The organism is Shinella sp. M27, assembly GCF_049199905.1.
Lineage (GTDB): Bacteria > Pseudomonadota > Alphaproteobacteria > Rhizobiales > Rhizobiaceae > Shinella.
The window spans coordinates 83,680-129,981 of record NZ_JBLZPK010000028.1 but is presented as its reverse complement, the minus strand read 5'-3'; the positions used below and the strand labels follow the sequence as shown (position 1 = coordinate 129,981).

General features: G+C 64.4%; 42 protein-coding genes. 21 read left to right on the top strand and 21 right to left on the bottom strand.

Going from position 1 to position 46,302, the window contains the following annotated elements; genetic code table 11:
• From ACOZK4_RS11485 to ACOZK4_RS11465, 5 genes are all read right to left on the bottom strand, one after another.
• Window positions 1-530: adenine phosphoribosyltransferase (locus ACOZK4_RS11485; protein ID WP_421592001.1), on the bottom strand; the 530-nt coding region annotated here is incomplete at its 3' end.
• A gap of 108 nt (window positions 531-638) precedes the next feature.
• A complete protein-coding gene (locus tag ACOZK4_RS11480; RefSeq protein ID WP_313530502.1) occupies window positions 639-1,517 on the bottom strand; it encodes a cytochrome c1 in 879 nt (292 codons plus the stop codon).
• A gap of 24 nt (window positions 1,518-1,541) precedes the next feature.
• Window positions 1,542-2,810, bottom strand: coding sequence for a cytochrome b (locus ACOZK4_RS11475; protein WP_313530505.1), 1,269 nt, complete (start codon window positions 2,808-2,810; stop codon window positions 1,542-1,544).
• A gap of 14 nt (window positions 2,811-2,824) precedes the next feature.
• Window positions 2,825-3,403 (bottom strand): ubiquinol-cytochrome c reductase iron-sulfur subunit, encoded by a 579-nt coding sequence (gene petA, locus ACOZK4_RS11470; RefSeq protein WP_313530507.1) that lies wholly within the window; start codon window positions 3,401-3,403, stop codon window positions 2,825-2,827.
• A 263-nt stretch (window positions 3,404-3,666) separates the two neighbouring features.
• Complete coding sequence (locus ACOZK4_RS11465; RefSeq protein WP_421592000.1) at window positions 3,667-5,535, bottom strand: ABC transporter ATP-binding protein; 1,869 nt, start codon at window positions 5,533-5,535, stop codon at window positions 3,667-3,669.
• Between the two features lie 119 nt (window positions 5,536-5,654).
• On the opposite strand from ACOZK4_RS11465, the gene ACOZK4_RS11460 reads away from it, so the two are divergent.
• Together ACOZK4_RS11460 and ACOZK4_RS11455 are read left to right on the top strand one after the other, a co-directional pair.
• Window positions 5,655-5,954 carry a type II toxin-antitoxin system RelE/ParE family toxin gene (locus tag ACOZK4_RS11460; RefSeq protein WP_421591999.1) on the top strand — a complete coding sequence of 100 codons (300 nt, stop codon included), beginning with the start codon at window positions 5,655-5,657 and terminating at the stop codon, window positions 5,952-5,954.
• 1 nt (window position 5,955) lies between these two features.
• Window positions 5,956-6,246, top strand: a complete 291-nt coding sequence (locus ACOZK4_RS11455; RefSeq protein ID WP_421591998.1) for an addiction module antidote protein — start codon at window positions 5,956-5,958, stop codon at window positions 6,244-6,246.
• 34 nt (window positions 6,247-6,280) lie between these two features.
• Here the strand turns inward: ACOZK4_RS11455 and ACOZK4_RS11450 are convergent, their stop codons facing one another.
• Window positions 6,281-8,137, bottom strand: coding sequence for an ABC transporter ATP-binding protein (locus ACOZK4_RS11450; protein ID WP_421591997.1), 1,857 nt, complete (start codon window positions 8,135-8,137; stop codon window positions 6,281-6,283).
• A 350-nt stretch (window positions 8,138-8,487) separates the two neighbouring features.
• On the opposite strand from ACOZK4_RS11450, the gene ACOZK4_RS11445 reads away from it, so the two are divergent.
• Entirely contained in the window at window positions 8,488-8,949 is a 462-nt protein-coding gene (locus tag ACOZK4_RS11445; protein ID WP_421591996.1) for a tRNA (cytidine(34)-2'-O)-methyltransferase, read from the top strand.
• Window position 8,950: 1 nt separating this feature from the next.
• Here the strand turns inward: ACOZK4_RS11445 and ACOZK4_RS11440 are convergent, their stop codons facing one another.
• Window positions 8,951-10,159, bottom strand: a complete 1,209-nt coding sequence (locus ACOZK4_RS11440) for an MFS transporter (RefSeq protein WP_421591995.1) — start codon at window positions 10,157-10,159, stop codon at window positions 8,951-8,953.
• Window positions 10,156-10,728 (bottom strand): NAD(P)H-dependent oxidoreductase, encoded by a 573-nt coding sequence (locus ACOZK4_RS11435; RefSeq protein WP_313530517.1) that lies wholly within the window; start codon window positions 10,726-10,728, stop codon window positions 10,156-10,158. Before ACOZK4_RS11435 ends, ACOZK4_RS11440 begins: the two co-directional genes overlap by 4 nt.
• Window positions 10,729-10,825: 97 nt before the next feature.
• Here ACOZK4_RS11435 and soxR point away from each other — a divergent pair, with 97 nt between their 5' ends.
• The gene (gene soxR, locus ACOZK4_RS11430; protein WP_421591994.1) at window positions 10,826-11,278 is read left to right on the top strand and encodes a redox-sensitive transcriptional activator SoxR; all 453 of its coding nucleotides are present in this window, start codon (window positions 10,826-10,828) and stop codon (window positions 11,276-11,278) included.
• Here soxR and ACOZK4_RS11425 read toward each other — a convergent pair.
• Together ACOZK4_RS11425 and ACOZK4_RS11420 are read right to left on the bottom strand one after the other, a co-directional pair.
• On the bottom strand, window positions 11,275-12,558 hold the full coding sequence (locus ACOZK4_RS11425; RefSeq protein WP_313530523.1) for a hemolysin family protein: 1,284 nt from the start codon (window positions 12,556-12,558) through the stop codon (window positions 11,275-11,277). The genes soxR and ACOZK4_RS11425 overlap by 4 nt on opposite strands.
• Window positions 12,559-12,711: 153 nt before the next feature.
• Window positions 12,712-12,969 carry a hypothetical protein gene (locus tag ACOZK4_RS11420; protein WP_421591993.1) on the bottom strand — a complete coding sequence of 86 codons (258 nt, stop codon included), beginning with the start codon at window positions 12,967-12,969 and terminating at the stop codon, window positions 12,712-12,714.
• 184 nt (window positions 12,970-13,153) lie between these two features.
• Here ACOZK4_RS11420 and hemF point away from each other — a divergent pair, with 184 nt between their 5' ends.
• The 3 genes from hemF (at window position 13,154) to ACOZK4_RS11405 (ending at window position 14,759) form a co-directional block, all read left to right on the top strand.
• Window positions 13,154-14,065 carry an oxygen-dependent coproporphyrinogen oxidase gene (gene hemF, locus ACOZK4_RS11415; RefSeq protein WP_421591992.1) on the top strand — a complete coding sequence of 304 codons (912 nt, stop codon included), beginning with the start codon at window positions 13,154-13,156 and terminating at the stop codon, window positions 14,063-14,065.
• A 92-nt stretch (window positions 14,066-14,157) separates the two neighbouring features.
• Window positions 14,158-14,409 (top strand): hypothetical protein, encoded by a 252-nt coding sequence (locus ACOZK4_RS11410; protein WP_421591991.1) that lies wholly within the window; start codon window positions 14,158-14,160, stop codon window positions 14,407-14,409.
• A gap of 158 nt (window positions 14,410-14,567) precedes the next feature.
• Window positions 14,568-14,759: a DUF1059 domain-containing protein gene (locus ACOZK4_RS11405; protein ID WP_313530535.1), complete on the top strand. Its 192-nt coding sequence runs from the start codon at window positions 14,568-14,570 to the stop codon at window positions 14,757-14,759.
• A 6-nt stretch (window positions 14,760-14,765) separates the two neighbouring features.
• Here the strand turns inward: ACOZK4_RS11405 and ACOZK4_RS11400 are convergent, their stop codons facing one another.
• The 3 genes from ACOZK4_RS11400 to ACOZK4_RS11390 are packed head-to-tail and all read right to left on the bottom strand — an operon-like array spanning window position 14,766 to window position 17,268.
• Window positions 14,766-16,025, bottom strand: coding sequence for a CCA tRNA nucleotidyltransferase (locus tag ACOZK4_RS11400; RefSeq protein ID WP_421591990.1), 1,260 nt, complete (start codon window positions 16,023-16,025; stop codon window positions 14,766-14,768).
• Window positions 16,022-16,654, bottom strand: a complete 633-nt coding sequence (locus ACOZK4_RS11395) for a CoA pyrophosphatase (RefSeq protein WP_421591989.1) — start codon at window positions 16,652-16,654, stop codon at window positions 16,022-16,024. Before ACOZK4_RS11395 ends, ACOZK4_RS11400 begins: the two co-directional genes overlap by 4 nt.
• Entirely contained in the window at window positions 16,651-17,268 is a 618-nt protein-coding gene (locus ACOZK4_RS11390) for a DUF1285 domain-containing protein (RefSeq protein ID WP_421591988.1), read from the bottom strand. The genes ACOZK4_RS11395 and ACOZK4_RS11390 overlap by 4 nt, the downstream gene beginning before the upstream one ends.
• 181 nt (window positions 17,269-17,449) lie before the next feature.
• Here ACOZK4_RS11390 and ACOZK4_RS11385 point away from each other — a divergent pair, with 181 nt between their 5' ends.
• From ACOZK4_RS11385 to ACOZK4_RS11365, 5 genes are all read left to right on the top strand, one after another.
• Window positions 17,450-18,463 carry an AAA family ATPase gene (locus ACOZK4_RS11385; protein WP_244759662.1) on the top strand — a complete coding sequence of 338 codons (1,014 nt, stop codon included), beginning with the start codon at window positions 17,450-17,452 and terminating at the stop codon, window positions 18,461-18,463.
• A gap of 13 nt (window positions 18,464-18,476) precedes the next feature.
• Window positions 18,477-19,397, top strand: coding sequence for a DUF58 domain-containing protein (locus ACOZK4_RS11380; RefSeq protein ID WP_421591987.1), 921 nt, complete (start codon window positions 18,477-18,479; stop codon window positions 19,395-19,397).
• Window positions 19,394-22,201 carry a DUF4159 domain-containing protein gene (locus ACOZK4_RS11375; RefSeq protein WP_421591986.1) on the top strand — a complete coding sequence of 936 codons (2,808 nt, stop codon included), beginning with the start codon at window positions 19,394-19,396 and terminating at the stop codon, window positions 22,199-22,201. The genes ACOZK4_RS11380 and ACOZK4_RS11375 overlap by 4 nt, the downstream gene beginning before the upstream one ends.
• 1 nt (window position 22,202) lies before the next feature.
• Window positions 22,203-24,275: a hypothetical protein gene (locus tag ACOZK4_RS11370; RefSeq protein WP_421591985.1), complete on the top strand. Its 2,073-nt coding sequence runs from the start codon at window positions 22,203-22,205 to the stop codon at window positions 24,273-24,275.
• A gap of 198 nt (window positions 24,276-24,473) precedes the next feature.
• Window positions 24,474-31,127 carry a hypothetical protein gene (locus tag ACOZK4_RS11365; RefSeq protein WP_421591984.1) on the top strand — a complete coding sequence of 2,218 codons (6,654 nt, stop codon included), beginning with the start codon at window positions 24,474-24,476 and terminating at the stop codon, window positions 31,125-31,127.
• Window positions 31,128-31,221: 94 nt separating this feature from the next.
• Here the strand turns inward: ACOZK4_RS11365 and ACOZK4_RS11360 are convergent, their stop codons facing one another.
• Window positions 31,222-31,512, bottom strand: coding sequence for a hypothetical protein (locus tag ACOZK4_RS11360; protein WP_313529220.1), 291 nt, complete (start codon window positions 31,510-31,512; stop codon window positions 31,222-31,224).
• A 212-nt stretch (window positions 31,513-31,724) separates the two neighbouring features.
• On the opposite strand from ACOZK4_RS11360, the gene ACOZK4_RS11355 reads away from it, so the two are divergent.
• Window positions 31,725-32,261 carry a glyoxalase superfamily protein gene (locus ACOZK4_RS11355; protein ID WP_421591983.1) on the top strand — a complete coding sequence of 179 codons (537 nt, stop codon included), beginning with the start codon at window positions 31,725-31,727 and terminating at the stop codon, window positions 32,259-32,261.
• 29 nt (window positions 32,262-32,290) lie between these two features.
• Here ACOZK4_RS11355 and ACOZK4_RS11350 read toward each other — a convergent pair whose 3' ends face one another.
• Window positions 32,291-32,800: a GNAT family N-acetyltransferase gene (locus tag ACOZK4_RS11350; RefSeq protein ID WP_421591982.1), complete on the bottom strand. Its 510-nt coding sequence runs from the start codon at window positions 32,798-32,800 to the stop codon at window positions 32,291-32,293.
• Between the two features lie 287 nt (window positions 32,801-33,087).
• Between ACOZK4_RS11350 and ACOZK4_RS11345 the strand changes: the two genes are divergently transcribed.
• Window positions 33,088-34,074 carry a glutathione S-transferase family protein gene (locus ACOZK4_RS11345; protein WP_421591981.1) on the top strand — a complete coding sequence of 329 codons (987 nt, stop codon included), beginning with the start codon at window positions 33,088-33,090 and terminating at the stop codon, window positions 34,072-34,074.
• Window positions 34,075-34,076: 2 nt separating this feature from the next.
• On the opposite strand, the gene ACOZK4_RS11340 is transcribed toward ACOZK4_RS11345, so the two are convergent.
• Window positions 34,077-34,580 (bottom strand): NUDIX domain-containing protein, encoded by a 504-nt coding sequence (locus tag ACOZK4_RS11340; RefSeq protein WP_421591980.1) that lies wholly within the window; start codon window positions 34,578-34,580, stop codon window positions 34,077-34,079.
• A gap of 113 nt (window positions 34,581-34,693) precedes the next feature.
• On the opposite strand from ACOZK4_RS11340, the gene ACOZK4_RS11335 reads away from it, so the two are divergent.
• The 5 genes from ACOZK4_RS11335 (at window position 34,694) to ACOZK4_RS11315 (ending at window position 38,675) form a co-directional block, all read left to right on the top strand.
• A complete protein-coding gene (locus ACOZK4_RS11335) occupies window positions 34,694-35,596 on the top strand; it encodes a metallophosphoesterase family protein (protein WP_421591979.1) in 903 nt (300 codons plus the stop codon).
• Window positions 35,597-35,712: 116 nt separating this feature from the next.
• Entirely contained in the window at window positions 35,713-36,348 is a 636-nt protein-coding gene (locus ACOZK4_RS11330; RefSeq protein WP_421591978.1) for a tetratricopeptide repeat protein, read from the top strand.
• A gap of 193 nt (window positions 36,349-36,541) precedes the next feature.
• Entirely contained in the window at window positions 36,542-37,060 is a 519-nt protein-coding gene (locus tag ACOZK4_RS11325) for an RNA polymerase sigma factor (RefSeq protein ID WP_313529193.1), read from the top strand.
• 2 nt (window positions 37,061-37,062) lie between these two features.
• Entirely contained in the window at window positions 37,063-37,911 is an 849-nt protein-coding gene (locus tag ACOZK4_RS11320; protein WP_421591977.1) for an anti-sigma factor family protein, read from the top strand.
• A 197-nt stretch (window positions 37,912-38,108) separates the two neighbouring features.
• Window positions 38,109-38,675 (top strand): hypothetical protein, encoded by a 567-nt coding sequence (locus tag ACOZK4_RS11315; RefSeq protein WP_313529184.1) that lies wholly within the window; start codon window positions 38,109-38,111, stop codon window positions 38,673-38,675.
• Between the two features lie 73 nt (window positions 38,676-38,748).
• Here the strand turns inward: ACOZK4_RS11315 and leuA are convergent, their stop codons facing one another.
• On the bottom strand, window positions 38,749-40,458 hold the full coding sequence (leuA, locus tag ACOZK4_RS11310) for a 2-isopropylmalate synthase (protein ID WP_421591976.1): 1,710 nt from the start codon (window positions 40,456-40,458) through the stop codon (window positions 38,749-38,751).
• A 391-nt stretch (window positions 40,459-40,849) separates the two neighbouring features.
• Between leuA and ACOZK4_RS11305 the strand changes: the two genes are divergently transcribed.
• Window positions 40,850-41,044, top strand: a complete 195-nt coding sequence (locus tag ACOZK4_RS11305) for a hypothetical protein (RefSeq protein WP_421591975.1) — start codon at window positions 40,850-40,852, stop codon at window positions 41,042-41,044.
• A gap of 52 nt (window positions 41,045-41,096) precedes the next feature.
• Here ACOZK4_RS11305 and ACOZK4_RS11300 read toward each other — a convergent pair whose 3' ends face one another.
• From ACOZK4_RS11300 to ACOZK4_RS11285, 4 genes are all read right to left on the bottom strand, one after another.
• Complete coding sequence (locus ACOZK4_RS11300; protein WP_117366840.1) at window positions 41,097-41,675, bottom strand: ATP-dependent Clp protease proteolytic subunit; 579 nt, start codon at window positions 41,673-41,675, stop codon at window positions 41,097-41,099.
• A gap of 142 nt (window positions 41,676-41,817) precedes the next feature.
• Complete coding sequence (queF, locus tag ACOZK4_RS11295; RefSeq protein ID WP_421591974.1) at window positions 41,818-42,282, bottom strand: preQ(1) synthase; 465 nt, start codon at window positions 42,280-42,282, stop codon at window positions 41,818-41,820.
• Window positions 42,279-43,196, bottom strand: a complete 918-nt coding sequence (locus tag ACOZK4_RS11290; RefSeq protein ID WP_421591973.1) for a cation diffusion facilitator family transporter — start codon at window positions 43,194-43,196, stop codon at window positions 42,279-42,281. The genes queF and ACOZK4_RS11290 overlap by 4 nt, the downstream gene beginning before the upstream one ends.
• A gap of 131 nt (window positions 43,197-43,327) precedes the next feature.
• Window positions 43,328-45,517: an anthranilate synthase gene (locus tag ACOZK4_RS11285; protein ID WP_421591972.1), complete on the bottom strand. Its 2,190-nt coding sequence runs from the start codon at window positions 45,515-45,517 to the stop codon at window positions 43,328-43,330.
• Window positions 45,518-45,905: 388 nt separating this feature from the next.
• Here ACOZK4_RS11285 and ACOZK4_RS11280 point away from each other — a divergent pair, with 388 nt between their 5' ends.
• On the top strand, window positions 45,906-46,214 hold the full coding sequence (locus tag ACOZK4_RS11280) for a hypothetical protein (RefSeq protein WP_421591971.1): 309 nt from the start codon (window positions 45,906-45,908) through the stop codon (window positions 46,212-46,214).
• Window positions 46,215-46,302: the final 88 nt, after the last annotated feature.

Genomic DNA, 46,302 nt, shown 5'->3' with positions numbered 1-46,302 from the left:
AAGGCCACCAGCGTGCGCACTTCCACGCCGAGCGCTTCCAGCTTCTTGCGGCCGCCGATTTCCGGCAGGTCGATGACGAAGCAGGCGGCGACGATGTCGGCGCCGATCTGGCGCAGCAGCTTGACGGCCGCTTCCGCCGTACCGCCGGTGGCGATCAGGTCGTCGACGAGGATCACCTTCTCGCCCGGCTTGATGGCGTCCTTGTGCATCTCCATCTCGTCCACGCCGTATTCCAGGCTATAGGCGATGCTGACGGTCTCGTGCGGCAGCTTGCCCTTCTTGCGGATCGGCACGAAGCCGGTCGACAGCTGATGCGCCATGGCGCCGCCGAGAATGAAGCCGCGCGCCTCGATGCCGGCGACCTTGGCGATGCCGATGCCCGCATAGGGATGCACCAGCTCGTCCACCGCGCGGCGGAAGGCGCGCGGATTGCCGAGCAGGGTGGTGATGTCGCGGAAGATGATGCCGGGCTTGGGATAGTCCGGGATGCTGCGGATCGCGGCGACGAGTTCTTGTTCAACGGTAGGCATGGGATTTCCCGACTGCGGAAGGATTTTTCGGTTATCGCAGGTGCATCACCGCCCCACAACAAAAAAGGCGGCCCGAAGGCCGCCTTTTGAACCAAGCGATCGGATCGCTCAGTGTTCCTTGTTCGCGTAAACCGACTTCTTCGTCAGGTAGATCAGGCCGGTGAAGATCACCAGGAAGATCATGACCATGAAGCCGGTGCGCTTGCGCTCTTCGAGATGCGGCTCGGCGGCCCACATCAGGAAGGACGCGACGTCACGGGCGTACTGGTCGACCGTCTGCGGCGCGCCGTCGTCATAGGTGACCTGGCCGTCGGAGATCGGCTTGGCCATGGCGAGTGCCGCAGCGTTTGCGAAATACGGGTTGAAGTGCGTGCCTTCGGCGACTTCGAGATGCGCCGGCTTCTCTTCATCGTAACCGGTCAGCAGCGAGTAGATATAGTCCGGGCCACCTTCCTGGTACTGCGTGAAGATGTCGAAGACGAACTGCGGGAAGCCGCGCGTGATGCCGCGTGCCTTGGCGATCAGCGAGAAGTCCGGCGGTGCTGCACCATTGTTAGCGGCAGCTGCCGCCTCATGGTTGGCGAAGGGCGACGGGAAGTGGTCCGACGGAACGGCCTTGCGGGTGAACATCTCACCGTCGCTGTTCGGGCCGTCCTGCACTTCGTAGTTCGCCGCGAAAGCCTTCACCTGGCCTTCCGAATAACCAAGACCTTCCAGCGTGCGGAAGGAGACGAGGTTCATCGAATGGCAGGCAGAACAGACTTCGGTGTAGACCTTCAGGCCGCGCTGCAGCTGACCCTTGTCATACTTGCCGAAGGGACCGGCGAAGGTCCACTTCTCCTGCTTCGGGTGGTGCATCGGGTAGTGTGGGGTGGCGTGTTCCGCCTCTGCACCGGCAGCCGGGGCTGCCTCTTCCGCCGTAGCGAAGGAGACGCCGAGACCGGCGACGAGTGCGAGTGACAGAATGCCTGCAACAAGCTTTTTCATTGTCATGGTTCCTTTCGCTCGCTCTCAGGCCTTGGCCAGCTTGGCGTTCTTCTTTTCCAGAACCGCTTCCGTAATCGAATTCGGAATGCGCTTCGGGGTCTCGATCAGGCCGAGGACCGGCATGATGACGAGGAAGAAGCCGAAGTAGTAGAGCGTGCCGAGCTGCGAGAGGACGACGTAGATGCCTTCGGCAGGCATGGCGCCGAGCCAGCCGAGCATGATGGCATTGACCACGAACAGCCAGAAGAACAGCTTGTACCACGGGCGATAGACGGCCGAACGGACCTTCGACGTGTCGAGCCAGGGCAGGAAGAACAGCACGATGATCGCGCCGAACATCACGAGGACGCCGCCAAGCTTGGAGTCGATCGGGCCGATGCTGAAGGTGATGGCGCGCAGCATCGCGTAGAACGGCAGGTAGTACCATTCCGGAACGATATGGGCCGGGGTCTTCAGCGGATCGGCCGGGATGTAGTTGTCCGGATGACCGAGATAGTTCGGCATGTAGAAGACGAACCAGGCGAAGACGATCAGGAAGACCGAGACGCCGAGCGCATCCTTCAGCGTCGCATAGGGGGTGAAGGGGACCGTGTCGGTCTTGGACTTCACTTCGACGCCGGTCGGGTTGGTCTGGCCGGTGACGTGCAGCGCCCAGATGTGCAGGACGACGACGCCGGCGATCATGAAGGGCAGCAGGTAGTGCAGCGAGAAGAAGCGGTTCAGCGTCGGATTGTCGACCGCAAAGCCGCCAAGCAGGAACTGCTGGATCCACTCGCCGACCCACGGGAAGGCCGAGAAGAAACCGGTGATAACGGTCGCGCCCCAGAAGGACATCTGACCCCAGGGCAGAACGTAGCCCATGAAGCCGGTCGCCATCATCAGAAGGAAGATGACCACGCCGAGGATCCAGAGGATTTCGCGCGGTGCCTTGTAGGAGCCGTAGTAGAGGCCGCGGGCGATGTGCAGATAGACCGCGATGAAGAAGAAGGACGCACCGTTGGCATGCATGTAGCGCAGGAGCCAGCCGTGGTTCACGTCGCGCATGATCTTTTCGACCGAGTTGAACGCGACGGTGGTTTCGGCCGCATAGTGCATGGCCAGAACGACACCGGTCAGGATCTGCACGATCAGCATCACCGACAGCATGGCGCCGAAGGTGTAGGCGTAGTTCAGGTTGCGCGGGACCGGGTAGGAGACGAAGCTGTCATGGATCATGCGCGGCAGAGGCAGGCGCGAATCGACCCACTTCTCGATGCCAGTCGTCGGCTGGTAGGTGGAATGTTCAGCACTCATTATCAGGTGTCCCCTCAACCGATCTTGATGACTGTGTCGGATACGAACGAGAAGGTCGGCACAGCGAGGTTCTGCGGGGCCGGACCCTTACGGATACGTCCAGCAGTGTCGTAGTGCGAACCGTGGCAGGGACAGAACCATCCGCCGAAATCGCCAGCCTGGCCGAGCGGAACGCAGCCCAGATGGGTACAGGAGCCGATCATGATGATCCAGTTTTCCTTGCCCTCGCCGGCGGAACGGTCGAGGTCAGTCGCTTCGGCGTCGGCAGCGATGTTGGCATTGCGCGCGACCGGGTCCTTGAGATCCGCAAGGGCGACAGCCTTGGCTTCTTCCACTTCCTTATCGGTGCGGTTGCGGATGAAGACCGGCTTGCCGCGCCACTTGGCCGTCAGCGACATGCCGGGCGTCAGGCTGGAGACGTCGACCTCGATGGAGGCGAGCGCCAGCGTGGATGCATCCGGACGCATCTGGTCGATGAACGGCCAGGCAACCGCAACGCCGCCCACGACGCCCGCCATACCCGTGGTCAGGTAAAGAAAATCACGGCGAGTGGGCTCGCCCAGGGATTCGCTTGTTGTCTCGTGTTCGCTCACGGCTAAACCATCCTCTCACGCAAAGTCTGCGGAAAACCGCAACGCCCCTTTGGAAACCGGCAATTCCGGACACAATACGGCCATAGATTCCCCGTCAATCCGGCGCGTTCTATGCTTGATCGCAAATTATGTCCAGCCTTGGCAAGGGGTGGTGGGCACATTGTCGCGGGAAAAACGGAGCATCTTGACAAGGCACAGCCATCGCCTTGAACATCAAGTGCTTGCCGGGAGAAAAGACAGTCGCGAAACGACGCTTTGCGGCCCTATTGCGCCGCTTCCTCATGGCCGAGGAACCCGCCCGACTGACGCGACCAGAGATCCGCGTAAAGCCCGCCTTTGGCGACCAGTTCCGCGTGGCTCCCCTCCTCCACGATATGGCCGCGGTCCATGACGATCAGCCGGTCGAGGGCTGCGATGGTGGAGAGGCGGTGGGCGATGGCAAGCACGGTCTTGCCGCGCATGAGACGGTCAAGGTTCGACTGGATCGCCGCCTCGACTTCGCTGTCGAGCGCCGAGGTCGCCTCGTCAAGCACGAGGATCGGCGCATCCTTCAGCATGACGCGGGCGATGGCGATGCGCTGGCGCTGGCCGCCCGACAGTTTCACCCCGCGCTCGCCGACATGGGCATCGTAGCCCGTCCGGCCGCGCTGGTCCTCGAGCGAGAGGATAAAGTCGTGCGCCTCGGCCTTCCTCGCCGCCTCGATCATCTGCGCTTCGCTGGCATCGGGATTGCCGAAGAGGATGTTGTCGCGGATCGAGCGGTGCAAGAGCGCCGTATCCTGGCTGACCATGCCGATATTGGCGCGCAGGCTCTCCTGTGTAACCGCGGCGATATCCTCGCCACCAATAAGGATGCGTCCGCCTTCCAGATCGTAGAAACGCAGCAGCAGATTGACTAGGGTCGACTTGCCGGCGCCCGAGCGCCCGACGATGCCGACCTTTTCGCCGGGGCGAACGAAGAGCGTCAGGTCGTCGATGACGCCGGAGGCACGGCCATAGTGGAAGCGCACATGGTCGAACCGGATTTCAGGATGCACCACCGTCATGACCGTGGCATCCGGCCTGTCGACGAGGCCGATCGGCTGGGAGATCAGGTCGGCGGAATTCTGGATCGTGCCGATATTGCGCATGATGCCGTTGAGCTGCGTCATCAGCCGGTTCAGCAGGAAGTTCAACCGGAGCACCAGCGCCATGGTGAAGGCGACGGCGCCCGAGCTGATGATGCCCGTCAGCCAGAGATGGATGCACAGCACCGCCATGCCCGCGATCATCAGACCCGACAGGAACGCGAGCGAGGCGCGCAGCGACGTCAGGAGGCGCGTGAAGTTGAGGATCGTGTTCTGGAACGTATCGAAACCGTCGCGCATGTAGCGATCGTTCGCATCGTCCCGGCCGAACAGCTTCAGCGTCTGGATATTCGAATAGGCATCGACCATGCGGCCGCTGATCATCGATCCGGCTTCGGCGGACTGGCGCGCATGCTCGCGGATGCGCGGCACGAAATAGCGGGCGAGCACCGCGAAGATCGACAGCCAGACAAGCAGCACCGCCGCCAGCCGCCAGTCGAGCTGGCCGAGCAGCACCAGCGTCGAGACCGTGTAGATCGTCACAAACCAGATGCTCTCCATGAAGGAGGTGATGACGTCACCCGTCGCCTGCCCCGCCGACCAGACCTTGGTGACGATTCGCCCGGAAAAATCGTTCTGGAAGAAGGCGAGCGACTGGCGCGCGACATGCACATAGGACTGCCAGCGCACCAGATTGTAGAAGCCCGGCGTGATGACCTGCTGATCGATGAGCGCCGTCAGGAAGGCCACGACGAAGCGCACGACGCCGATCAGTCCGAGCATGACAAGCAGTTCCGGCCCATGCGCCGAAAGCAGCCCGCTCCACCCCTCGCCCGGCTTGACCGTCGCCAGCATATCGACCAGCCGCCCGACAAACCAGAACGTCGCCGCCTCGATGCCCGCCGTGATCCCGCCAAGCACCAGCAAAGCCGCAAACGGCGCCTTGGCCTGCCCGACATAGAACCAGACGAACGCCATCAACCCCTGCGGCGGCCGCAGATCGTCACGCCGCGCAAAGGGCTGGATCCAGTTTTCGAAGAAGGAGAAAAGCGGGCGGAAGATCATGCCACCGATATAGGCCGTTTTGGGCGGGGGGCAAATTAAAGATCGGAAAGATGGGAGGCTCCGCCCCACCCTTCAAATGGGTTGATATTCCGCGGTCGTAATATTAAAGTTACATCTCGATGACACTCCTGATCAAGCAGACGGACACATTTCGCAAATGGGAGAGCGCCCTTGCCGATCAAAAGACGCGCGCGCTCATCGCCGCCCGATTGAACCGCATCGCCTATGGACTTCTCGGTGACGTTAAGTCCGTGGGCAACGGCATCAGCGAAGTCCGCATTCATCATGGTCCCGGATACCGGATTTATTTTACGCGCCGGGGCAAGGAAATCATTGTGCTCCTCTGCGGCGGCGATAAAGGCACGCAGAAGCGGGACATCGCCACGGCCAAGGCGCTGGCAACCGAATTGGACGACTGACATGAGCGAAACACTGTACATTTATGACCCTGCGGAGGCCCTGACCTCCGACGACGCCATCGACGTCTTCATGAAGGACGCTTTCGAAAGCGGCGATGCAGGCTACATCGCCCACGCCCTTGGCGTCGTCGCCCGTGCAAAGGGCATGAGCAAGGTGGCGGAGGAGACCGGCCTCGCGCGCGAAGCGCTCTACCGCTCGCTTGCCAGCGACGGCAACCCCACTCTCAAATCCATGCTGACCGTCATGCGCGCACTGGGGCTGGAGCTGACGTCGAAACGAACTGGCACATAAGAACACCCCGGCCCTGGACCGGGGTGTTCTGCTTTTACTCCGCCGCCGCTTCCGCTTCAGCTGCGTCATCCGCGATGAACCCGCCCGACTGGCGGGTCCAGAGGTCGGCGTAGATGCCGCCTTTGGCAACGAGTTCGGCATGGGTGCCGGTCTCGGAAAGGCGGCCCTTGTCGAGCACAACGATGCGGTCCATCTCCGTCAGCGTCGACAGGCGGTGGGCGATGGCGATCACCGTCTTGCCCTGCATGAGAGCGAAGAGGTTGTCCTGGATCGCCGCCTCGACTTCGGAGTCGAGCGCCGAGGTCGCTTCGTCCAGCACCAGGATCGGCGCGTCCTTCAGGAAGACGCGGGCGATCGCGATGCGCTGGCGCTGGCCGCCCGAAAGCTTCACGCCGCGCTCACCGACTTGGGCATCGAGGCCGGTGCGGCCCTGCTGGTCGGTGAGGCTTTCGATGAAGTCCCAGGCATTCGCGCGCTTGGCCGCCTCGATGATCTCAGCATCATCAGCCTCCGGCTTGCCATAGGCGATGTTGTCGCGGATCGAGCGGTGCAAGAGCGACGTATCCTGCGTCACCACGCCGATCTGCGAGCGCAAGCTGTCCTGCGTCACCGTCGCGACATCCTTGCCGTCGATGGTGATCTTGCCGGACTCCAGATCGTAGAAGCGCAGCAGCACGTTCATCAGCGTCGTCTTGCCGGCACCCGAGCGGCCGACGAGGCCGACCTTCTCACCCGCTGCGATGTTGAGCGACAGGTCCTCGATCACGCCCTTGTTCTTGCCGTAGTGGAAGCGGACATGATCGAAGGCGATGGCGCCCTTCGCCGCCGGCAAAGCCGGTGCCTCGGGCTTGTCCTGGATGTCGTGCGGCTTGGTCATCATGCCCATGCCGTCATAGACCGTGCCGATATTCTCGAACAGCGCGGTCACTTCCCACATCACCCACTGCGACATGCCGTTGATGCGCATGACGAGGCCCATGGCCACCGCCACCGCACCGACAGATACATCGCCGTTCATCCAGAAATAGATGCCGATGGCCGCCGTGAAGAACATCGTGACGACGTTGTTGATGTCGATCGCGATGTTGAACAGCGTGATCTTGCGCATCTGCGCGTGCACGGTCTGGAGAAACTCGTCCATGCCGTCGCGGGCATAGGTCTCCTCCCGGCCGGCATGCGAGAACAGCTTCACCGTCGCGATGTTGGTGTAGCTGTCGACGATCCGGCCCGTCATCATCGAGCGCGCATCCGCCTGCTCACGCGAAATCCGCATGAGCTTGGGCACGAAGTAGCGCAGGATGCAGACATAGACGACGAACCACACGAGCAGCGGCACGACGAGACGCAGGTCCGCCGCGGCGATGATCGCGATCATCGAGATGAAATAGCTCACCACATAGATGAAGACATCGATGATCTTCATCACGGTTTCGCGCACGGCGAGCGCCGTCTGCATCACCTTCGTCGAGACGCGGCCGGCGAACTCGTTGGAGAAGAAGGTCATGCTCTGGCGGATGAGGTAGCGATGCATCTGCCAGCGGGCGATCATCGGGAAATTGCCCGCAAGCGCCTGGTGCATGGTCATCGTGTGCAGTGCGCCGAAACCCGGGATGAGGACGAGCAGCAGCACGGCCATCCAGATCAGCGTTCCGCCCTCGCGGGCGAGGAACGTGTGGGGATCACCGGCCGAAAGCCAGTCGACGATATTGCCGAGGAACTGGAACAGCAGCACTTCCGCGATGCCGAGCGCCATTGAGCAGAAACCGAGCACGAACAGCCAGGGGGCTGCGGGCTTGGTATAATGCCACAGGAAGGCGAACAGGCCCTTCGGCGGAAGCGAGGGCGCCTCAGCGGGATAAGGATTCAAACGTCTTTCGAACCAGCCGAACATGGCTATCTCCGTAAATAAAATGACGGAACCGGCACGGACGGCGCAAAACGGGCGCTGTCGGGAACGAGCTTCCGGTAGGATGACCGTGGGGCGACGAACGGCGTCACACGGCGAATTGAAATGGGTCTGCGAAGGGAGTTTGGGCGGCGAGGTGCCTACGCGAGAAGTGGCGTGATTCCAGCCGGGAGGCGCTGTCGACGTGTGATATCCATCATGATCCTCCCTGTTCTCGCGTTGAAGATGCAGCTTGGGTAACCCGAAACGGCGCATTTTGCCAGCCACTTCGTCGCAAATTCGCATCTGCGGCCAATTCTGTTGCCTTCCCGCCACATCCCGGCTACCCCCGAACGATGTCCGAACTCCGCATCGCCCTCTATCAGCCCGATATTGCCGGTAATACCGGCACGATCCTGCGTTTCGCCGCCTGCCTGGGGCTCGCCGTCGACATCATCGAGCCGGCCGGCTTCGACCTGTCCGACCGTAACCTGAAGCGCGCTGGCATGGACTATCTCGCCGCCGTGACGCTGACGCGACATGTCAGCTGGGACCGTTTCGAAGAGTGGCGGCAGACGAGCGGCCGGCGCCTCGTGCTCGCCTCCACCAAGGCCGCCAGGCTCTATACCGATTTCGCCTACCGCCCGGACGATATCCTGCTCTTCGGCCGCGAAAGCGCCGGCGTGCCGGACCGGGTACATGACACGGCCGACGGCCGGGTGCTCATCCCCATGGTCGAGGGGCAGCGCTCCATCAATGTCGCGCTGTCCGCCGCTATGATCTGCGGCGAGGCGCTGCGCCAGACGGGGTTTGGCTGACCTAGCCATCGCCCCACCGGAAAAGACGCGAGACCAAGGCCACGAGGCCGAGCACCAGCACGACCGCACCGACCACGGCATAGGCCGTGCCATAGCCGAATGCGCCGATCAGCGGCTGCGAGACGATCGGCGACAGGAACTGCCCGGCGAAGATACTGGAGACCAGAAGGCCCGAAATCCGGCCGCGCAGGGCGGGTGGCGCAAGCAACATGGCGCTGGCCGCAAAATTCGGCATGATCGTGCCCATGCAGATGCCGGAGACGGCCATGGCGGCCAGGACGCTGCCATAACTTTCCGCGGCGGACAGCACAAGGAAGGACAGACCCGACGAGACGAAGCCGAGGGCGAAGACGCCCATCAGGCCGATCCGCCGCCGGACAGGCGCGAAGACCAGCGAACTCACCACGCCAACGAGCTGCCCCGCACCAATCGCGGCACCGGCAAGGCTGGGTGCGGCAAATCCGAGATGTTCCAGGTAGAACGGAAGCTGCGTCGGGATCATGTAGAAGGCGATCATGTTGATCGCGGCGGCGAGGAACAGGAGGCCGAGCAGCGTGATCCTGCGGCTATCGAGCCCAGCCTCGCCTGCCGTCACAGCGGCGGGGCGGACCCGGCGCGGCTCCGGCAGGAAGGCGATGGCGGCCGGCAGCAGCAGGATCGCCACGGTGTAGATGAAGAACGGCCCGCGCCAGTGGATTTCCGCAAGGAAGCCGCCGCCCGTCAGGAAGAACGTGCCGCCGATACCGACGAAGGCCTGCTGCAAGCCCATATAACGATCGCGCGCCGGCCCCTGGAAGAAGTCGCCGACCAGCGCCGTCGTCGCCGTCATGATGCCGCCGACGGCAAGGCCGAGCACGGCGCGGCCGACGAGCAGGCCCGGCAATGTATCGAGGACCAGCCCGGAGGCGCCCGCGACGGTGAACAGAGCGAGCGAGGCCAGCAGCAGAGGCTTGCGGCCGAAGCGATCGACGAGAAAACCCGCCGCTGGCGAAAACAGCGCGATGAACACGGCAGGCAGCGTCAGCACCAGCCGGCTGAGCAGCGCGACATTCTCGACCTCGGCAAAACGGGCGGCAATGCCCGGCAGCGAGGCGGAGATCGTCGCACCTGACATGATGGTGAGCGTACTGACGAAGAGCAGCGTCGCATTGCGCCAGCGTTCCTGCGGCGAGCGGGCGATTTCCGCCGTGGCATAGTGCTCCGGTTTCATGCCGCCGCCTCGTCGTAGCGTGTTGCGATACGCGCCGCCTTCAGCGCGTTCGCCCACCAGGTCAGGCGCTTCATCAGCACGGCAAGCTGGCCGTTGAGATGGCCGGGGCGGAAGGGATTTCCGGCGGGATCGAATTGCGTCCAGGCGTGGGCGAGGCTGACCGTTTCTCGGATCGCCACGGCATGCAGCTCGGCAAAGACCAGCCGCAACTGCTCCACCGCGCGCAGCCCGCCCGATACGCCGCCATAGGAGATGAAGGCGATGGGCTTGGCATGCCAGGGACGGAAGCAGCTGTCGATGATGGCCTTCAGAGCGGCCGGATAGGCGTGGTTGTACTCCGGCGTGACGATGAGGAAGGCATCGGCCTGCAAAATCCGGCTTTCGACGCTCTCCGAAGAGGCCGCATCGAGACCACCGGGCGTGAAGGTCAGGTCCGCCGGATCGATGCGAATGATGTCATATTGGTGGAAACCCGCCAGCTCCGGCTCCAGCCATCCCGCGATCGTATCGGCAAAGCGTCCCTCGCGGCCGCTGCCATAGATGAGGGCGATGGTCAGTCTGTCTGTCATGTGTGCGGGCTCCATTTGAAATCAGGGAGCCCGTGGTATAAAACCTCAAGCAAAGTTGAGGTCAACAGCCATGACGGAAAAATGTCCGAACAGCAAAATGCCGCGGGAACTCAGCGTCGGTGAGGTCGCCGAACGCAGCGGGGTGGCGGTTTCCACCTTGCATTTCTACGAGACGAAGGGGCTGATCCGCAGCCAGCGCAACCGCGGCAACCAGCGGCGCTATCCGCGCAGCATCCTGCGCCGCGTCGCGGTCATCAAGGTCGCGCAGCGCACCGGCATTCCGCTGTCGGAGATCGCGGACGCGCTGTCCGTGCTGCCGCATGACCGGCCCCTGACGGCCGAGGACTGGCGGGCGCTCTCGAAAACCTGGCGCCGCCAGTTGGACGACCGCATCGCGCGGCTCACCAAGCTGCGCAACCAGATCGACGGCTGCATCGGCTGCGGCTGCCTTTCGATGCAGGAATGCCCGCTGCGCAATCCGCTGGATACGCTTGGCGCGGAAGGTCCGGGCCCGAGATTGCTCGAACCCGACCTATTGGAAAGACCTTAAGGATCCAGACGCGTCGCCAGAAGCTTGTCGACGCGGCGGCCGTCCATGTCGACGACCTCGAAACGCCAGCCCTGGGTTTCGGTGATCTCGCCGGTTTTCGGCAGTCTCTGCAGCGATTCGATGACGAGGCCGGCAGCCGTCTGGTAGCCACGGCGGCCGGGCAGCGACAGGCCGAGGCGGTCGGCCATCTCGTCGATCGGCATGGAGCCGGAAATCAGCCAGGAACCGTCCTCGCGCTGCACCGCGTGTTCGTCGTCGCCCTCTTCGATGTCGGCGCGGAACACGCCGGCAATCGCCTCCAGCACGTCGGCCGGCGTGATGACGCCTTCGAAGTGGCCGTATTCGTCATGGATGAGCAGGATCGGAACTTCGGAGCTGCGCAGCGATTCCAGCACGCGCATCGCATCCATCGTGTCGGGCACGATCGGCGCGGGGCGGATGAAGGCGCGGATATCGAGCGGCTGGCCCGTCAGCATGGCGGAGAGCAGTTCACGCTTCTGCACGATGCCGACAATGGTTTCCGGCCCGCCATCGGCGACCGGCAGGCGGGAGTGCTGGCTGTCGATCAGCTGCTGGTGGACTTCCTCGATCGTATCGCCGAGATCGATCCAGTCGACATCGTTGCGCGGGGTCATGAGACCGCGCGCCTCACGGTCGGAAAAACGCATGACGCCGGCGATCATCAGCTTCTCGCCACCCTCGATGACGCCGGCGGCTTCCGCTTCGGCGACGATGGTCCTGATCTCCTCGTCGGTGACGATGCTTTCGGCAACCTCGTGCTGGCCGAGCAGGCGGAAGATCAGGCGCGTCGAGGCATCGAGAATCCAGACGGCCGGCGCGCCGATCTTCGACAGCAGCGACATGGCGGGCGCGACAAGCGTCGCGAACCGTTCCGGATTCTTCAGCGCGATCTGCTTGGGTACCAGCTCGCCGACAACGACGGACAGGAACGTGATGATGAAGATGACGATACCGTAGCCGAGCGGATCGGCCAGCCAGTCCGGCACGCCCTCGGCAAAAAGGATGTCGCGCAGGCGCCCACCCAGAGCCGCACCCGAAAACGCACCGGCGAGAATGCCGATGAGCGTGATGCCGATCTGGACGGTGGAGAGGAATTTACCGGGATTTTCCGCCAGTTTCAGCGCGGACGCGGCACCGCGCGATCCCTGGGCCGCCATGGTCTTGAGGCGGGGCTTGCGCGCGGAAACGATGGACAATTCGGAAAGAGCAAAGACCCCGTTGAGAAGGATCAGGCAGACGGCAATCGCGAGTTCGAACAAGGACTGTGAGCCGTGCTTCAGAACCGCAACGGCGCCTTTCTATTGATGACGATGGCCGCAAGATAAGGGCGCAGCGGCCCGCCGTCAATCGACGTTGCAGATCACGCTCGCGTCAGACGGGTGTGAGGCGTGCAGCCGCAAGCAAAAGAAGCGTCAGTCCGCACTCGGCAGCCGGCGCATCGTGAACTCGATGCGGTCGCCCTCCAGCATCCGCCAGCTCTCCACTTCGGTCCAGTAGGCGGCCTTCGGCCAATGGTCGAACCATTCGCGCGCCTTGTCGCGCGCCGCCTGCCGCTCCATGCAGAAGGTCTCTCGAACGAAGTTGCTCGCGCGCGCCGGCTTCTCGCGCCGATGGCGCTCGATCTGGCGGCGAAGCCCTTCAAGAGGCGGCGGTCCGGGAACACGCGCCATATCGTTTTCTCCTGGCAGCACATTCTACGATGCAAACATAGGCCGCCGCCGCGCATTTTGCGAGTCCGGCCACCCCCAACTGAAAATCCGTTTTTGTTGCCAAATGGCCCAAAGTTAACGAGTGTGACCGAAATGCGATTCGGCGGCCTTGCCGCCAGCGGGAAACACCCCAGCGAGACATATCATGGAACGACCAGACCTGCCGAAAGGCTTGCCCGAGGACATCGAAGACAAGAAGGACGCTGCCCGCGCCTGGTTCCAGCACCTGCGCGATGCGATCTGCTCCAGCTTCGAGGCGCTCGAGGACGAACTGGCCGGTCCGCTTTCCGACCTGCCGCCCGGCCGCTTCGTCGCCAGGGACTGGCAGCGCGACGGTGGCGAAGGCGGCGGCGGACGCATGTCGATGATGGAAGGCCGCGTCTTCGAGAAGGTCGGCGTGCATACCTCCACCGTTCATGGGGAATTCTCGCCGGAGTTCCGTGGCCAGATTCCAGGTGCCTCCGAAGACCCACGCTTCTGGGCCTCCGGCATCTCGCTGATCGCCCATCCGGTGAACCCCAATGTGCCGGCCGTGCACATGAACACCCGCATGGTCGTCACCACCAGCCGCTGGTTCGGCGGCGGCGCGGACCTGACGCCGGTGCTCGACCGCCGTCGCACGATGGACGATGCCGATACGCAACTCTTCCACAAGGCGATGGAGATCACCTGCAATCGCCATCCGGTCGCCGATCACCGGAAATTCAAGGACTGGTGCGACGACTACTTCTTCCTGAAGCACCGCAACGAGCCGCGCGGCACCGGCGGCATCTTCTACGACTGGCTGCACTCATCGGAAGAGCTTGGCGGCTGGGAGGCGGATTTCGCCTTCACGCAGGATGTCGGCCGCGCCTTCGCCATGGTCTATCCGCGCATCGTGCGCAACAACTACAACAATGGCTGGACGGAAGAGGACCGCGACGAACAACTCGTGCGCCGCGGCCGCTATGTCGAGTTCAACCTGCTCTACGACCGCGGCACGATCTTCGGCCTGAAGACGGGCGGCAATGTGGATTCCATCCTGTCGTCGCTGCCGCCGGTGGTGCGCTGGCCCTGACGATCCCACCATGACAATCCCGCACTTGTGATGATGGCTTTACGCCCTTCGTGGTAGGATGCGCCCTGCGTGAGTCCATGGAGGAACCCGTCATGATGACTGCATTGCAGCACGCGGCGATCACGGAGCTCGATCCGCAATCCGCCGATTTTCTCGACCGTTTTGCCGAAACCATGCGCGCCGAGAGCGGCATGGACCTTCCACATGCCTATTTCCTCGAAGAGGCCAAACGGCAGCTGGCAGGCGGCACGGTCTACCATCTCGCCGATCATCACACGAAGCCGGAGCAGTTCCAGTCGTCGGCCTGCTTCGATGCCTGGGCGAAGGAGGAGGACGCGGCCTGACGGCCCATTTTCACTTGCGGAATTTGCGGGCCGGGAGGGAACTCCGGCCCCGGCTTTCCGTTTCGGTGCGGGCCTTCCCAAGCCGTCGATTGCGTCGCGGTTTGGCCGATCAAGCCTTATCTGCTAAACTGATCCGTTGAAACGACAGGAGACAGGTCATGAGACTTTTTGAATGCGGTTCACTCGTCCCCGGATGCGAATGGCATACGCGGGCCAATGACGATGCCGAAGTCGTGCGCCGCGCAGTCGAGCACATGCGCTCCGCCCATGGCGAAACCATGATCCGTGAAAGCATGGTCGACCATATCAAGGAACGCATCGTCGACGAGAAGGCGGCAGACGCCGCCTGACGCCAATCAGCCCTCTTTTGCGAGAGCTTCCAGCCGGGCAAGCAGCTTTGCCCGGCCGTCATGGAAATTGCCCGCCACCCACTCATCCTCGATCGTGCCCAAGAGCCAGCCGACCTTCGGCCCCGCCGGAATACCTGTTGCAAGCACATCCGCGCCATTGAGCGGGAAGGACGGCTTCTGCCATTTGCGCGCGCGCGCGAGCAGCCGCTGGCAAAGGCCTGCAAAGGCAAGCGCCTCGGGATCGCCGAGCCCGCGCGCCCGTGCGGAGGCGAGCGCCAGCTTGACCCGCATGGTGAGGCCCTGCTGACCGTGGCGATAGAGCAAGCGGTCGAAGGCCGTTTCGGCGAGTTTGGGCGCGATCTCGGGGGCGGAAGCCCAATAGTCCATCGTCGCTGCCTCGGCCTTCGATAGCCGCAGACGCTCGGCCAGCGCTTTCAACCGCTCCCGGTCTGGTGGCACCATGGCGGCAAGTCGCAGCAGCGCCTCAGGCGCCCAGCCAAATGCCTTCTCTGTCTCGATCAGGCTGGGGATCGCATCGATGCCCCACTTTTCCGTTTCGGGCAGGATTTCCGTGAGCACGCCGGCCTGGCGCATCCAGAGCAGCGCGCGGCCCGGATCGGGCGCGGCCAGCAGCTTCTTGGTCTCCGACCAGACCCGCTCGGCCGAGAGTTTGCCGAGGCTACCCTTCGCCCGCGCACAGGCCCGCAATCCATCGGCATCCGGCCGGCCGCTGCCATAGAGCGCGAAGAAGCGGAAGAACCGCAGGATGCGCAGGTGATCCTCCGCAATGCGCGTCGCCGCATCGCCGATGAAGCGCACCGTGCGGCTTTCGATATCCGGCAGGCCGTTGACGAGGTCGATGACGGTGCCGTCGGCGGTCGCATAAAGCGCGTTGATGGTGAGGTCGCGCCGCTCGGCATCCGTCTGCCAGTCGGTGCCGAAGGCGACGTCCGCATGGCGGCCATCGGTGGCGACGTCGCGGCGCAGGGTCGTGACCTCGAAGGGTTTGCCGTCGATGACCAGCGTCACCGTGCCGTGCTCGATGCCGGTCGGCACCGCCTTGATGCCGGCGGCTTTCGCGCGCTCGGCCACCACGTCGGGCCGCAGCGTCGTCGCGATATCCACATCGGCGACCGGCAGGCCCATCAGGCTGTTGCGCACGGCGCCGCCGGCAACCCGCCCCTCGCCGCCGTCGCTGTTGAGCAGCGCAAGAACGCGAGAGAGCGCCGGATCGGCAAACCACGCCTCACCCGAAACAGACGTCATGCATAAAGCCTTTCATAGATCACCCGCACGATGCCGGCAGTGATGCCCCAGATGTTATGCCCCTCATAGGGCATGCGATAATAATGCCGCTCGGAGCCCAGCCAGACGCCGCTGCCCCGTTCGTGGTTGCGCGGATTCATCAGGAAGGAGAGCGGCACGTCGAAGACCGTCTCGACCTCCGCCGGGTTCGGGATCAGTTCGAAGCCGGGCTGGACCACGGCGAGAACCGGCGTGATCGAAAACCCCGACAGCGCCTTGTAATGCGGCAAGCGGCCGACCGGTTCGACGAAGCGACGGTCGAGGCTGATCTCCTCCTCCGCCTCGCGCATCGCCGCCGTCTCGACATCCGCGTCGTCCTCATCGACGCCGCCGCCCGGAAAGGCGACCTGGCCTGAATGTTTGCGCAACGTCGCAGTCCGCTGGGTGAAGATGACGCGCGCATCATCGCCGTCGTCGACGACCGGGATCAGCACCGCCGCATCTCTGAGCTTCATGCCCTCGATATGCTCGATAACGCCCGGATTGAGCAGGCTGTCGCCATGCTCGCGCCAGCTCTCGTCGCCGAGTGTCAGCGTCTGCTCCGCCGCGCGGCGGCGGAATTCAGCGGCACTGTAGGGAGCAAAGCTCATCGCGACAGCGCATCCAGTTCGGCCGCCGGCATGACCGGGAAGACCATGCCGCCGGAGCGCACCGCAAACATCTCGACGCCATCGATTTCAAGGACTTCGCCCAGTTCGACGAGATCATACATGACCGCGCGCGAGACCAGCGCCTCCAGCCGGCCGCGCACGAGAAGATAGGGCTTCAACTGGTTGTTTTCACCGGAGATAACGAAGCGCAGCGGATGGTCCGCCCCCGCCTCCACGACATCGCCGACATTCGTGCGGAAGGTGAGCTTGCGATCCGTCCCCTCCCCGCTCACATTCATCTCGACAGCCAGGAACGGCGCGTCAACGATGCGGATGCCGACCTTCTCGACCGGCGTGACCAGATAGGTCCTGCCGTCCTCGTCCTTGCGCAGAACCGTGGAAAAAAGCCGCACCAGCGGCGCGCGGCCGATCGGCGTGCCCAGATAGAACCAGGTGCCGTCGGCGCGGATTTCCATGTCGATATCGCCGCAGAACGGCGGGTTCCAGCGCTCGACCGGCGGCAGGCCGCGCCCGCCGGTTTCCGCGGATGCCCGCGAGATCAGCGCGGCCAGTCCCGCCGCGTCGCTGCTGCCTTGAATTTCGCCCGTTGCCATTGTTCCGTCCCGGTTCAACCCTATCTCCGCGAGAGGAAAAGGTGGATACATCCTTTTTCACGAGATAGTCATTTCGTGGCCGCTTGTCAGCCACAGGTGAGCTAATAAGCTTTCTATGTAGGACGCGAACGCGGCAAGGCCACGATTCGCCGCGCGTTTGGAACCGGTACTGGAGATAAAGATGGGCGTTCAGAATTCCTCCGAGTCCGGCCTGGACGAAAAAGCCGTCATCGCCGCGGCCGAACGGGCGCTCTCCGACATCGCCCTCATCCGCAAGGAAGTCGCCAAGGTCATCTTCGGCCAGGAAAGCGTGGTCGAGCAGACCATGCTCGCCGTACTCTCGGGCGGCCATGCGCTGCTCGTGGGCGTGCCGGGCCTCGCCAAGACCAAGCTCGTCGCCACCCTTGGCACCGTGCTCGGCCTTGCCTCCAGCCGCATCCAGTTCACGCCGGACCTGATGCCGTCGGATATCCTCGGCTCCGAGGTGATGGACCAGGACGACAACGGCAAGCGCTCCTTCCGCTTCGTGCCCGGCCCGATCTTTACGCAGCTCCTGATGGCCGACGAGATCAACCGCGCCTCGCCGCGCACCCAGTCCGCCCTGCTCCAGGCCATGCAGGAATATCACGTCACCGTCGCCGGCCGGCCGAACGACCTTCCCAAGCCCTTCCACGTGCTCGCGACGCAGAACCCGCTGGAGCAGGAAGGCACCTATCCGCTGCCGGAAGCCCAGCTCGACCGCTTCCTGCTGCAGGTCGATGTGCACTATCCGGAACTCGCCGCTGAACGGCAGATCCTGCTCGAAACCACCGGCGTGCACGAGGCCCATGCGGAGGCTGCCATCACTGCGGCCCGCCTCATCGAGATCCAGACCCTCATCCGCCAGATGCCGGTCAGCGAAAAGGTGCTCGACGCGATCCTGTCGCTCGTGCGCTCGGCACGTCCCGGCAATGGTGTGGCCTCCACCGACAAGCATGTCGCCTGGGGTCCCGGCCCGCGCGCCGGCCAGGCCATGATGCTCTGCGCCCGCGCCCGCGCGCTCTATGAAGGCCGCCTCGCGCCCTCCGTCGATGACGTGCTGGCACTGGCTGAGCCGATCCTCCAGCACCGCATGGCGCTGACTTTTGGCGCGCGCGCGGAAGGTATGTCCGTTCGCGACGTCATTGCAGGGCTCGTCCGGCAGGCGGGCGGCTGAATAAGGAAAGCGCATGGCATCCGTCGGCCAGATCGTCGAGCCAACACCGACCCGCGAGGTGCTTTCGCGGGCGCAGGCGCGTGCGGCCCTCATTCCCGATTGCATGGTCGAAGCCCAGCGCCTCGCCAACACCGTGATTGCCGGCTGGCACGGCCGCCGCAAGCGCGGCATCGGCGAGAATTTCTGGCAATTCCGCCCCTATGTCGACGGCGAAAGCCTGTCACGTATCGACTGGCGCCGCTCCGCCCGCGATGACCATACCTATGTGCGCGACCGCGAATGGGAAGCTGCCCACACTGTCTGGATCTGGGCCGATCTCTCGCCATCCATGATGTACAAATCGACGCTCGGCAGCGTCTCGAAGGAAAGCCGCGCGCTGGTTCTCATGCTGGCGCTCGCCGAGATCCTCGCCCGCTCCGGTGAACGCATCGGCTGCCCCGGCATCATGGAGCCGATCGCCGCGCGCAACGCCGCCGAACGCCTCGCCACCGCGCTGATGCACAACGGCACGACCGGCGGCCTGCCGGAGACCGGCATGATCCGCGGCAACAGCGATATCGTGCTGATCGGCGACTTCCTCGATCCCGTCGAGGACGTCATGAACCGCCTCGGCCCGCTCGCCCGCCGCGGCCTGCGCGGCCATGTCGTCGAGATATCCGACCCGGCGGAGGAAACCTTCCCCTATGCCGGCCGCACCGAATTCACCGATCCCGAAAGCGGCCAGAAGTTGACGGCCGGCCGCGCCGAGACGCTGAAGGACGATTATGCCCGCGCCTATACCGCGCGCCGCGAGACCCTGGCTTACACTCTGCGCCATCTCGGCTGGAGCTTCGTGCCGCACCGCACCGACCGGCTCGCCTCCGAGGCGCTGGTCGCCGTGCACATGTATCTCTCCGGCATGCCGGCCATGAAGACGGAGGGCCGCGGCCGATGAGCGCCTTTGCCTTCGCCTTTCCCGCCGTGCTGACGACGCTGGTGCTGTTGCCCGTCATCTGGTGGCTGCTGCGCCTCACGCCACCGAAGCCGCTCGTCGAAGTCTTCCCGCCCTTCGCCATCCTCGCCTCCATCCTGAAGCGGGAGGAGACGCCGGCGCAAAGCCCGTGGTGGCTGACGCTGCTGCGCATGCTGATGGCCGCCGCCGTCATCTTCGCCATCGCCGATCCGGTTTTCAATCCGCGCACCAACACGCTGGCTTCCAGCGGCCCGCTCGTCCTCGTCGTCGACAACACCTGGGCGTCGGCCACCGACTGGCCGCGCCGCGTCGAGACCGCCACCGCGCTGATCGAGGATGCCGAAAGCCGCGACGTGCCGATTGCGCTGGTGCTCACCGCCGATCGCCAGCACGACGCCGTGCCCGTCGATGCCATCACCGCCCGCAACCGCCTCGCCGCCGCCGAGCCGCGCCCGCTGCCTGCCGACCGGGCTTCCGCCGTCGCGTCGCTGCGCACCGCGCTCGACGGAACCGCGCCCGGCACCGTGGCCTTCATCAGCGACGGCATGGCGAGCAGCGAAACGGACGAGACGGTCGCCGCCCTCAAGGCGCTGTCGCCCGCCGACTTCCGCCTGATCGAGAGCGACGGCGCTTCCGCCGTCGCGGTTACGGCCGCCAACAACGGCGCCGATGCCCTTTCCGTCGCCCTCACCCGCCTCGATGGCCGCGCGCCGCGCAGCCTGCCGCTGACCGCGCACGATTCCCGCGGCCGGCCGATCGCGACGGGCACTGCCGAATTCTCCGCCGGTGCGACCACCACGACCGGCACGATCACCGCGCCCTTCGAGCTGCGTAACGATTTCGCCCGCCTGACCATCGACGGCCTCGCCAATGCCGGCGGCACCTATCTGCTCGACGACGGTTTCCGCCGCCGCCGCGTGGCCTTCCTGTCGGGCGAGGTGGTGGATGCGAGCCAGCCGCTGCTTTCGCCGCTGCACTATATCAACCGGGCACTTGCCCCCTATGCCGACCTGATCGAGCCGAGCGTCGCCGATCTCTCGGTCGCCGTGCCTGAAATCATCGAGCAGAACCCCTCCGTGCTGATCATGGCCGATATCGGCCGCCTGCCGGAGGATGTGCAGGCCGAGGTGAAGCGTTGGGTGGAAGCCGGCGGCATGCTGATCCGCTTTGCCGGCCCGCGCCTGGCCGCCGCCCCCGCCGACGATCCGCTCGTGCCGGTGCTGCTGCGCAAGGGCGAACGGGCGCTTGGCGGCGCGCTGTCCTGGTCCGAGCCGCAGCCGCTTTCGGCCTATCCGGCAAACAGCCCGTTCTTCGGCATGCGCGCGCCGGAAAATATCCTGATCAAGCGCCAGGTTCTGGCCGAGCCGACACCGGATCTCGCCGAACGCACCTGGGCAAGCCTTGCCGACGGCACGCCGCTGGTCACGACTGGTCCGCTTGGCTCCGGCCGCATCGTGCTCTTCCACATCAGCGCGGAAACCGGCTGGTCGAACCTGCCGCTGTCAGGCGATTTCGTCGAAATGCTCCGCCGCACCGTGCAGCTGTCGCGCGGCGGCGGCGTGTCTTCCAAGGGTGGCGAGACACAGCGCCTGCCGCCCTATCGCCTGATGACCGCCAACGGCACGCTGGCCGCCGCCACCGGCGAAGCCAAGCCGCTCGCCGCCACCGATGGCGCCAAGGCTATCGCCACCTTCGATAATCCGCCCGGCCTCTACGGCACGGAGGACGGCTATGTCGCGCACAACCTCTTCCCGCCCGGCCACGAAATCCGACCGCTGGCCGTTGCCGAAGGTTCCGGCGTGCTGCGCGAGCCGCTCGCCGGCAAGGAGACCTGGTCGCTGAAACCGCATCTCTTCACCCTTGCAGCCCTGCTGCTGCTGGCCGACTGCGCCATCGTGCTCTCCATGGGCGGCGCCTTTGCCGCGGCCGCCCGGCGCATGCCGAGCCGCGGCGCGGCTGCCGCCGTGCTGTTGGCGCTGGCGGTCGGCGCGCTGGTCGCCCTGCCCGGTGAAAGCCGTGCTGACGATGCCAAACCCGGCGACGACACGATCCTCTCGCGACTCGACACGACGCATCTCGCCTATGTCGTAACAGGCGAAGGCGAGGTCGACCGGATTTCCGAACGCGGCCTTGCCGGCCTCACCGAATTCCTCACCTACCGCACGACGCTGGAACCCGGCGAACCCGTCGGCGTCGATATTTCCAAGGATGAGCTGTCGCTCTACCCGATTATCTACTGGCCGGTGAGTGCGTCTGCGGAAATGCCCTCCAGCGCCGCGATCAGCCGCATCGACGCCTATATGCGCAATGGTGGCACCGTGTTGTTCGATACCCGCGACCAGTTCGTCTCGCTCGACAGCAATTCGACGAGCCCGAACACCGAGCGCCTGCAGGCGATCCTCGCCAATCTCGATATCCCGCCGCTGGAGCCCGTCCCGGCCGATCACGTTCTGACCAAGGCCTTCTATCTGCTCGCCAATTTCCCCGGCCGCTATGCCGGAAGCCCGCTCTGGGTGGAGGCCGAGCTCGACCGCAAGGAAGACCCGTCGCGGCCGGCCCGCGCGGGCGACGGCGTCTCGCCGATCATGATCACCGGCAACGATTTCGCCGGCGCCTGGGCGGTCGATGCCAACGGCATGGCGCTGCTGCCGACCGTGCCGCCGGACGAGGTGCAGCGCGAGCACGCCTTCCGCTCCGGCGTCAACATCATGATGTACATGCTCACCGGCAACTACAAGGCGGACCAGGTCCACGTGCCCGCCCTCCTCGAGCGGCTGGGGCAGTGACATGACCGTACAGTTCTCTCCCTTCCTTCCCTGGATCGCCATTGCCCTCATCGGCCTTCTCGGCATGCTGCTTTCCGCCCTCGGCCTCTGGCGCGGCCTGCGAGGCGCGCTGGTGCGTGCGTTTGCGCTGGTCCTGCTCGTTCTGGCGCTCGCCAATCCCGTGCTGATGCAGGAGGACCGCGAGGCGCTATCGACCGTCGTGCCCGTCATCATCGACCGCAGCCAGAGCCAGGACAGCGCCGAGCGCACCGCCGAGACGGACGCCGCCCTTGCCGGCCTCAAGGAGCGTTTTTCCCGGTACCCGCGCCTCGAGCCGCGCATCGTCGAAGCCGGCGACGACGGCACGTCGGACACGCCCTCCACCCGCCTCTTCGACGCTCTGAATTCGGCGATCGCCGACGTGCCCCGCTCACGCGTCGGCGGCGCGATTTTTATCACCGACGGTCAGGTGCACGACATTCCCGAGGCGTCCGCCTTTTCCGGCTTCGACGCGCCGGTCCACGCCCTCGTCACCGGCCGGCCGGATGAATTCGACCGGCGCATCGAGGTGGTCAGCGCGCCGCGATTCGGCATCGTCGGCGAGCCGCAGGAGCTGAAATTCCGCGTGGTGGACGATGGCGCCGGCCCCGGCGGCACCGCCCGCGTGACCGTGCGCCTCAACGGCAACGAGATCGCCTCTGAAATTGCCGAACCCGGCACCGAACAGCCGCTCGGCTTCACCGTGCCGCGCGGCGGCAACAACATCCTCGAATTCGCGGTGGAGCCCGTTGAGGGCGAGATCACGACCGCCAACAACCGCGCGGTCCATGTCATCGAGGGCATCCGCGAGAACCTGCGCGTGCTGCTCGTCTCCGGCGAGCCGCATGCCGGCGAGCGCGCCTGGCGAAACCTCCTGAAGTCGGACACCGCCATCGACCTCGTGCATTTCACCATTCTGCGCCCGCCGGAAAAGCAGGACGGCACGCCGATCAACGAACTGTCACTGATCGCCTTCCCGACGCGCGAACTCTTCGTCGACAAGATCAACGAGTTCGACCTCATCATCTTCGACCGCTACCAGCACCGCGGCGTGCTGCCGATCCTCTACTACGACAACATCGCGCAATATGTCGAAAACGGCGGCGCGCTGCTGATCGCGGCGGGGCCGGAGCACGCGGGCAACGATTCGATTGCCGGCACGCCGCTTTCCGTCGTGCTTCCCGCAAACCCGACCGGCGAGATGAATGTCGCGCCCTTCTATCCCCGGCTTTCCGAGCAGGGCAAGAAGCACCCGGTCACGCGCGGCCTCGAAGGGGCCGATTCGGAGCCGCCGCACTGGGGCCGCTGGTTCCGCACCGTCGATGTGCAGCGCCCGCAGGGCAATGTCGTGATGGAAGCAAACGACGGCAAGCCGCTCCTGGTGCTGAACCGCGCCGGCAAGGGCCGCGTCGCCATGTTGCTCTCCGATCAGGGCTGGCTCTGGGCGCGGGGCTTCGAAGGCGGCGGCCCGCATGTCTCGCTCTACCGGCGCACGGCGCACTGGCTGATGCAGGAACCAGCATTGGAGGAAGAGGCGCTGACGGCACGTACCTTCGGCCGGACCCTGCAGATCAACCGCCAGACGATCGGCGACGCACCCGGCGAGGCCACGCTGAAACTGCCCTCCGGCAAAACGGAACAGGTGAAGCTCACGCAAGCCGAACCCGGCCTCTATCGCGCGGAAATCCCGACCACCGAGACCGGCCTCTACGAGATCACCAACGACGATCTCAATGCGCTGGTGCATGTCGGCGCGGTCGACGCGCCGGAATTCAAGGCGACGATCTCGACGACCGAGACCCTGAAACCGCTCGCCGATGCCACCAAGGGCACGGTGCGTCGGCTGGTCGACGAGAGCGGCAACGCCGTCTCGCTGCCGCCGCTTCTGCCGGTTTCCGGCCAGGTCCGCACGGTGGACGAGAACAGGCTGTCGCTGCGCATGACGGATGAGACCGTGCTGAAGGGTATCAATACGCTGCCGCTTTTCGCCGGATTTGCCGGTGTCGGCTTGCTGCTCCTCGCCTTCTCCGCCACCTGGTATCGCGAAGGCCGCTAGACGGCCGGGAAGGCGCCCCCGCCTTCCCTCTCCATCACCCAAAATCCTCCCTGAAACCTCAGAAATCCGGCCGCTTCCCGCGTGCCGAATGATGACGCTTGCAACTACAGGCTCAGGCAAGCTCACGCCTGTAACGCATAGACTGACCGATAGTGGATTTCGTCTGTTCTTTCGTCTCATTTTCTCAGGATTTTGCCTATGACGTCGATCGTTTCCTCCTTGAGCATCCCCCAGATCAAGGCGCTTTCGACAGCAGCCATCCAGAGCTGGTCGACCGAGGACGTCGCTTCGCTGACGACCTCGCAGCTCAATGCCTTTTCCTCCAAGCAGATCGCGGCGCTGGAAGCGGAAGACATCGAGGTTCTCGGCTCGGGCCAGTTGAGCGCCATCTCGCAGACCGCCATCATCGGACTGACGCTGGAACAGCTCGGTGCGCTCGATCGTGCGATCAGCAGCCTCACCCCCAACCAGATCGCCGCCCTCAGCACCACCCAGGTGAAGGCGTTGACGGAAGACCAGGCCGAGGCCCTGACCTCGGCGCAGGTGCGCGTCCTGAGCGCCGCCCAGCTCGCCGTCTTCGAACCGGAGGAGATCGCCACTTTCTCCACCGAGGATATGGCTGCGATCAACTACAAGGCCGTGCAGGGCCTCAGCACGGCGGCCATCGCGCTGCTTTCGGACGAGCAGATCGGCAAGCTGAACGCACAGGCGCTCGCCGGCTTCTCGAACGCGCAGATGGCCGCGCTCACGCCCGAACAGGTCGCCGCCCTCTCCACCGCGCAGGTCGCCCAGTTGAAGCCTGCGCAGATCGCGGCGCTTTCGACCGCGGCTGTCGCAGCCTTCACCTCGACGCAGATCCCGGCGCTCACCAGCACCGCCATCACCGGTCTCAGCGCAACGCAGATCCGTGCACTCGACGTCGATCAGATCGAAGCGCTGACGCCCGCCCAGACCAAGATGCTGACGGCCGCACAGCTTACCGCCATGGGCTCGGCTGGCGTTCTCACCTTTTCCGCCGCCGACATTGCCGCCATTTCCGTCGGTTCGCTCTCCGGCGTCAGCACAGGCGCCATCGCCGCGCTCTCCAGCGCGCAGATGGCCGGCCTGACTGCAAACATCATCACCGGGTTGACCGCCACGCAGGTCAGCGCCCTGACCTCCGACCAGATCGGCAATCTGACATCCGCTCAGATCCGCGCCCTGAGCTCGTCACAGCTTGCCGGCCTGTCCTCCGAGGACATCGCAGCGCTTTCGACAGACGCCATGTCCGCCCTCACCGCCAAGGCGTTGAAGGGCCTCGGTACGGGTGCCATCGCAGCGCTGTCCGACAATCAGATCGCGTCGCTGACGACCGCGCAGGTCAACGCGCTGGCCGCCTGGCAGATCGCGGCACTCGGCACGGCCGGTATTGCCGAATTCAGCACCGCCCAGATCACCGCCATCAACGCGAGCGCGATCACGGGCCTGACCTCGGCACAGGTCGGCGCCCTCGATATGGATCAGTTGGAAGCTTTCACGCCGATCCAGGCAAAGGCGTTCACGTCCACGCAGCTCTCCGTGCTCGACGTCCAAACGATCGAAGCCTTTTCCTCGGCGGACATCGCCGCCTTCGCCGCAACGGCCATTGCCGGTCTCAATACGGCGGCCATTTCCGGATTGTCATCCGCTCAGATCGCCGCTCTGAGCGCCAAGTCCATTTCGAGCCTGACGACAGCCCAGATCAACACACTCTCGGCCGAACAGGCCGAAGCCCTCACCGTCGTGCAGATCCGCGCGCTGACGGCCACCCAGGTCGGCGCGATCGATCCCTATACGTTTGAAGCCTTCACCGGCACGAAGCTCGCCGCCCTCCAGCCGGCAGCGCTGCTCGGTCTCGGCACGGACGCACTCGCCGCCCTCAGCACGGCCCAGATCGCAGCGATGGCACCCAGCCAGATCGCGGCGCTCAAGCCGTGGCAGCTCGGTGCGCTCGATGCCGATCAGGCCGAGGCTTTGACGCCGGCACAGCTTCGCCTGCTGAGCGCCACCCAGCTGTCGGGTTTCAGCGCCGAAGCGCTTGAGACCTTCTCGACCGCCGATATCGCCGCCCTTGCCAACAAGTCGGTCGCCGGCCTCACCACCGACGCCGTCGCGGCCCTGACGACGGCCCAGATCGCCGCCCTCAGCGCCGCCGCCTTCTCCAGCCTCACGGGCGCGCAGATCGGCGCGCTCAGCACCGAGCAGATCGGTGCGCTTTCGACGCTGCAGGTTGCCGCACTCGGCATCGTGCAGCTTCGCGCGCTGGATCCGGAAGGGTTCGAGTCGCTTACCTCGGCCCATATCGCTGCAATCAACAGCAAGGCCATATCGGCGCTGGGCACCGATGCCATCGCCAACCTTTCCACCGACCAGATCGCGGCACTCAGCACCGGCACCATCGCCAGCCTCACCGCCAAGCAGCTCGGCGTGATGACCACGGCCCAGGCCGAAGCCCTGACCTCGGCGCAGGTGCGCGCCCTGACGTCGAGCCAGCTTTACGCGCTCGGCAACGACAATATCGCGACCTTCTCGACGGCCGACCTCGCCGCGATCCACAGCAAGGCGGTGCCCGGTCTTCCGACCGGAGCGCTCGCCGCCCTCTCGAGCAACGAGATCGCCGTCCTGACCACCGCCCAGATCGTCGGCCTGACCACCGCGCAGATGGCGGCCATGGACCCGGAATTCCTGGGCTCGCTGACCACCGCCCAGATCGCCGCGCTCAGCACCGGCGTCATCGCCAGCCTCACCACGGCGCAGATCGCCGAGCTCGACACCGCACAAGCCGAGGCGCTGACCTCCGCGCAGGTGCGCGTCCTCACTTCGGACCAGCTCGCCGAATTCACGTCGCAGGAGATCGCGACCTTCTCCACCGCCGATATCGCTGCCATCACCAAGGGCGCTGTCGGCCTCAGCGAGGAGGCGATCACCGGCCTGTCGACCGCCCAGGCCGCCGCACTCAGCCGCAATGCACTCGCCAGCCTGACCTCCGGACAGATCGAGGCCTTGACGACCGCCCAGATCGCCGCCTTCACGACGGCACAGATCGGCGCCTTCACCTCCATTCAGATCGCGGCCCTTGAATCGCAGGACATCCGCGCCCTGTCCACGGCCCAGATCGCCGCGATCGCCAACCGCGCGCTTGCCGGCTTCACAACGGGCACCATCGCCGGCCTGAGCTCCGATCAGATCGCCGCTATCAGCACCATCGCCATTTCCGGCCTGACCACCGCCCAGCTCGATGCCCTGAACTCGATCCAGGTCGGCCTGTTCTCCACCGCCCAGCTCAAGGCACTGACCGCCGCCCAGCTCGGTGCGCTCGGTGAAAATCTGGCCGTGCTGTCCAGCGAGCAGATCGCAAGCCTCAATTCGTCGGCCATTCCCGGCTTGACCACCAGCCAGATCGACGACCTCACCGCCGGCCAGATCGCCGCTCTCTCCACGGCGCAGATCGGCATGCTGAACGGCCAGCAGATCGCGGCCTTCAGCCCCACGGAAATCGCCGCCTTCACCACGGCGCAGATCGCAGCGCTGGGCGTCACGGGCATTCCGGGCTTCACGAGCGACCAGATCGAAGCCCTCAGCACCAGCCAGATCGCCGCGCTCTCCAGCCGCCAGATGGGCGCGCTCACCTCCGCCCAGCTCGGCGCGATGACCACACAGAACATCGCGGCTCTCACTCCGGGTCAGATTGCAGGGCTCAATGCGGGCGCCATTCCGGGCTTCACCTCGCAGCAGCTCGCCACGCTCACCACCAGCCAGGCCGAGGCGCTGAACGAAGCCCAGATCGGCATCATCTCCTCAGAGCAGATCAGCGAGCTCGGCACCGACGACATCGCCACCTTCTCGACCAAGGATATCGCCGCGATCACGGCGGGCGCCATCGGCGGCCTGTCGGCGGCAAAGATCGCCTCGCTCTCCCCGCAACAGATCGCAGCCCTCAACACGGCAGCCATCGCCGCCATGACGACCGCGCAGATCGCAGCCCTCTCGACCGCACAGGCCGAAGCGCTGACGAACACGCAGGTCGCAGCGCTCGGCTCCACGCAGTTGGCAGCGCTCGGTGCCGACGACATCGCCACCTTCTCCTCCAAGGATCTGGCATCCATCACGTCGGATGCGATCGGCGGCATGTCGACGGCGACGCTCGCGGCCCTTTCGACCACCCAGATCGCATCGCTGGGCACCGCAAGCATCAGCGGGTTGACGGCCCGCCAGATGGCCGCTCTCGGCACCGCGCAGGCCGAAGCCCTGAGCAGCACGCAGATCGCCGTTCTCTCTTCCACGCAGCTGGCCGCGCTCTCCTCGAATGCGATCGCCACCTTCTCGACGCGCGAAATGTTTGTCATCGGCACGGATGCCATCACGGGCCTGTCGACGGGCGCGATTGCCGGCCTCTCCACCAGCCAAATCGCCGCCCTCAACTCCATGTCCGTCGGCAGCCTGCTGCCCCGGCAGATCGCGGCCCTCACCAGCGATCAGCTCGATGCGATGACGCCTGCCCAGGTGCGCGCCCTCGACGCCCGGCAGATCGCCTCGCTCGGCACCGAATATATCGCAGCTCTCTCGACGGCGCAGATCGCGGCCCTTTCGACCGCCGCCGTCGCCGGCATGTCGACCGCACAGATCGCCGCCATGACGACGGCGCAGGCCGAAGCGCTCTCGAGCACGCAGGTCGGTGCGCTGACCTCGCGCCAGATCGCCGCCCTCGGCATGGACGACCTCGATACCTTCTCGACCGCCGACATGGCCGCCATCAGCTCCAGCGCGATGTCCGGCCTGTCGACCGGCATGCTCGCTTCGCTGACGACCAGCCAGATCGCAGCACTTGGCCCGGCCGGGCTTTCCGGCATGACGAGCGAGCAGATCGCCGCCCTCAGCAGCACGCAGGTCGCGGCCCTCACCACCGCGCAGATCGCCGGCTTCGGCTCCAAGCAGGTGGCAGGTCTCGCCACGGAAGACATCGCGGCCCTCTCGGCCGCGCAGATCGCCGCGCTCGGCACGGGCGGCATCGCCGGCCTGACGACCGCGCACATCGCCGTGCTCTCCACCGAACAGGCGGAGGCGCTGACCAGCACGCAGATCGCGGCGTTCAAATCGACGCAGATCGCCGCCTTCCACACCGACACGATCGAAACCTTCACCGCCCGTGAACTCGGCGCGATCGGCTCCAGCGCGGTCGCCGGCCTCTCGACGGCGATGATCGCGGTCCTGACGACGGCACAGATCGCCGCCCTCAACGGTTCGGGCCTGACGAGCACGCAGGTCAATGCCTTGAGCTCAACCCAGCTCGAAGCCCTGACGACGACCCAGCTTGCCGCGTTCAGCTCTGCCCAGGTCGGCGGTCTCGGCACGGATGATATCGCGCTGCTCTCGCCCGCGCAGATCGCCGCCCTCGGCACCGCCGGCGTCGCGGCCCTGACGACCAGCCAGGTGGCGGCCCTTGCTCCGGATCAGGCAGAGGCGCTGACCAGCACGCAGGTCGCAGCACTCAGCTCCACGCAGATCGGCGCGCTCAGCACGGATGACCTCGCGCTGTTTTCCAACGATGACATGGCCGCGATCAGTTCGCGTGCCATTGCCGGTCTCTCGACATCCGCGCTCCACGCGCTGACCGAAAGCCAGATCGCGGCGATGAGCCCGTCCGGCATTTCCGGCCTCGCCAGCGACCAGATCGCCGCGCTCAGCACCGATCAGGTCGAGGCGCTGACGAGTGCGCAGGTCGGCGCACTCACCTCACGCCAGCTTTCGGCCTTCACCGCCGCCCAGCTGCACACCTTCTCGACAGCCGACATGAGCGCCATCAGCTCGATCGCCATGTCGGGCTTGCCCGCCTCGATCCTGTCCGGCTTCAGCGCTGAGCAGATCGCGGCCCTCAGCCCGGCCGGATTCATCGGCCTGTCGACAAGCCAGATCGACGCGCTCAGCACGAGCCAGATCGCCGGGCTTTCCACGGCGCAGCTCGCCGCCCTCGGCTCCCGCCAGATCGGCACGCTCGGCACCGACGACATCGCCGCCCTGACGGCCGCACAGATCGCCGCCTTCAGCACCTATGGCATCGCGGGTCTCACCAGCGCGCAGGCCGCAGCCCTGACGCAGGAACAGGCCGAAGCGCTGTCGTCCGCACAGGTCGCATCGCTGAGCTCCGGCGCACTGGCCGGCCTCTCCACGCAGGCGCTCGACACGCTCTCGCTGGCCAAGCTTTCGGCCATCGGCTCCTCCGCCATCCGCGGCCTGCCGGCAAGCTACCTCGCGACCCTGTCGGACGCCGAAATCGAAGCCCTCGGCACGGGCGCAATCTCCGGCCTGACCAGCACCCAAATCGGCGCGCTCACCGTCGATCAGTTGGAAGCCTTCTCCGTTGCGCAGATCGGCGCCCTCAGTGTCTCCGGTCTCGCCGGCCTGACGACCGCCCAGATGCAGACGATCTCGGCCGACGAACTCGCCGCGATCAGCCCGGCGGCCCTGAAGGGCCTGTCTTCCGCCGCCATGAGCTCGCTCTCGACGGAAAACGTCGCAGCGTTGAGCAAGACCCAGCTTGCTGCCCTGAGCTACAGCCAGATGGCAGCGTTGAGCGCCACGCAGATCGGCGCACTCTCGGCCGATCAGGTCGGCGCGCTGACAGCGACGCAGGCCGCAGCCCTCGGCGCCGACGATTTCGGCAGCTTCTCGGTCGATCACATCCTGGCGCTCAGCTCCAACGCCATCTCCGGCCTCAGCACGGCAACGTTGGCCGGCCTCACCTCCGAACAGGCCAATGCCTTCACGCCCGGCCAGCTCGCCGGCATGACCTCGGCGCAGATCAGCGCCCTGTCGCAGGCCGGCGCTTCGGTGTAGAGCGTCTCGTTCACCGATACGTCGTCCGGATCGGAATCGAAAAGGCCGCCCTCAGCGTTTGAGGGCGGCCTTGTCGTTTGATGTGCGTCGCCGGTCAGGACGGATTGTATGTCGGGAAGCCGCTGCATTTGCTGCCAATCGCCGATCGGCAATCTTGCGGCCGATAAAGCCGCTTGTAGCCGCCCCGCTCGGCGCGCAGCCGCTGCTTGCGCTGATGCGCGCGCAACTGAGCTTCTGAGCTGGAATACTGCGCGCCGGCCTCCTGGGACGGGGCCGTCGTGCAGCCGGCCATGCCGAAAGTGCCTGCCATTACCAGCGCGACAACGGTGAGAAGAGCTCTGTTCCTGCGCATCCGATCCTCCATGCAATTGACCTTGCATACCATGCGCGCTCCTTTCAATGAATGACAGAAGCGACTTTTCAAAGCGCCCTTCCCTGCGCTATGGTTCCACCACGGCCGGAGGCGGCCGGCAGACCCGCGCCTTTCCAAGGCATGGCGAACGCCTCCCAAAGAACCTTTCTCCACCGTTCATCGTGGGCGAAGGCGTCGGCAATGCGGGCACTGACGAAGACTTCGCCGTAACGAAAGGAACGGACATGCGCGACTACCGCGATGCCAAAGCCATGGCAAAGGCCCTGCGCGAAGCCCTTGCAACCCGCAACACCGAGATCAGCCACAGCGAAGCGCTGGAAATCGTCGCCCGCCAGTTCGGCGCCGACACCTGGAACATCCTGTCGGCCAAGATCGAGGCAAAACCGAATCCCGCCGGCATTGAATTCGAGCAGGCCGTGCCGATCGTGCGTATCTTCGACGTGCCGAAGGCGCAGGAATTCTATCTCGGTTTCCTCGGCTTCACGACGGACTGGGAGCATCGCTACGGCGATAATTTCCCGCTCTACACGCAGGTTTCGCGCGGCGGTCTGCGGCTGCATCTGTCGGAACACGCCGGCGATGCGACGCCGGGCGGCAACATGGTCGTCTACATGAAAGGCATCCGCGCCTTCCAGAAGGAACTGATCGCCAAGGACTATCGCTATATGAAGCCCGGCCTTGAGGACGAGGGCACGCGGCTGGAGGTGACGGTCACCGACCCCTTCCAGAACCGCATCCGCTTCATGGAGCACAAGGACTGACGGTCAACCGACGAGGGGGCTCCCCCTCGTCACTCCGCCCGCCAGGCGATGGCGCCCTTCAGGCGCTCATGCGTGTCTTCCGCGAAGGGCATGACGAGCACGCGGGCAGGATCGACCGGACCGGGGAAAGCCAGCGCATTCCACGCGACCTTTTCGAAGCCGAGCGGGCCGTAATAGGGCGGATCGCCGACGAGCACGACGGCCTCCGAGCCTTTCCGCTTGGCGGCAGCGCAGGCGATGGCGAGCAGTTCGCGGCCGATGCCCCGGTTCTTGTGCGAGGGCCGGACCGCCAGCGGGCCGAGCAGGTGCGCCTTCACGCCGCCGGCCAGAACCGGCGTCATGCGCACCGAGGCGATCGTCTCGCCGTCATCCGTGCAGACGAAGGAAAGCGACAGATCGTGCGGCCCCTGCTCGCGGATGCGCGCGGCGGCGCGCACATGCCGGCCGGGACCGAAGGCTTCTTCGTTGATATGTTCGATTGCGGCGTCGTGGGAGGCATCTTCCGTCAGGTAGACGATATCGTGCTTGAGCATGTTCATGGATCAGGGAACCGGAATACGAAGCTGGGGATGCGGGTTATCGCGCCGCCGCCGGAGGGGGGGCAGCAGGAGCATCAGCGTCGTCGTGGGTTTCCCGTGTGGAACATGCGTATCGTCTTCCTCGCCGGCTTGAGCGCCGGTGCTGATCTGCGCGGATAGCAGAAATTTTCCTTCTGTTAAAGAGCAAAACGCACCGTTCACTAAAAAGCGCCTATCCAGCATGCGCCCATGCGCTATCTATGAGCCCACATTCAGGCCGCGACCGGCGGCAAAGGAGATCGAAAATCATGGGCATGCTCGTTGACGGCGTCTGGCATGACGTCTGGTACGATACCAAGGAGACGAAGGGTCATTTCAAGCGTTCTGTCTCGCAGTTCCGCAACTGGATCACGCCGGATGGCGCGCCCGGCCCGACCGGCGAAGGCGGTTTTGCGGCCGAGGCCGGCCGCTACCACCTCTATGTGTCGCTCGCCTGTCCCTGGGCGCACCGCACGCTGATCTTCCGCAAATTGAAGACGCTGGAAGACCTGATCACCGTCTCGGTCGTCGATCCCCTGATGCTGGCCAAGGGCTGGGAATTCAAGGGCGAGAACGGTGGCACGCTCGATCCGCTGTTCGGTGCTTCAGCTCTTTATGAGGTCTATCTGAAGGCCGATCCGCACTATTCCGGCCGCGTGACCGTGCCCGTGCTGTGGGACAAGAAACAGAACCGCATGGTCTCCAACGAATCGGCCGAGATCATCCGCATGTTCAACTCGGCCTTCGACGGCCTCACCGGCTCGCGCGACGATTATTACCCGGAAATCCTGCGCGCCGAGATCGATGCGCTGAACGATACGATCTACGACACCGTCAACAATGGCGTTTACAAGGCGGGCTTCGCGACGACGCAGGAGGCCTATGAAGGCAGCGTCATCAAGCTGTTCGAGATGCTGGACAGCCTGGAAGACCGGCTTTCGACGAAGCGCTACCTCACCGGCGACCGGATCACGGAGGCCGACTGGCGGCTCTTCACCACGCTGGTGCGCTTCGATCCGGTCTATGTCGGCCACTTCAAGTGCAACATCCGCCGCATCGCCGACTATCCGAACCTCTACGGCTATCTGCGCGAGCTCTATCAGGTGGAGGGCGTCGCCGAGACGGTCAACATGCACCACATCAAGGAGCACTATTACCGCAGCCACACGATGATCAATCCGACCGGCATCGTGCCCGTCGGTCCGGACATTCACCTTGCAACGCCGCATGGCCGCGACACGCTGAAGGCGGCCTGAGCCTACCAGAAATCCGCGAAGACGGTCCGCCCGGCGATTTCCTCCAGCCGCCGGCGGGTCGCTGCGGTGGTGGCCGCCGGCAAGGCATCGAGCGTGAAAAAGCCGGCCTCGACGATTTCGCGATCCTTCAGGCGCGGCGCCGTCTGCGTAACGCCATCGCACCGATAGAGCAGGACGTGATCGCGCTTGCTCGTCTGCCTGTTGAAATAGACATGCAGAAGCCGCGGCGGCGCGCCGAGCGCGAGATTGCCTTCCTCCCGGATTTCCTTGGCGACGGCCTCTAGCGCCGTCTCGCCCCGCTCGATGCCACCACCCGGCAGATGCCAGCCCGGCACATAGCTGTGTCGCACGAGGAACACGCGGCCCGCCTCGTCGAAACAGGCCGCGCGCACGCCCATCGTCATGCCGCGGGCCAGTGCAAAATAGAGATGCGCCAGGCGTGTCACGGCACGGGCCGCAAGGCTGCGGGTCGGCGGCGAAGCGGGTTGTGGCCTATCCTGTTCCATTCCGGCACTTCGCCGGAACCTTTCGGGCAAATCAAGTCTTGCAGGTCGAAGCTTCGGGAATATCCACGCGCTTCGCGTTTCCCTAGGCGGACTTATGCTCTAAGGAGGGGGGTATGTTCAGACTTGCCCACATATCGGACGTCCATCTCGGTCCGTTGCCCGCCCTCACCTTTCTTGAGCTTTTCTCCAAGCGGATCACCGGTTTCGTCAACTGGCATCGCAACCGCCGACGCCATCTCTTTACCAACACGCTCGACATCGTGCTCGACGATATCGAGCGGCGCGATCCGGACCATCTGGCGATCACCGGCGATCTTGTGAACCTCGCTACCTCGCTGGAAATCTCGGCGGTCAAGAAGTGGCTGCCGGAGGCCGGCACGCCGGAACATGTCTCGGTGGTGCCGGGCAATCACGACGCCTATGTGCGCGGCGCCTATGAGAAGACGACGCGGGCCTGGTATCCCTATATGCGCGGCGATGCGGCCCCGGCTGAATGGGAAGAAGACAGGCATGTCTTCCCCTATCTGCGCATCCGCGGGCAGGTCGCGATCATCGGCTGCTCGACGGCGGTGGCAACGCCGCCCTTCTCGGCATCGGGCTATTTCGGCAGCCGACAGGCGCGCGAGACGGTCAACCTGCTGCGGGCGGCCGGTGAAGCCGGGCTCTTCCGCGTCGTGATGATCCACCACCCGCCGATTCGCGGCGCGACCTCGTTCCACAAGCGCATGATCGGCATCCGCCGCTTCGCCGCGACGATTTCTACCGGCGGCGGAGAACTCGTGCTGCATGGCCATACCCACCTCAACACCGTGCACTGGCTTCCCGGCCAGACGAAGCAGGTGCCGGTGGTTGGCATCGCCTCGGCCTCGCAGGGACCGGGCGGCCACAAGCCTCCCGCGGGCTACAATCTCTTCACGATCTCAGGCGCGCCCGGAAACTGGAACCTCATGCGCGAACGCTACGCGCTGACACCGGACGGCCTTGCGCTGACGCTTGCGGAAACCACGCGTTTCTGACGCTTTTCCGCGAATAAATCCTCTCGCCCGCCCGTACTTCCTTCTCAGAGCGGTCTGCCGAAAGCCGGCCGTTCGAGACGGCCCGCGTCCGGCAGATTCCGATCGAGAGGGAACCCATGACCATGCTTCGCCACACCATGTTGCTTTCATTCTGCGCCGCCGTCTCGCTGACGGCGCTTTCGTTCGCGCGTGCCGCCGATTCCGACACCACCACGCCGCCGGTCGCCACGGAAACGACGACGACCTGCACCGACGGCAAGATCTGGAGCGAGGAAAAGAAGGAATGCGTCGCGCCCGAGGACATGAAGCCCGCCGAGACCACCCCGGCTGAAGGCACGACACCGGCGGACGACAAGGCCAAGACCGAAGAGCAGAAGAAGACCGAGCGCGAGATCGACGACAAGCTCTACACGGCCGCCCGCGAATTCGCCTATGCCGGCCAGCACGAGAATGCGCTCAGGGCGCTGCGCGCCGCCTATAACCAGGAAGATCCGCGCATCCTCAACTATATGGGCTACAACACCCGTAAGCTCGGTAACATGCAGCTCGGCATGACCTACTACAAGCGCGCGCTGCAAAAGGACGAGAACTACATCCTCGCCCGCTCCTATATGGGCCAGGCCTTGATCGAACAGGGCGACATCGAGGGTGCCCGCGTCCAACTCGTCGAAATCCGCGACCGCGGCGGCGAGAACACCTGGGCCTACCGCGCCCTTCTCCAGTCGCTCGGCGGCGAGCGCACCACCTACTGACCTGCCGTCAGGCGCCGTCCGAAAACGGGACGGCGCCCATCACATCAAGATCAATCGTTGAGGAACGCGGGAAACTGCGCTCCGGGATGCCGTTCATGCTTGCAGACCCCAGGAAGAATGTTTCATATCAGGCGGTCGCTCCGGCTCAGGGAGCGAATAGAGTCTTGATCCCGAACGTTTCCTTGGAAAAGCAATGCGTCCGACGGCAGAATCGAATGAGTTCCGGCGAGAATTGGTCAATTTGCTGCCCAAGTTGCGCCGTTTTGCCATGACGCTGACGCGCAACAGCAGCGATGCGGACGATCTCGTGCAGGAGGCTTGCGAAAGAGCCATCACGCGGGCTCATCTCTGGAACGGGGAAGGCCGGCTGGAAAGCTGGGTTTATGCCATGACACGCAATCTGTGGGTGGACGAGATCCGCAAGCGAAAGGTCCGCACAGGCCAGGGCACGGTAGATGTCGCCGAGCAGGATACTCTTCACATCGAGGCGTCGGCCGACAAAGCGGTCTATGCCAAACAGTTGCACAAGTTGATCATGACCATGCCCGAGGGCCTTTCCAGCGTCTTTCTCCTGGTGAATGTGGAAGGCCACAGCTATCGCGACGCCGCCGACATTCTCGGCATTCCGATCGGCACCGTGATGAGCCGGCTTTCAGCCGCCCGCATCCGGCTGGCGGCCATGATCTCCGAGCAGACGGAAAGGAGGGCCTGACCGTGGAAAGCACACAGGGTCTCCCGATCGAAGTGCGGCTATCGGCCTATCTCGACGGCCAGCTGCCGCGCGCGGAAATGAACGAAATCGACGAAATCCTCGCGCAGGACGACGATGCGCGCGAGGTCTTCGAGAAGCTGAAGCTCGGCAGCGAATTCGGCGCGCGCGCCTTCGAGCGCATGTTGCAGGAGCCGATCCCGCTCGATCTCGTGCGCAACATCAAGGAAGCCCGCAGCAGCGACGACGACGCGCCGAAGCTCGGCATCGCCGGCATTCCGGTCGCCGCGACGCCTGCCCCGCGCCGCAGCGCGTTCTGGCCGCAAGCGCTTGCCGCGTCGCTCGCGATTTTCATGGCGGGCGTCGTTGCCGGCTATCTGATCTCCGAGCAGCAAGACACCGACGGCCCGATCCAGATTGCCGCCGCACCGCGCACCTGGCTTGATGACATCGCGGATTATCACCGCATCTATGCGCGCCAGACGCGCCATCTCGTGGAAGTGCCCGCGAGCGACCAGGACCACATCGTGGAATGGCTGTCGGCCAGCACCGGTGTGCCCTTCAAACTGCCCGACCTTTCCGGCCAGAACCTGAAGTTCGAAGGCGCGCGCCTGCTCGTCGCCGGCGGAAAGCCGGCGGCCCAGTTGCTCTATCGCGATGCCGAGAACGAGATATTCGCCATCTGTTTCCTGCAGAGCGACCCGGTCGAAGGCAAGACGACGCTGGCCGAAAGCATGCGCAACGACATCGGTCTCGTCTCCTGGCAGCAGGGCAAGGCCTCCTATGTCGTGGTCGGCCCGTCGGCGGATCCGAATCTCGAGCGCATCGCGGAAGCGGTTTCCACCAGCATCTGAGCGGCAGGCCGCCTTAAAAAATGGCGGCGCCGCTCCACGGCCGCTACTATGCGCCTTCCTTATTCTCCGCCACCACTGCCATCTCCTTTCCGATTACAACCCAACTTTGGCCAAGTCCTGCGCCGTGTCCGTCCACAGCCGCCACTTGTGGGCGTGGCTGCGATCGTCCATGAGGGTTTGATACTGGGGAGAATGGTATGAGCGAAGCCTTCGGTTTCATGTTCGCCTTTTACGGCCTGCTGCTGGGCCTCGCCGTGGTCGAGGTCGCATCCGGCTTCTCGCGCGCCTATGACGAGCGTCAGCAGCGCAGGATCGGCATCGTCGCCCCGCTCTTCGGCCTGCTGCTTCTGGTCGATCTCATCACGTTCTGGATGAATGCCTGGGCCTATCGCGACATGGCCGAGGTCAACTACATGATCGCCTATGCGGTCGCGGTGGTCGCCCTGCTCTACTACTTCGCCGCCACCCAGGTATTTCCCAAGGCGACCGAAAAGGACACGCTCGACAACCACATCATGGAACACCGCCGCGTCGTGGTGTTCTGCGTGCTGGGCAGCAATCTGATGACCCAGATACCGCCGGCCATCTCCGCCGTCACGACGCCATGGCCGCTCTCGACCTTCGCGCTCTGGATCACGCTCAACGCGATTTACTACGCGCTCCTCCTCACGGCCGCCTTCGCGAAGAGCAAGCGGGTGGTGACGATCGTTGTAGGCGTGGCGGTGCTTTACGTGCTCACCGCGACGGCGCTCTTCGCCGGGTAGGCTTTCCGCAAACCCAAAAGAAAGAGCCCGGAAGCAAACGCTGCCGGGCTTTTGTTTTGAGAGAGCGGGTCGATCAGCCGCGCGTTGCGAGCACGCGATTGGCGGCCGAGACGATGGCTTCGAGCGAGGCCGTCACGATGTTGGTGTTGATGCCGACGCCGAACAGCTTGCCGCCGGGATGCACCACCTCGACATAGGCGATGGCCGCCGCATTCGAGCCCTGCTGGAGCGAATGCTCGGAATAATCGGCAACCGACATGGGAATGCCGAGATAGATCGACAGCGCGTTGATGAACCCGTCGATCGGGCCGGTGCCCTTGCCCTCGATGCGCTTCGTCTCGCCGCCGTCGGTCACCTCGGCGGCGACGATGCGCGAGCCCTTCTGGCCGCTTTCATCCGGATAGGTGTGGTGGTCGACGAAGCGCAGGCGCGTGCCCGGCTGCGTGACGTAACGCTCCATGAAGCTCTCATGGATGCGCTTGGCTGGCAGCTCGACGCCCTCTTCGTCCGTAATGCGCTGGATCTCGTCGCGGAACTCGACCTGCAGGTTGCGCGGCAGGTTGATGCCGTAGTCTTCCTGCAGGATATAGGCGATGCCGCCCTTGCCGGACTGCGAGTTGATGCGGATGATCGCCTCGTAGGAACGGCCGACGTCCTGCGGGTCGATCGGCAGATAGGGCACTTCCCACAGCGGCTTGTTGGCCTTCTTGATGGCCTTCATGCCCTTGTTGATGGCATCCTGGTGCGAGCCCGAGAAGGCCGTGTAGACCAGCTCGCCGACATAGGGGTGGCGCTCCGGAATGGCCATCTCGTTGGAATATTCATAGACCGACTTGATGCGCTCGATATCCGAGCAGTCGAGCTTGGGATCGACGCCCTGCGTGTACATGTTCAAGGCCAGCGTGACGACATCGACATTGCCGGTGCGCTCGCCATTGCCGAACAGCGTGCCTTCGACACGGTCCGCGCCGGCCATCAGGCCCAGCTCGGTTGCCGCAATGCCCGTGCCACGGTCGTTGTGCGGGTGCAGCGAGATGATGACGTTCTCGCGGTTGTCGATGTTGCGGCACATCCACTCGATCTGGTCGGCATAGATGTTCGGCGTCGCCATCTCGACGGTCGAGGGCAGGTTCAGGATCAGCTTGTTGTCGGCCGTCGGCTTCACGATCTCGACGACCGCGTTGCAGATTTCCAGCGCCACCTCCAGTTCGGTGCCGGTAAAGCTTTCCGGCGAATATTCGAAGCGGTAGCCGCCGCCGGCCTTGGCGGCCATATCGGTGATCATCTTGGCCGCGTCGGTGGCGATCTGCTTGATGCCGTGCACGTCCTTGCCGAACACCACGCGGCGCTGCAATTCGCTCGTCGAATTGTAGAAGTGGATGATCGGGTTATGCGCGCCCTCCAGCGCCTCGAAGGTGCGGGTGATCAGTTCGGGGCGGCACTGCACCAGAACCTGCAAGGACACGTCCTGCGGCACGTTGCCCTGCTCGACACACCAGCGGGCGAAATCGAAATCGGTCTGCGAGGCCGAGGGGAAACCGATCTCGATCTCCTTGAAGCCCATGTCGAGCAACAGCTGGAACATGCGGGCCTTGCGGTCGTGGCCCATTGGATTGATCAGCGACTGGTTTCCATCGCGCAGGTCCACCGAACACCAGATCGGCGCCTTGTCGATGACCTTGCCCGGCCAGGTGCGGTCGGGGATGCTGATGGTCGGATAGGCCTGATACTTGGTGGCGGCTTCAGGCATGCCCTGCTTGGGAGAATGGGTCTTCAAAATCATCGCTTCGTCTCTTCGTCGTCCCGGCATTCGCGAAAGCGTCATAGCGCCTAACGAGCGCGAATGCACCGGAATTCATACACTGGGGGTGAAACGAGGAGCTATTGCCGGGCGGGCTTTGTCGGCCGCCGGGCGCTCCTCAACGAACCCGGCAACCGCGCGTAAGGCCGAGAAGAAGAAGCGAGGAGAAGCCGCGCGAACGCTCGGCGACAGCAGTGCTGCCACGGGAAACGCGTTCGATGATCTGTGCGCTGGTCTTCAACATAGGCCGTCTATACCGGCGCGATCGTGAAAGCGCAAGCACCCCTCTCCTGAAACTTCGGCCACCGCTGCACCGTTCATCAAAAGACACAATTGACGCGGACAATCGAAGCACGCAGTCTGGGAGGTGATCATGAAATATCTTTCCCTTATCCCCTTCGCCCTTCTTGCCGGATGCATGACGCCGCCCTCGCCCCAGACGATCGCGGATAACGCCTATTGCACCCGCCTCTACGGCGCCGTCAGCGACTACAAGGTCCAGTGCCTCTACGAGCGCTCGATCGGCAACAACGATCCACCCGATCCGTTCTCGCGCCGCAGGCAATAAAAAACCCTCCGCCGACGGCGGAGGGTTCTCAATTCAGCGAAAGCGCATCCGCTCAGATATCGGCCTGCGAGGTCACGATGCGCGAAACCAGGCCGTAGCCCTTGGCTTCCTCGGCGGAGAGCCAATAGTCGCGATCCGTGTCCTTGGCGATCTTCTCGATCGGCTGGCCGGTGGCGTCGGCGAAGATCTTGTTCAGGCGCTCGTTCATCTTGATGATTTCACGGGCCTGGATCTCGATATCCGATGCCATGCCGCGGGTGCCGCCCGACGGTTGATGCAGCAGGAAGCGGGTGTTGGGCAGGCAAAGGCGCTGCTCCTTGGGCGCAGCGACATAGATCAGCGCACCGGCGGAGGCGACCCAGCCCGTACCGATCATCCAGACCTTCGGCTTGATGAACTTGATCATGTCATGGATCGAATCGCCCGATTCGACATGGCCGCCCGGCGAATTGACGTAGATGCGGATGTCTTCGTCGCTGGCGGCGGCAAGCGCCACAAGCTGCGAGCAGACCTTCTGCGCCAGTTCCTGGTTGATCGGCCCATAGATGAAGATCGAACGCGACTTGAAAAGGTTCGCCTCCGTTTCCTTGCCCAGGGGCAGTTCCGTCTTCTTGTCGTCCTCGTCGCTCATCCAAAGTCTCCGGATTTGTCGTCAGAATAGTCTTGGTCGCTGTGTCAGATAATGCGACTCACTGGCCAAGACAATGCAACAAAACCGATAGAGGGCGATAGAGCCTGCCGGGATGACCGGAAAACAGGGTAAATGGCACTGGTCAGCCGCGGCCGCGATAGGGCGGCACACCCTGCTCGGGGATCCATGCCCCCTCGGGTGCGGCTCCGGTCTGCCAGAACACATCGATCGGGATGCCGCCGCGCGGATACCAGTAAGCGCCGATGCGCAGCCATTTCGGCTCCAGGAGGTCGACGAGCCGCTTGGCGATGTCGATGGTGCAATCCTCGTGGAAGGCGCCGTGGTTGCGGAAGGAATGCAGGTAGAGTTTTAGCGACTTCGATTCGACCAGCCAGCCATTCGGAATGTAGTCGATGACGATATGCGCGAAATCCGGTTGGCCGGTCATCGGGCAGAGCGAGGTGAATTCCGGCGCCGTGAAGCGCACCACGAAATCCGTGCCCGCATGGCTGCTCGGCACGCGCTCCAGCATGGCCGTATCCGGATCTGCGGGAAGATCGACCTTCTGCCCCAATTGGGACAGGCCTGAAACGTCCGTCTTGCTCATCGTGGGATCCTTTCGATCTTGACCTTGATACCATGCGCCTTTTCGGTTTCCGGCTCGACATGGATGGCGATCTGCGCGCCGGGCTGCACGGCGACGATCGCCTCCTCCAGTCGGTCGCAGATATCGTGCGCCTGCCCGACCGGCATCGCCGCCGGCACGACGAGGTGGAAATCGACGAAAGTGGCCGATCCCGCCCGCCGGGTCTTCAGATCATGCACGCCGAGCGAGCCCGCGCCATGGGCGGCGATGGCAGCCTTGATCGCCTCCGCCTCCTCCGGCTCCACCGCATGGTCCATAAGGCCGTCGACCGAATGGGTAATGACCTTCCAGCCCTGATAGAGGATGTTGAGCGCAACGAGCACCGCCAGCAAGGGGTCGAGCACCGCATACCCCGTCAGGATGGCCAGCACGAGGCCGACGAGCACGCCAGCCGAGGTGACGACGTCGGAGAGGATGTGCTGCCCATCCGCCGACAAGGCCGGCGAGCGGTAACGGCGGCCGGCGCGGATCAGCACATAGGCCCAGAGCGCATTGATCAAGCCGGCGGCGAAGTTGATCGCAAGGCCGAGCACCGGCGCTTCCATCGGCGTCGGGGCGAAGACGGCCGGCAGGGCCTCTTTCACGATGAGCAGCGCCGCCACGACGATCAGCACGCCCTCCAGGACCGCCGAGAGGTATTCCGCCTTATGATGGCCGAAGGGATGGGTCGTATCGGCCGGTTTGGCCGCATAGCTGATCGCCGCGAAGGCAACGATGGCCGCCACCACGTTGACGCTCGATTCCATGCCGTCGGACAGAAGCGCCACCGAGCCCGTCACCCACCAGGCGACGAGCTTCAGCCCCATCACGCCCAATGACAAGGGAATGCCCCAAAGCGCCAGCCGCTTGACCGTGCTGCTATCCGTTTTTTCCATAAAACTCTCCATGCGCATGCAAACGAGTTGCAAAAAGCCTGGCCCATCAACGCAAAACCGCGCGCACGGGGACGTGCACGCGGTTTTCTCTTGGGGTCCCTATCGGCCAGTTCGGCCGTTTTGTCAAAGCCTCAGGCGGCTTTTACCTTGGCTTTTTTGGAGAGGTGCGCCACCACGTTCTCGATCATGCGCATGCCGGCATCCTGGCCAAGCGTCATGATGGATTCGGGATGGAACTGCACCGCGGCCACCGGCTCGCTGGCGTGCTCGATGCCCATGATCGTGCCGTCCTCGCTTTCCGCCGTGATGATGAAGTCACGCGGCAGCGTCGCGGGATCGGCGAAGATCGAGTGGTAACGGCCGACCGTCACTTCCTTGCCGAGACCGGAGAAGACGATGCCGGGCTCCAGCACACGGATGCGCGAGGGCTTGCCGTGCATGGGAACAGCCAACTGGCGCAGGTCGCCGCCATAGGCTTCGGCCAGCGCCTGCAGGCCAAGGCAAACGCCGAAGATCGGCAGGTTGCGCGCGCGCGCCTTCTTGATCGTCGCCTTGCAGTCGAAGTCCTTCGGGCTGCCGGGGCCGGGCGAGAGAACGACCAGATCGGGCTTGATCCGGTCGAAAATCTCCTCCGGCACGGGCGTGCGCACGGTGGTCACGTCCGCACCGGTCTGGCGGAAATAGTTCGCGAGTGTGTGGACGAAACTGTCTTCGTGATCGACCAGCAGGATCTTGACGCCCGCGCCGACCGACGCGACGTCGCGCTGGACCTTGGAGGAATTGCCGGACTTGGCGTCGCGGATGGCTGCGATCATGGCGGAGGCCTTCAGTTCGGTTTCGGCTTCTTCTTCATCCGGGTTGGAATCGTAAAGCAGGGTCGCGCCGGCGCGCACCTCGGCGATGCCGTCCTTGATGCGGATGGTACGTAGCGTCAGCCCCGTGTTCATGTCGCCGTTGAAGCCGACCATGCCGATCGCGCCACCATACCATGCTCGCGGGCTCTTCTCATGCGCCTCGATGAAGCGCATGGCCCAAAGCTTCGGCGCGCCGGTGACGGTGACGGCCCAGGCATGCGACAGGAAGCCGTCGAAGGCATCCATATCGTCGCGAAGACGGCCTTCGATATGGTCGACCGTGTGGATGAGGCGCGAATACATCTCGATCTGCCGGCGGCCGATGACCTTCACCGACCCCGGCTCGCAGACGCGGCTCTTGTCGTTGCGGTCGACGTCCGAGCACATGGTGAGCTCGGATTCGTCCTTTTTCGAGTTCAGGAGCTTCAGGATCTGCTCCGAGTCGGCGATCGGATCGTCGCCGCGCTTGATCGTGCCCGAGATCGGGCAGGTCTCGATGCGGCGGCCCGACACGCGCACGAACATTTCCGGCGAGGCGCCGACGAGATATTCCTGGTTGCCGAGATTGATGAAGAAAGAATAGGGCGACGGATTGATCGCCTTGAGGCGACGCGAGATTTCCGACGGCTTGCTTTCGCAGCGCTCGAAGAATTTCTGGCCGGGCACAACTTCAAAGAGGTCGCCACGACGGAAACTTTCCTTGGCCTTGACCACCAGCTCGGCATATTCGCCGGGGCGGTGATCGCCATGTGGCGGGATGACGTCGACGGTCTGGAACGGTTCGGACGCGATCGTCTCGCCCTTGCCTTCCGTCGAAAGACCGTCCCTGGCAAAGTCATAACGGTCGATCCAGGCCTTGGCGGCATAGTGGTCGACGACGAGGATTTCATCCGGCAGGAAGAGCACCATGTCGCGCTGGTCGTCCGGCCGCTTCAGCTTCAGTTCGATCGCGTCGAACTGGAAGGCGAGATCGTAGCCGAAGGCGCCGTAGAGGCCGAGGCTGGCATCCTGATCGGAATGGAAGAGGTCCGTCACGGCGCGCAGCACGGTGAAGACCGTCGGCATCTTGGAACGCTCTTCCTCGGTGAAGACCCGGTCGGGCAGCTTCACATCGAGATCGAGTCGGGTGGAGGTGCGCGCGCCAAGCTTCAATTCCGATACCGAAGCAAGTCGCTCGGCGATGAAGGCCAGCAAAACCTCGCCGCGGGCATTATAGGCTTCGATCCAGACGGAGCGGCCGAAGGAGGAGATGGCGAGCGGCGGATCGACGACGGCGGTGTCCCAGCGCGTATAGCGGCCCGGATACTCGTAGTTCGAGGAGAAGACCGCGCCGCGCCGCTCGTCGAGCTTGTCGACATAGGCCGAGATCGCGTTTGCATAATCCGCCGCACGGCGGCGGCGGGTGACGGTCACGCCGCCCTTGGTCTCGTAAGCCTCGCCGCCGTCTTCCAGTATTCTCGTCGCCATTCCCCAACTCCGTTTCAGGCCCGGTTTCAAGGCGGCTGAAAACAAAAAAGCCGCCTCGAAACTTCCGGGCGGCTTGTCGTCTCAATCACGCATGACTGGTCAAGGCCGCCTCAGCGAGCCCACCACCAACCAGCAATGTTGATCATCTTTTCCATCGCCGGAAGTGTTAGCGTGAAGTGCGCGAGCACGCAAGAGCGATTGCAGGAACGGACAATCTTGCGGGAAATTGCAACGGCAGCGCCTCAATCTTTGTCAATCCTGCGCACAGCGAGATCAACGCGCAACAAATTGTCAAGCTCGCGAAATTCGCCATGTCCGGAGATTTGCCCAATGCATGAGCACGTGCTAATCCCCGCGGCTTGGAACATTAGAATCAAGGCAAATACCCATGGTCGCCGTCATGGTCGAAGAATTCCGCGAGATGCAGCGCCAGCTCGCGGGCACATTGGAAGACTACGAAACCCCTGAGTTCAAGCGGCTCGACGGTCAGATCGCGCATGTCTTCGATGCGATCTACCAGCATGAGCCGCAGACAGCGGAAGAAGCCCGCACCCTGGCCGGCTTCTTTCTCGACCTCATCGGCGACAACGATGCGGGCGACAATATCCACCTCATCGAGAAGGTCCGCACCATCATGGAAGATGGGGCGACCCGCTGCGATCTGCCGATGGAAATCGTACACGGCGCCGGCATCTAGCAGCCTGGCGGCAACCAATTTGGCCTTACGGCGTTTCCCCGCTGACCTCTTCAGCCGGGAGACCAACCCATCGCACACCGCCGCACCC

Excerpts from the sequence above, each read along its gene's own strand:
- ACOZK4_RS11480 (WP_313530502.1), bottom strand. The coding sequence starts at position 1,517 with ATGAAAAAGCTTGTTGCAGGCATTCTGTCACTCGCACTCGTCGCCGGT.
- ACOZK4_RS11475 (WP_313530505.1), bottom strand. The coding sequence starts at position 2,810 with ATGAGTGCTGAACATTCCACCTACCAGCCGACGACTGGCATCGAGAAG.
- ACOZK4_RS11465 (WP_421592000.1), bottom strand. The coding sequence starts at position 5,535 with ATGATCTTCCGCCCGCTTTTCTCCTTCTTCGAAAACTGGATCCAGCCC.
- ACOZK4_RS11460 (WP_421591999.1), top strand. The coding sequence starts at position 5,655 with ATGACACTCCTGATCAAGCAGACGGACACATTTCGCAAATGGGAGAGC.
- ACOZK4_RS11455 (WP_421591998.1), top strand. The coding sequence starts at position 5,956 with ATGAGCGAAACACTGTACATTTATGACCCTGCGGAGGCCCTGACCTCC.
- ACOZK4_RS11450 (WP_421591997.1), bottom strand. The coding sequence starts at position 8,137 with ATGTTCGGCTGGTTCGAAAGACGTTTGAATCCTTATCCCGCTGAGGCG.
- ACOZK4_RS11445 (WP_421591996.1), top strand. The coding sequence starts at position 8,488 with ATGTCCGAACTCCGCATCGCCCTCTATCAGCCCGATATTGCCGGTAAT.
- ACOZK4_RS11440 (WP_421591995.1), bottom strand. The coding sequence starts at position 10,159 with ATGAAACCGGAGCACTATGCCACGGCGGAAATCGCCCGCTCGCCGCAG.
- ACOZK4_RS11435 (WP_313530517.1), bottom strand. The coding sequence starts at position 10,728 with ATGACAGACAGACTGACCATCGCCCTCATCTATGGCAGCGGCCGCGAG.
- soxR (WP_421591994.1), top strand. The coding sequence starts at position 10,826 with ATGCCGCGGGAACTCAGCGTCGGTGAGGTCGCCGAACGCAGCGGGGTG.
- ACOZK4_RS11420 (WP_421591993.1), bottom strand. The coding sequence starts at position 12,969 with ATGGCGCGTGTTCCCGGACCGCCGCCTCTTGAAGGGCTTCGCCGCCAG.
- hemF (WP_421591992.1), top strand. The coding sequence starts at position 13,154 with ATGGAACGACCAGACCTGCCGAAAGGCTTGCCCGAGGACATCGAAGAC.
- ACOZK4_RS11410 (WP_421591991.1), top strand. The coding sequence starts at position 14,158 with ATGATGACTGCATTGCAGCACGCGGCGATCACGGAGCTCGATCCGCAA.
- ACOZK4_RS11405 (WP_313530535.1), top strand. The coding sequence starts at position 14,568 with ATGAGACTTTTTGAATGCGGTTCACTCGTCCCCGGATGCGAATGGCAT.
- ACOZK4_RS11400 (WP_421591990.1), bottom strand. The coding sequence starts at position 16,025 with ATGACGTCTGTTTCGGGTGAGGCGTGGTTTGCCGATCCGGCGCTCTCT.
- ACOZK4_RS11395 (WP_421591989.1), bottom strand. The coding sequence starts at position 16,654 with ATGAGCTTTGCTCCCTACAGTGCCGCTGAATTCCGCCGCCGCGCGGCG.
- ACOZK4_RS11390 (WP_421591988.1), bottom strand. The coding sequence starts at position 17,268 with ATGGCAACGGGCGAAATTCAAGGCAGCAGCGACGCGGCGGGACTGGCC.
- ACOZK4_RS11385 (WP_244759662.1), top strand. The coding sequence starts at position 17,450 with ATGGGCGTTCAGAATTCCTCCGAGTCCGGCCTGGACGAAAAAGCCGTC.
- ACOZK4_RS11380 (WP_421591987.1), top strand. The coding sequence starts at position 18,477 with ATGGCATCCGTCGGCCAGATCGTCGAGCCAACACCGACCCGCGAGGTG.
- ACOZK4_RS11375 (WP_421591986.1), top strand. The coding sequence starts at position 19,394 with ATGAGCGCCTTTGCCTTCGCCTTTCCCGCCGTGCTGACGACGCTGGTG.
- ACOZK4_RS11370 (WP_421591985.1), top strand. The coding sequence starts at position 22,203 with ATGACCGTACAGTTCTCTCCCTTCCTTCCCTGGATCGCCATTGCCCTC.
- ACOZK4_RS11365 (WP_421591984.1), top strand. The coding sequence starts at position 24,474 with ATGACGTCGATCGTTTCCTCCTTGAGCATCCCCCAGATCAAGGCGCTT.
- ACOZK4_RS11360 (WP_313529220.1), bottom strand. The coding sequence starts at position 31,512 with ATGGTATGCAAGGTCAATTGCATGGAGGATCGGATGCGCAGGAACAGA.
- ACOZK4_RS11355 (WP_421591983.1), top strand. The coding sequence starts at position 31,725 with ATGCGCGACTACCGCGATGCCAAAGCCATGGCAAAGGCCCTGCGCGAA.
- ACOZK4_RS11350 (WP_421591982.1), bottom strand. The coding sequence starts at position 32,800 with ATGAACATGCTCAAGCACGATATCGTCTACCTGACGGAAGATGCCTCC.
- ACOZK4_RS11345 (WP_421591981.1), top strand. The coding sequence starts at position 33,088 with ATGGGCATGCTCGTTGACGGCGTCTGGCATGACGTCTGGTACGATACC.
- ACOZK4_RS11340 (WP_421591980.1), bottom strand. The coding sequence starts at position 34,580 with ATGGAACAGGATAGGCCACAACCCGCTTCGCCGCCGACCCGCAGCCTT.
- ACOZK4_RS11335 (WP_421591979.1), top strand. The coding sequence starts at position 34,694 with ATGTTCAGACTTGCCCACATATCGGACGTCCATCTCGGTCCGTTGCCC.
- ACOZK4_RS11330 (WP_421591978.1), top strand. The coding sequence starts at position 35,713 with ATGACCATGCTTCGCCACACCATGTTGCTTTCATTCTGCGCCGCCGTC.
- ACOZK4_RS11325 (WP_313529193.1), top strand. The coding sequence starts at position 36,542 with ATGCGTCCGACGGCAGAATCGAATGAGTTCCGGCGAGAATTGGTCAAT.
- ACOZK4_RS11315 (WP_313529184.1), top strand. The coding sequence starts at position 38,109 with ATGAGCGAAGCCTTCGGTTTCATGTTCGCCTTTTACGGCCTGCTGCTG.
- leuA (WP_421591976.1), bottom strand. The coding sequence starts at position 40,458 with ATGATTTTGAAGACCCATTCTCCCAAGCAGGGCATGCCTGAAGCCGCC.
- ACOZK4_RS11305 (WP_421591975.1), top strand. The coding sequence starts at position 40,850 with ATGAAATATCTTTCCCTTATCCCCTTCGCCCTTCTTGCCGGATGCATG.
- ACOZK4_RS11300 (WP_117366840.1), bottom strand. The coding sequence starts at position 41,675 with ATGAGCGACGAGGACGACAAGAAGACGGAACTGCCCCTGGGCAAGGAA.
- queF (WP_421591974.1), bottom strand. The coding sequence starts at position 42,282 with ATGAGCAAGACGGACGTTTCAGGCCTGTCCCAATTGGGGCAGAAGGTC.
- ACOZK4_RS11290 (WP_421591973.1), bottom strand. The coding sequence starts at position 43,196 with ATGGAAAAAACGGATAGCAGCACGGTCAAGCGGCTGGCGCTTTGGGGC.
- ACOZK4_RS11285 (WP_421591972.1), bottom strand. The coding sequence starts at position 45,517 with ATGGCGACGAGAATACTGGAAGACGGCGGCGAGGCTTACGAGACCAAG.
- ACOZK4_RS11280 (WP_421591971.1), top strand. The coding sequence starts at position 45,906 with ATGGTCGCCGTCATGGTCGAAGAATTCCGCGAGATGCAGCGCCAGCTC.